This is a genomic window from Streptomyces sp. NPDC017095 (assembly GCF_044332325.1).
In the GTDB taxonomy this organism is placed as follows: Bacteria; Actinomycetota; Actinomycetes; order Streptomycetales; family Streptomycetaceae; genus Streptomyces.
In genome coordinates this window covers 699,157-756,113 of sequence record NZ_JBIROU010000001.1, presented here as the reverse complement: position 1 = coordinate 756,113, position 56,957 = coordinate 699,157, and the positions used below count along the sequence as shown (strand labels likewise).

General features: G+C 72.3%; 48 protein-coding genes, 1 tRNA gene and 1 pseudogene (1 of these 50 running past the window's edge). 31 read left to right on the top strand and 19 right to left on the bottom strand.

The window, feature by feature from the left end:
- Nucleotides 1-309: 309 nt before the first annotated feature.
- A complete protein-coding gene (locus ACH4OA_RS03020; protein ID WP_397967351.1) occupies nt 310-1,518 on the top strand; it encodes a serine hydrolase domain-containing protein in 1,209 nt (402 codons plus the stop codon).
- A 551-nt stretch (nt 1,519-2,069) separates the two neighbouring features.
- On the opposite strand, the gene ACH4OA_RS03015 is transcribed toward ACH4OA_RS03020, so the two are convergent.
- On the bottom strand, nt 2,070-3,776 hold the full coding sequence (locus tag ACH4OA_RS03015; RefSeq protein ID WP_397967349.1) for a DNRLRE domain-containing protein: 1,707 nt from the start codon (nt 3,774-3,776) through the stop codon (nt 2,070-2,072).
- 498 nt (nt 3,777-4,274) lie between these two features.
- Between ACH4OA_RS03015 and ACH4OA_RS03010 the strand changes: the two genes are divergently transcribed.
- The 4 genes from ACH4OA_RS03010 to ACH4OA_RS02995 all read left to right on the top strand — a co-directional run bounded on the left by ACH4OA_RS03010 (nt 4,275) and on the right by ACH4OA_RS02995 (nt 7,565).
- On the top strand, nt 4,275-5,345 hold the full coding sequence (locus ACH4OA_RS03010; protein ID WP_397967347.1) for a Rieske 2Fe-2S domain-containing protein: 1,071 nt from the start codon (nt 4,275-4,277) through the stop codon (nt 5,343-5,345).
- Nucleotides 5,342-5,512, top strand: coding sequence for a hypothetical protein (locus ACH4OA_RS03005; protein ID WP_397967380.1), 171 nt, complete (start codon nt 5,342-5,344; stop codon nt 5,510-5,512). The genes ACH4OA_RS03010 and ACH4OA_RS03005 overlap by 4 nt, the downstream gene beginning before the upstream one ends.
- Nucleotides 5,513-5,635: 123 nt before the next feature.
- Entirely contained in the window at nt 5,636-6,604 is a 969-nt protein-coding gene (locus ACH4OA_RS03000) for a PDR/VanB family oxidoreductase (RefSeq protein WP_397967344.1), read from the top strand.
- Between the two features lie 184 nt (nt 6,605-6,788).
- Nucleotides 6,789-7,565, top strand: coding sequence for an IclR family transcriptional regulator (locus tag ACH4OA_RS02995; protein ID WP_397935503.1), 777 nt, complete (start codon nt 6,789-6,791; stop codon nt 7,563-7,565).
- Between the two features lie 314 nt (nt 7,566-7,879).
- On the opposite strand, the gene ACH4OA_RS02990 is transcribed toward ACH4OA_RS02995, so the two are convergent.
- From ACH4OA_RS02990 to ACH4OA_RS02980, 3 genes are all read right to left on the bottom strand, one after another.
- A complete protein-coding gene (locus ACH4OA_RS02990; protein WP_397967342.1) occupies nt 7,880-8,401 on the bottom strand; it encodes a GNAT family N-acetyltransferase in 522 nt (173 codons plus the stop codon).
- Nucleotides 8,402-8,404: 3 nt separating this feature from the next.
- On the bottom strand, nt 8,405-9,706 hold the full coding sequence (locus ACH4OA_RS02985) for an acetyl-CoA carboxylase biotin carboxylase subunit family protein (RefSeq protein ID WP_397935502.1): 1,302 nt from the start codon (nt 9,704-9,706) through the stop codon (nt 8,405-8,407).
- Nucleotides 9,707-9,908: 202 nt separating this feature from the next.
- The gene (locus ACH4OA_RS02980) at nt 9,909-11,219 is read right to left on the bottom strand and encodes an MDR family MFS transporter (protein ID WP_397935500.1); all 1,311 of its coding nucleotides are present in this window, start codon (nt 11,217-11,219) and stop codon (nt 9,909-9,911) included.
- Between the two features lie 670 nt (nt 11,220-11,889).
- Here ACH4OA_RS02980 and ACH4OA_RS02975 point away from each other — a divergent pair.
- From ACH4OA_RS02975 to ectB, 13 genes are all read left to right on the top strand, one after another.
- Entirely contained in the window at nt 11,890-12,366 is a 477-nt protein-coding gene (locus ACH4OA_RS02975; RefSeq protein ID WP_397967341.1) for a hypothetical protein, read from the top strand.
- Nucleotides 12,363-12,836: a GNAT family N-acetyltransferase gene (locus tag ACH4OA_RS02970; RefSeq protein ID WP_397967338.1), complete on the top strand. Its 474-nt coding sequence runs from the start codon at nt 12,363-12,365 to the stop codon at nt 12,834-12,836. The genes ACH4OA_RS02975 and ACH4OA_RS02970 overlap by 4 nt, the downstream gene beginning before the upstream one ends.
- Nucleotides 12,833-14,485: an amino acid adenylation domain-containing protein gene (locus ACH4OA_RS02965; protein ID WP_397935495.1), complete on the top strand. Its 1,653-nt coding sequence runs from the start codon at nt 12,833-12,835 to the stop codon at nt 14,483-14,485. The genes ACH4OA_RS02970 and ACH4OA_RS02965 overlap by 4 nt, the downstream gene beginning before the upstream one ends.
- Nucleotides 14,478-15,389 carry an alpha/beta hydrolase fold domain-containing protein gene (locus tag ACH4OA_RS02960; RefSeq protein ID WP_397967337.1) on the top strand — a complete coding sequence of 304 codons (912 nt, stop codon included), beginning with the start codon at nt 14,478-14,480 and terminating at the stop codon, nt 15,387-15,389. Before ACH4OA_RS02965 ends, ACH4OA_RS02960 begins: the two co-directional genes overlap by 8 nt.
- Before the next feature lie 2 nt (nt 15,390-15,391).
- Nucleotides 15,392-17,035: an AMP-binding protein gene (locus ACH4OA_RS02955; RefSeq protein WP_397967335.1), complete on the top strand. Its 1,644-nt coding sequence runs from the start codon at nt 15,392-15,394 to the stop codon at nt 17,033-17,035.
- Complete coding sequence (locus ACH4OA_RS02950; protein WP_397967334.1) at nt 17,026-17,718, top strand: rhodanese-like domain-containing protein; 693 nt, start codon at nt 17,026-17,028, stop codon at nt 17,716-17,718. The genes ACH4OA_RS02955 and ACH4OA_RS02950 overlap by 10 nt, the downstream gene beginning before the upstream one ends.
- 76 nt (nt 17,719-17,794) lie before the next feature.
- Entirely contained in the window at nt 17,795-19,051 is a 1,257-nt protein-coding gene (locus ACH4OA_RS02945; protein WP_397967332.1) for an NAD(P)/FAD-dependent oxidoreductase, read from the top strand.
- A 69-nt stretch (nt 19,052-19,120) separates the two neighbouring features.
- Entirely contained in the window at nt 19,121-19,678 is a 558-nt protein-coding gene (locus tag ACH4OA_RS02940) for a DUF3291 domain-containing protein (RefSeq protein WP_397935489.1), read from the top strand.
- Nucleotides 19,679-19,724: 46 nt separating this feature from the next.
- Nucleotides 19,725-21,698 carry a class I tRNA ligase family protein gene (locus ACH4OA_RS02935; RefSeq protein ID WP_397967330.1) on the top strand — a complete coding sequence of 658 codons (1,974 nt, stop codon included), beginning with the start codon at nt 19,725-19,727 and terminating at the stop codon, nt 21,696-21,698.
- The gene (locus ACH4OA_RS02930) at nt 21,695-22,807 is read left to right on the top strand and encodes an NAD(P)/FAD-dependent oxidoreductase (RefSeq protein ID WP_397967327.1); all 1,113 of its coding nucleotides are present in this window, start codon (nt 21,695-21,697) and stop codon (nt 22,805-22,807) included. Before ACH4OA_RS02935 ends, ACH4OA_RS02930 begins: the two co-directional genes overlap by 4 nt.
- Before the next feature lie 59 nt (nt 22,808-22,866).
- Nucleotides 22,867-24,168, top strand: coding sequence for a lysine N(6)-hydroxylase/L-ornithine N(5)-oxygenase family protein (locus ACH4OA_RS02925; protein WP_397948120.1), 1,302 nt, complete (start codon nt 22,867-22,869; stop codon nt 24,166-24,168).
- A gap of 23 nt (nt 24,169-24,191) precedes the next feature.
- Nucleotides 24,192-25,382, top strand: coding sequence for an amino acid:polyamine antiporter (locus ACH4OA_RS02920; RefSeq protein ID WP_397967325.1), 1,191 nt, complete (start codon nt 24,192-24,194; stop codon nt 25,380-25,382).
- A gap of 85 nt (nt 25,383-25,467) precedes the next feature.
- The gene (gene ectB, locus ACH4OA_RS02915; protein WP_397967324.1) at nt 25,468-26,718 is read left to right on the top strand and encodes a diaminobutyrate--2-oxoglutarate transaminase; all 1,251 of its coding nucleotides are present in this window, start codon (nt 25,468-25,470) and stop codon (nt 26,716-26,718) included.
- A 62-nt stretch (nt 26,719-26,780) separates the two neighbouring features.
- Here ectB and ACH4OA_RS02910 read toward each other — a convergent pair.
- A pseudogene (locus tag ACH4OA_RS02910) lies at nt 26,781-27,077 on the bottom strand (histidine phosphatase family protein); the annotation flags it as partial.
- 224 nt (nt 27,078-27,301) lie between these two features.
- Nucleotides 27,302-28,141 (bottom strand): enoyl-CoA hydratase/isomerase family protein, encoded by an 840-nt coding sequence (locus ACH4OA_RS02905; protein WP_397948117.1) that lies wholly within the window; start codon nt 28,139-28,141, stop codon nt 27,302-27,304.
- Nucleotides 28,142-28,248: 107 nt separating this feature from the next.
- On the opposite strand from ACH4OA_RS02905, the gene ACH4OA_RS02900 reads away from it, so the two are divergent.
- The 5 genes from ACH4OA_RS02900 to ACH4OA_RS02880 all read left to right on the top strand — a co-directional run bounded on the left by ACH4OA_RS02900 (nt 28,249) and on the right by ACH4OA_RS02880 (nt 35,851).
- The gene (locus ACH4OA_RS02900; RefSeq protein ID WP_365871940.1) at nt 28,249-28,641 is read left to right on the top strand and encodes a helix-turn-helix domain-containing protein; all 393 of its coding nucleotides are present in this window, start codon (nt 28,249-28,251) and stop codon (nt 28,639-28,641) included.
- Nucleotides 28,642-28,862: 221 nt separating this feature from the next.
- Nucleotides 28,863-29,264: a CU044_2847 family protein gene (locus ACH4OA_RS02895; protein WP_397935480.1), complete on the top strand. Its 402-nt coding sequence runs from the start codon at nt 28,863-28,865 to the stop codon at nt 29,262-29,264.
- A 3-nt stretch (nt 29,265-29,267) separates the two neighbouring features.
- A complete protein-coding gene (locus tag ACH4OA_RS02890) occupies nt 29,268-31,532 on the top strand; it encodes a trypsin-like peptidase domain-containing protein (protein ID WP_397967323.1) in 2,265 nt (754 codons plus the stop codon).
- A complete protein-coding gene (locus tag ACH4OA_RS02885) occupies nt 31,529-32,524 on the top strand; it encodes an AAA family ATPase (RefSeq protein WP_397967320.1) in 996 nt (331 codons plus the stop codon). The genes ACH4OA_RS02890 and ACH4OA_RS02885 overlap by 4 nt, the downstream gene beginning before the upstream one ends.
- A 6-nt stretch (nt 32,525-32,530) precedes the next feature.
- The gene (locus ACH4OA_RS02880) at nt 32,531-35,851 is read left to right on the top strand and encodes an SAV_2336 N-terminal domain-related protein (RefSeq protein ID WP_397967319.1); all 3,321 of its coding nucleotides are present in this window, start codon (nt 32,531-32,533) and stop codon (nt 35,849-35,851) included.
- Between the two features lie 90 nt (nt 35,852-35,941).
- Here the strand turns inward: ACH4OA_RS02880 and ACH4OA_RS02875 are convergent, their stop codons facing one another.
- Complete coding sequence (locus tag ACH4OA_RS02875; protein ID WP_397967318.1) at nt 35,942-38,971, bottom strand: carbohydrate binding domain-containing protein; 3,030 nt, start codon at nt 38,969-38,971, stop codon at nt 35,942-35,944.
- Between the two features lie 368 nt (nt 38,972-39,339).
- Here ACH4OA_RS02875 and ACH4OA_RS02870 point away from each other — a divergent pair, with 368 nt between their 5' ends.
- Nucleotides 39,340-39,510: a hypothetical protein gene (locus tag ACH4OA_RS02870; protein ID WP_397935473.1), complete on the top strand. Its 171-nt coding sequence runs from the start codon at nt 39,340-39,342 to the stop codon at nt 39,508-39,510.
- 193 nt (nt 39,511-39,703) lie between these two features.
- Here ACH4OA_RS02870 and ACH4OA_RS02865 read toward each other — a convergent pair whose 3' ends face one another.
- Genes ACH4OA_RS02865 through ACH4OA_RS02850 form a run of 4 tightly spaced genes read right to left on the bottom strand, consistent with a single transcriptional unit; the run spans nt 39,704 to nt 43,682 of the window.
- Nucleotides 39,704-40,231 carry an NUDIX hydrolase family protein gene (locus tag ACH4OA_RS02865; RefSeq protein ID WP_365871986.1) on the bottom strand — a complete coding sequence of 176 codons (528 nt, stop codon included), beginning with the start codon at nt 40,229-40,231 and terminating at the stop codon, nt 39,704-39,706.
- A gap of 16 nt (nt 40,232-40,247) precedes the next feature.
- Nucleotides 40,248-41,423 (bottom strand): amidohydrolase family protein, encoded by a 1,176-nt coding sequence (locus ACH4OA_RS02860; RefSeq protein WP_397935471.1) that lies wholly within the window; start codon nt 41,421-41,423, stop codon nt 40,248-40,250.
- 2 nt (nt 41,424-41,425) lie between these two features.
- Complete coding sequence (locus ACH4OA_RS02855) at nt 41,426-42,829, bottom strand: glutamine synthetase (RefSeq protein WP_397935470.1); 1,404 nt, start codon at nt 42,827-42,829, stop codon at nt 41,426-41,428.
- Between the two features lie 46 nt (nt 42,830-42,875).
- Nucleotides 42,876-43,682: an SAM-dependent methyltransferase gene (locus tag ACH4OA_RS02850; RefSeq protein WP_397935469.1), complete on the bottom strand. Its 807-nt coding sequence runs from the start codon at nt 43,680-43,682 to the stop codon at nt 42,876-42,878.
- A 153-nt stretch (nt 43,683-43,835) separates the two neighbouring features.
- On the opposite strand from ACH4OA_RS02850, the gene ACH4OA_RS02845 reads away from it, so the two are divergent.
- Nucleotides 43,836-44,783 (top strand): Cof-type HAD-IIB family hydrolase, encoded by a 948-nt coding sequence (locus ACH4OA_RS02845; RefSeq protein WP_397967315.1) that lies wholly within the window; start codon nt 43,836-43,838, stop codon nt 44,781-44,783.
- Between the two features lie 23 nt (nt 44,784-44,806).
- Here the strand turns inward: ACH4OA_RS02845 and ACH4OA_RS02840 are convergent, their stop codons facing one another.
- From ACH4OA_RS02840 to ACH4OA_RS02820, 5 genes are all read right to left on the bottom strand, one after another.
- Entirely contained in the window at nt 44,807-45,616 is an 810-nt protein-coding gene (locus tag ACH4OA_RS02840) for an SAM-dependent methyltransferase (RefSeq protein WP_397967313.1), read from the bottom strand.
- Between the two features lie 66 nt (nt 45,617-45,682).
- Nucleotides 45,683-46,330 carry an endonuclease gene (locus ACH4OA_RS02835; protein WP_397967311.1) on the bottom strand — a complete coding sequence of 216 codons (648 nt, stop codon included), beginning with the start codon at nt 46,328-46,330 and terminating at the stop codon, nt 45,683-45,685.
- Nucleotides 46,331-46,334: 4 nt separating this feature from the next.
- Nucleotides 46,335-46,679 carry a DUF3140 domain-containing protein gene (locus ACH4OA_RS02830; protein WP_397967309.1) on the bottom strand — a complete coding sequence of 115 codons (345 nt, stop codon included), beginning with the start codon at nt 46,677-46,679 and terminating at the stop codon, nt 46,335-46,337.
- A 107-nt stretch (nt 46,680-46,786) separates the two neighbouring features.
- On the bottom strand, nt 46,787-47,278 hold the full coding sequence (locus ACH4OA_RS02825) for a DNA starvation/stationary phase protection protein (RefSeq protein ID WP_365871914.1): 492 nt from the start codon (nt 47,276-47,278) through the stop codon (nt 46,787-46,789).
- 121 nt (nt 47,279-47,399) lie between these two features.
- Nucleotides 47,400-48,209: a lysophospholipase gene (locus ACH4OA_RS02820; RefSeq protein WP_397967307.1), complete on the bottom strand. Its 810-nt coding sequence runs from the start codon at nt 48,207-48,209 to the stop codon at nt 47,400-47,402.
- 139 nt (nt 48,210-48,348) lie between these two features.
- On the opposite strand from ACH4OA_RS02820, the gene ACH4OA_RS02815 reads away from it, so the two are divergent.
- The 4 genes from ACH4OA_RS02815 to ACH4OA_RS02800 all read left to right on the top strand — a co-directional run bounded on the left by ACH4OA_RS02815 (nt 48,349) and on the right by ACH4OA_RS02800 (nt 52,959).
- On the top strand, nt 48,349-49,536 hold the full coding sequence (locus ACH4OA_RS02815; protein WP_397967306.1) for a thiolase family protein: 1,188 nt from the start codon (nt 48,349-48,351) through the stop codon (nt 49,534-49,536).
- Between the two features lie 74 nt (nt 49,537-49,610).
- Entirely contained in the window at nt 49,611-51,119 is a 1,509-nt protein-coding gene (locus ACH4OA_RS02810; protein WP_397935460.1) for a long-chain fatty acid--CoA ligase, read from the top strand.
- A 135-nt stretch (nt 51,120-51,254) separates the two neighbouring features.
- A complete protein-coding gene (locus tag ACH4OA_RS02805) occupies nt 51,255-52,028 on the top strand; it encodes a sulfite exporter TauE/SafE family protein (protein WP_397948102.1) in 774 nt (257 codons plus the stop codon).
- A gap of 154 nt (nt 52,029-52,182) precedes the next feature.
- Nucleotides 52,183-52,959, top strand: a complete 777-nt coding sequence (locus ACH4OA_RS02800) for a cobalt-precorrin-6A reductase (RefSeq protein WP_397967304.1) — start codon at nt 52,183-52,185, stop codon at nt 52,957-52,959.
- Between the two features lie 17 nt (nt 52,960-52,976).
- Here the strand turns inward: ACH4OA_RS02800 and cobF are convergent, their stop codons facing one another.
- Both cobF and ACH4OA_RS02790 read right to left on the bottom strand, forming a co-directional pair.
- Nucleotides 52,977-53,750 (bottom strand): precorrin-6A synthase (deacetylating), encoded by a 774-nt coding sequence (gene cobF / locus ACH4OA_RS02795; protein WP_365871902.1) that lies wholly within the window; start codon nt 53,748-53,750, stop codon nt 52,977-52,979.
- Nucleotides 53,751-53,930: 180 nt separating this feature from the next.
- On the bottom strand, nt 53,931-54,437 hold the full coding sequence (locus tag ACH4OA_RS02790; protein ID WP_397948100.1) for a DUF309 domain-containing protein: 507 nt from the start codon (nt 54,435-54,437) through the stop codon (nt 53,931-53,933).
- Between the two features lie 127 nt (nt 54,438-54,564).
- Here ACH4OA_RS02790 and ACH4OA_RS02785 point away from each other — a divergent pair.
- Both ACH4OA_RS02785 and ACH4OA_RS02780 read left to right on the top strand, forming a co-directional pair.
- A tRNA-Pro gene (locus ACH4OA_RS02785) sits at nt 54,565-54,638 on the top strand.
- A gap of 229 nt (nt 54,639-54,867) precedes the next feature.
- Nucleotides 54,868-56,085: a GNAT family N-acetyltransferase gene (locus ACH4OA_RS02780; RefSeq protein WP_397967302.1), complete on the top strand. Its 1,218-nt coding sequence runs from the start codon at nt 54,868-54,870 to the stop codon at nt 56,083-56,085.
- 64 nt (nt 56,086-56,149) lie between these two features.
- Here ACH4OA_RS02780 and ACH4OA_RS02775 read toward each other — a convergent pair whose 3' ends face one another.
- A protein-coding gene (locus tag ACH4OA_RS02775; protein ID WP_397935450.1) for a threonine/serine dehydratase crosses the window boundary here: on the bottom strand, nt 56,150-56,957 show its 3' portion. 200 nt of this gene lie beyond the right edge of the window; the window shows 808 of its 1,008 coding nt (coding positions 201-1,008); the start codon falls outside the window, past its right edge; its stop codon occupies nt 56,150-56,152.

Genomic DNA, 56,957 nt, shown 5'->3' with positions numbered 1-56,957 from the left:
CGGCGTGGTGCTCGTGGTCGAAGCGGTGCCAGCCGATGGTCTGGCCGAGGCCGGGGGCGAGTGCGTGCAGCCGGGTCTGCGGGGTGCTGCTGTAGGCGCCGTGTCCGAGGAGGTCGACGATGGTCGCGAGGGCCGCTCCCGGCAACTGACGCCGTGCCACCGTGGCCGGCAGCAGCACCCGTTCGTCTTCCGGCATCCGACCGCCGGGGCGACACGGGCCGGCCCTGCTCAGTCGTCAGGGACAGTTAGGGGGGAGGGTGGGGGTGTTCCCGGATGGCACGGCGAGGGCGTGACGAAATCATGATCTGCATGACTTCGACCTTCCTGTCCCGCCGGGCCGTCGTGGGCGCGGCTCTGACCGCCACCCTCCTCACGGCCGCCGCGACCCCTGCCGCGCTGGCTGCCACACCGTCGCCCGCGGCTTCGCCCGCGTCCACCACGCTCCCGCCGCTCGACACGGCGGCACTCCGCGCCGCGATCTCCGATCTGGACCACCCGCAGGCGGTGGCCGCTCAACTGCTGGTCAGCGGCACGGCGGGACACTGGTACGGCACGGAGGGCGTAGCGGACAGAAGGACGGGCGCACCGGTCCGCCAGGGCGACACGTTCCGGGCGGGCAGCATCACGAAGGTCTTCGTGGCGACGGCCGTGCTACAGCTCTCGGCGGAGGGTCGGTTGGACCTGGACAAGCCGGTTCAGGACTACCTGCCCGGCCTGCTCCCCGACGGCTACGCCCCGATCAAGGTCTCCCAACTCCTCGACCACACCAGCGGCTTGCCGGACGAGCGCATCCCGGACTCCCAGCGGACCGACACCCCGGAGCAGATCCTCCAGCACCGCTACGACCAGTGGACGCCGATGCGGCTGGTGGCGGCTCTCCCCGAGGACGCCCCGATGAAGTTCACGCCGGGCACGAAGCAGGAGTACCGGGGCATGAACTACGTCCTGGCGGCCCTGCTGCTCGAAAAGGTGACGGGCAAGCCGTACGGCAAGGTGATCGGCGACCGCATCCTGCGCCCACTGGGCCTGTGTCACACGTCCTTCCCGGGCAACGACCCGAAGATCCACGGCCCGCACGTCCACGGCTACCTGGCGATGTCGGACGGCACCCTGCAGGACGTGACGGAATACAACCAGTCCGAGGCGTGGGGCGAGGGCGAGATCGTCTCCACGACACGCGATCTGAACCGCTTCATCACAGCCCTGTTCACGCCGGGCAAGGTGCTGCCGAAGACGACGCTCGACAAGATGTTCGAGTTGCCGGCGCCGGAAGTGCGGATGGTGGACGGCTCCCCGGCCCGCTACAGCGCGGGCCTCCAAACGGTCACGGTCAACGGCGTGACCCTGTGGGGTAAGACAGGGGAGCAGTACGGCTACAACTCGGCCATGATGGCGACGCGGGACCTTCGGCGCACCGCGGTGTACTCGTGGACACCGACGCACCGCGACGCCAGCCAGGTGCAGATGGCGCTGCGGATAGCGGATGCGATCACGAAGCCGACGGCGGTTTCGCGGTAGAGCGGTCAGGCGCTGCCGGGCCGGCCGCCGCGAGCGCCTCCGCTGCCACACGTCGCAGCGAAGGGGCGGCGAGCCAGAGTTTGTCCCGCGGGCAGGTACCGCACCCTGGCCGCGGCGAGGGCGCCGGCCGCACGCGGCATGGCACGGCTTCCGCAGGTCACGCATCGTCGCGGTCCAGGGCCGGAGGAATCCGAAACCGGCCTTGCTCATTTCCGGGTCCGGGTGAGCAGTCGGTCTATCTCGGTGAGCACGTGGTCCGCCTGCGGGCGCACCTGCGCCCGCAGTGCGTCGCTCCAGCTCTCTTCCGAGTAGGGGCAGTGGAGGTAAAGCCGCCTGGCATGCTCCAGGGCGGCCCGGTGCCCGGGCGGGAGTGGAGGAAGACGCCGATGACATCCTGGACGAGCACACCGCCGACCAGTCCCAGGATCTGTTCGGTCTGTTCGATCTGCTCGGTCCGACGCGCCGCACCAGCGTCTCCTGTCTCCCGGGAGACGGCACCGCATCATGCGGGCGCGCTGAAGAAGACGATCGCGCGGGTGCGGTGCCGGTCTCTACTGGTAGGCGGGTACTGCCCAGGTCGCCTTGTAGCGTCGGTCGTACGGGTCCACCTGCTGGAGGGTCATCGGTCCGCTGGTCGGGATGAAGCGGATGAACGAGGTGTCCCAGCCGTTGGCATGCTCCTCCGGGAGGTCGTCGGTCTGCATCTCGGGGCATCCGGCCTGGGAGCAGGTGGAGATCACCCGGCCCGTGGCGGGGTCGTTCCCGACGCTTTTGATCATGTGCCGCTGGGTGACCTCGGTCCGGTTCGCATAGTTCGTGCACCAGTGCTTGTCTCCGCCGGGCAGTTCGGCCACCTTCGCCGGAACGGGCCAGGTGTCCGGGGTGTCGTCGTAGCAGTCGACGGCGCCGCTCTTGGAGAACTGGACGATTCCGCCGTTGGTGCCGACCCAGAAGCGGTCGGAGTTGCCGTAGACGGGGGTGAGTTCGTGACCGTACGCCGGAGCACCGCCGGCCTGCTTGGGCAGCGGCCAGGACGTTCCGGGGGTGAGCCGGCCGTCGGCGTAGTCGTAGCGCACCAGGCTGTCGGTGCCGATCGCCCAGAGCGAGTGCGTGCCGGGGTCGTACACCACTTCGTGCGCACCGTCCAGGGGGATGCCCTGGACGGGCGTCGCGTTCCAGTTCCCCGGGGTGCCCTGTGCCTTGGAGTAGACCGCGAGTCCGCCCGGGATGTCCTTGCCCGTGTTCTTGTCCTGGCCGAAGACGTGGTCGGCCGAGGCGGCGACGACGGTGCCGTCCGGCAGCATCTCGACGCCGTGGATGCCGGTGATGCCCGCGTTGATCGCCCAGTGATAGCCGGCCAGCGCCGGGTAGGGGATCACGCCGACGAAACCGCTGGCCCGGTCGGCTGTGACCAGGACCGTTCCGCCGTAGGTGCCGCCGGGACGCAGCTTGTGGGAGGTGCCGCCGCCCCAGCTGTCACCCTTGAGGCTCGTGTCGAGGACCGAGTGGTAGGCGTCGGGAAGCCACCGCTGGTAGGGACCCGAGGCCGGCCAGACGCTCGGGTTGGCGGAGTCCAGGAAGTCCACCGTCGCGTGGGGCGTCGGATAGTCCGTGTCCTTGCCCTTGCCGGGGTAGGCGTTGCCCGAGATGATCGGCGTCGATCCGGTGTTGAACTCGACTTCCAGCGTCGGCGTGTTGTACGCGGCGTTGCACGCGTAGTCGCTGGACAGCGGGTTCATGGAGCAGAAGTCCTTGTAGCCCGTGCTGACGTCCTCCTGCGCCGAGAACCGGATGCCGTAGTTCGGGAACGAGGAGTCGTTGGCCCACGCCTTCACCCAGTCGGTGACGTCGATGCGCTGGATGCCGTTGGACGCGGACGGGTTGTACTTGTCGGGGATGTCCGGGCAGTCCGGATGGCCGAGCCCGAACCATGTTCCCTTGCCGGCGCCGACGGTCGGCTGGTTGGCCCAGGTGATCGTGGACTGGTCCCAGGGCTGGGTCACCGGGTAGACACCCATCCACGCCTTCGCGTCGCAGTCGGAGACGAAGGAGTTGTACACGCGCAACGTGGCCTTCGCTATCGGTGCCCCGCGCAGCCTGGAGACGTCGAAGCGCATGAAACTGCGGTATTTCGTGGTGCCGTTGTCGGGTGTGCCGACGTGCAGGACGTGTCCCTGCGAGTGGTCGGCGGTGTCCGCGTTGGTGATGTAGGTGTCCTGCAGACGCTTGATGATGTTGCGCGGTCCGGTCTGCGCCATGGGCGACACCGTGGGGGTCGCCGCCGCGATTCCGGTTGTCTGCGGGGCCGGTTCGGCAGCGGCTGCCGGCTGCGACAGGGCTGCCGGCACGAGCAGTGACGCCAGAAGCGCCCCTGTGCTGCCGGCTGCCGGCAGCCATCTTTTCCGTGGACGCCGTGGAGCGTGACCGTGCAAGAGAAGATCCCTTCTCCGATGTGATCGAAATGGCATGTCAGTGTCACACAGGGGCGGACCTACCTGCCTTATGGGCCGCCCGTCCCTCCGAACGGCTCTGGTTCCGGCCTTCCGGTCAGCGGAAGGCGCCCTGTTCACAGGTCCGTGCCCACAGCACTCTGGAAACCCACGGCGTCCGCTCCGGCCTCTCGGAGGCAAGGGTGCCGGAAGCCCGCAAACCTCCTGTCCGCGAGCGCGATGCGCCATCCGGAACACCTCGAAATCCGGTCTCCAGTCCGCAATCCGTCGATGTGCCGGGTTCGCCCGCACCCAAGGGAGAAGACGATGACGACGACGTCATTCGCGCGCAACCAGTGGTACGTGGCCGCCTACGGCAGCGAGATCGGGCGGGAGCTGTTCACCCGGACCGTCTGCGGTGAGCCGATCCTTCTCTGGCGTACTGAAGCAGGCGAGGTCACCGCCATGGCCGACCGCTGCGTGCACCGCCGCTTCCCGCTCTCCGAGAAGCCGAGCCGGCTGGACGGCGACACGGTCGTCTGCGGCTACCACGGCTTCACCTACGGAGCCGACGGCGTGTGCGTGCGGGTGCCCGGCCAGCAGCGTGTGCCGCGCACCGCCCGGCTCGCCTCCTACCCCGTCAAGGAACAGGACTCCTTCGTGTGGGTGTGGATCGGCGACCAGGACAAGGCCGACGAGAGCCGCATCCCCCGTGCCCCCTGGCTGGACTCGCCCGAGTACACCACCATCAGCGGCATGGAACCGCTGGCGGCCCGTTACGGCCTCCTCGTGGACAACCTGCTCGACCTGTCCCACGAGACCTACCTGCACGGCGGCTACATCGGCACCCCCGAGGTCGCCGAGACCCCCATCACCACCGAGGTGGACGAGAAGGCGGGCGTCGTGTACGTCAGCCGCCACATGGACGACGCGGAATGCCCGCCGTTCTACGCCAGGTCCACCGGCATCAACGGCCGCATCACGCGCTGGCAGGACAGCGAGTACCACGCCCCCTGCCTGTACCTGCTGCACTCGCGCATCGCCCCCGCCGGCGCGCCCGGCCCGCGCCCGGACGGCAGCGACCCGGACGCCTTCCACGTCGAGATCGTCTACGCCATCACCCCCGAGACCGAGTCCAGCACCCACGACTTCTGGGCCGTGGCCCGCGACTTCGCGCTGGACGACCAGGCGGTCACCGACTTCCTGTACGAGAACAACCGCACCGTCGTCCTCCAGGACGTCGTCGCCCTGGACAAGCTGGAGCAGGTCGTCGCCGCCGAACCGGCCGGGACGCAGGAGCTCAGCATCAACATCGACACCGGTGGCCTGGCCGCCCGCCGCATCCTCCAGCGGCTCGTCAAGGCCGGCGCGACCGAGTCCGCGGCGGCCGTCCGTTGAGCCCGCGGCCCACGACGATGCTCGACGGGGACACGGTCTACCGGATCGTGTGGCTCCCCGGCTCGGACCGGCTGGGCGGCTGGTGCTGGTGCGGTGCGTCCCAGGAGTCCGAGGACCCGGTGGAGCTGTGGGAGTGGCTGCTCGCCCACCCCGAGGGGCATCCGTGACGGGGCCTGCCTGGCCTGGTCCGGCGTCCGCGCTCAGCCACCTTGCCGGCATCTGAACCCGCGCATGCCCGTACTCCCGCCCGTTTGCGTACTCGCGTACTACTCGCGTACTCAAGGACCCTGATGTCTGGAAACACCACCGCACCCGAGGCCGAACTCGACCTCGTCGTGGCCCGCCGTACAGACGAGGCCGCAGGTGTCGTCTCGCTCGACCTGCGCCGGCCCGACGGCGCTCCGCTGCCCGCCTGGACGCCCGGCGCGCACATCGATCTGCTGCTCGCCCCGGATCTCGTGCGGCAGTACTCGCTGTGCTCCTCGCCGCAGGACGCCCGCGTATGGCGTGTCGCCGTCCTGCGGGAGCAGGCAGGCCGCGGCGGCTCCCTCCACGTGCACGGCAAGCTGTCCGAGGGCGATCCGGTCAGGGTGCGCGGCCCGCGCAACCACTTCCCCCTGGAGGGCGCCGAGGAGTACGTCTTCATCGCCGGCGGTATCGGCATCACTCCGATCGTTCCGATGCTGGAGCAGGCCGAACAGCAGGGGGGTGCCTGGGAGTTGGCCTACGGAGGGCGGACGCTCGCGTCGATGGCCTTCCGTGACACCCTCGCCACCCGGTACGGGGAGCGGGTGCGTATCCGGCCCGAGGACGTGTGCGGGCTCCTCGACCTCGACGCGCTCCTGGGGGCACCGCGCCCCGGTGCGCTCGTCTACTGCTGCGGACCCGAACCGCTGGTCAAGGCCGTCGAGGAGCGGTGCGCCGGCTGGCCGGCCGGCACCCTCCACGTCGAGCGGTTCACGCCAAGGGAGGTCCAAGAGCCCGTACGGGACGGGGCGTTCGAGGTCGAGCTGGCGCAAACCGGCATCACCGTCACCGTCCCGCCGGAGAAGTCCGTGCTGGAGGCGGTCGAGGAGGCCGGGGTGCAGGTCCTCTCCTCCTGCCGGGAGGGCACGTGCGGCACCTGTGAGACGGCCGTGCTCGAAGGGACGGTCGATCACCGCGACTCCCTCCTCACCCCCGCCGAGCAGGAGGCGCACGACACGATGATGGTGTGTGTCTCCCGCGCGGCGTGCCCGAGGCTCGTCCTGGACCTCTGACGGCCGGCGGCGCCCGGGGTCCGTCAGCGGTGGGCGCCGCGCGGACACTCCCCTCCTGCCGGACCGCTCGCCGGCCGGCCAGCATCCGTCGCCTCGGATACTCGCCAGAGCATTGACGGCCGTCAGGGCTCTGCCTAGCTTTTCGGTGACGTGCCCGAGTCCGCTGGGGAACAAGGAGGTCCGCATGCAGCGCCGAGGTCCGACCGACGGCTGTTCGGTGACGGCCAGGGCGCTGCAGGTGCTGGAAGCCTTCGCCGCGGAACGGCCCGTCCTGCGGCTCGCCGAGATCTCCCGCCACACCGGCCTGCCCCTCACCACCACCCACCGGCTGGTGAAGGAACTGGTCGGCTGGGGCGCGCTGGAACGCGAGGCGGACGGCGGCTACCGCATCGGGCTGCGCTTGTGGGAGATCGCCTCGCTCGCCCCGCGGGGCCTCGGCCTGCGCGAGGCCGCCCTGCCGTACCTCTCCGACCTCGGGCACATCACCCGCGAGAACGTGCAACTCGCCGTCCGCGAGGAGCTGTCCGTCGTCTACGTGGAGCGCCTGGCCGGCCGTGACGCGGTCCGGGTCCGCACCCGCGTCGGCGGGCGGTTCGACCTCGCGCCGACCGGCGTCGGCCTCGTCCTGCTCGCCCACGCACCCCGCGAGGTCCAGGAACGGGTGCTCTCCCGGCCGTTCGTCCGGTACACGGAAAAGACCCTGTGCACCCCGGACCAGGTGCGCCGCGCTCTCGCCGAGGTGCGCCGCACCGGGGTCGCCATCAGCGACCGGCAGGTGACGATGGACGCCCTGTCGGTCGCCGCCCCCGTGTGCGGACCGGACAATACCGCCGTCGCGGCCGTCTCGGTCGTCGCCCACGCCGACGCCGTGAACCCGCAGGCCCTCGTCCCGCTGGTGCAGGTCGCGGCGCGCGGCATCTCACGGTCCCTCGGAGCACGGCCCAGGACCTCGGTCGGCTGACGGACACGGCGGGGCCGCCGGGCCGCCGGGCCGCCGGGCGGCCGGATATGCTGAGGGCGGCCTGGCGGATACGGTCGCTCACCTGACCGGCCCCCGCAGTGGCCCGGCGGATGCGGCGGCTCACCTGACCGGCCGGCGCGGTGGCCTGGCGGACACGTCCGGCCCCCTGACCGACGTGCCCGATGGCCGCTGCGGCGCTCAGTCACAGGACCCCACCGAGCGCGACATCCAGCATGGTCATGAGCCGCCTCGGCGAAGCCCTGGCAACGCCACCCCCCGGCCGGCCGCGAACCCACCCCGCGGCCGGCTCGGAATCAGAGGGTCCCGCCGAGGGGGCCGATCCGGTAGAGGACCTCGTCACGGTGGCCGCCCGGGAACCGGGACGCGGGGAACAGCGCCTCCCTATGGATGCCGGTGCGGTGCCGCTTCGCGAACTGCTCGCAGGCATCGACGGCGGCCCTGTTGCCGGGCGTGAGTCCGGCCTCGACGTACCGCGCGCCTTTCGCGATCTCCCGCTCCGCCGCCGCCCGCAGAAGATGGGCAGCGAGGGCCGGGATGCGATGGTGCGGGCTGACGGCGGTCTGCCGGACGAAGTAGGTGTCGGGTGAGTCCGGACGCCTGTACCCCATGAGGAACCCGATCACGTCCCGGCCCACGGCCGCGACGAGTGAGGTGCCGGCGAAGTCCCGGAACCACCGCGCGTAGAAGTGCGGGCTGTGGGAGTCCGGGTGGGGGGCCTTCTCGGCCAGCCGCCAGACCGGCAGCGCGTCGTGCGGCGTGGGGGTACGGAACACGAGGGCGCGCACGGTGGGCGGAGCGTCGGGGATCGGACCCATGGATCAGGAGGCCTCCGCCTCGATCGTCAACTCGACCTGGTCCACGAAGACACGTGTCTCGCTGACGGGGTCCGCTTCCCAGGGGAGGTCGACGACCACGGATGCCGAGCGTCCGCTTGAGTCGTGCAAGGTCCCGAGCGAGGCACCGCGCGAAAGCCCGACCATGATCGAGGCACACCGAGCCGGAGCGTCCGCCTCGGACGAGGTCACGGTGGGCCAGTAGCCGTCGTCCCCGATCCACGACACCGTCTGCGCGGCGGACCGGACGTCCATCAGCCGGCCCGGCCGGTGGTCCACGAATCGCTGGACGGCTCGCCGGGAGGGCTGCGGGTACCGCGGTGCGATGCCGAGGGCGAGGTCGACGATGGCCGGCTCGATGGGCTGGCCGGTGGCGAGGTGCCACAGCATGGTGATCGCGTCGCCGGGCAGCCGGGCAGCGATCTCCATCAACACCGGCTGTCCCTCGCGCAGGCGGAACTCCGCGTGGGTGATGCCGCTGCCGAACCGCAGGGCCTTCAGGATGGCGGTGTTCGCGGCGATGAGGGCGTCCGACTCGGACGAGGGCACCTTGGCGGGGCTGGTGTGGCCGATCTCCGTGAAGTACCGGCTGCTGTCCTCGTTGGTGATCTTGGCGGTGACGCCGCTCCAGACCACCTCGCCGTGATGGACCAGGGCCTCGACCGAGAACTCGGGCCCGGTGACGAGTTCCTCCACCAGAATCGTCTCGTCCGGCTCGTAGGCGGCCAGCGCGGCGCGCAGTTCCGCGTCGTCCGAGACCTTGACGACCCCCGAACTGAACATCCGCCCCGCCGGCTTGACGACGCACGGGTACCCATCGGACGTCGCGGTGTCCCGAGCGTGCGGGGCGAAGGCACGCCACGACGGGCCGTGGTCGCCCAGGACCACGCGCTGCATGACCTTGTCCCGGCACACCCGGGCCGCCCAGGCACCGGGGCCCGGCAGCCCCAAGGCCTCCGACAGCGCCCCGGCCGGGTCGACGAAGACCTCGCCACTGCAGATCACACCGCGGATGTCGAAGTCGGTGATCCAGTCCTGTACCGATGCCCACACGCCGTCGACCGCGGGGCTCGGAAGCCGGCGGACGGCCGCGATCCGGGACAACGGATGCGTGGGGTCCTCGATGTGAGCGGTCAGCCGTGCCAGGTCGGTCGTGGGCCCGACGATGACCAGCGGAGTCAGTCCGCGCCCGGCGATGTCGGTGATCAGGCGGTGCTGGCGGGCCAGGGCCGCCAGATCGCTCATGACGATCACGGCGGGCGGGCGGTGGGTCTGACGGTCCATCATGGCTCCTTCGAGGGGCGTCGTACGAGACGGCTGCGTGTCAGGGCAGCCGGTTGAGGTGTAGGTCCGTGACGCGTCGTCGTCCGGGGGCGCTGCTGTCACCGCTCCACCCGTCCGACGCGCTGTCCGTTCGCGGTCGTCGAGCTGAAGGCGGCGGCTCACTCAGCGAGTTCGTCGCGGCGGTTGTCGAGCCGAAGGGGGCGGCTCACTCGGCGGGTTCGTCGCGGCGGTCGGTCGGCGTGCCGGAATGTGCCGTCTCGGCAGCCGACTTGGGCGGTGGTGTCCCGTCCGCCGGCAGTGCGGCCGCCGCGCGGCGCGTCAGCCGAGAGCCGATGCCCAACTGCGCGGCTGCCGCGACCGCGGTGAGGACCAGCGAGGCGATCCACAGCGGGCTCGAACCCCAGGTGTCGATCACCCACCCGCCGAACAGCGGTGCCACCACCGCCGAGCCCGTCCAGGCGACCTGGAAGAGCCCCTGGTACCGACCGCGCATGTGGTCCGGCGACATGCGCGCCACGACGGCGAAACTGGTCGGGGTGTTGCCGATCTCGCCCAGCGTCCACACCACGATGGACGCTCCGTAGAACCAGGACGAATGGCCAAAGAGGAGCACCGAGTAGCCGACCCCGATCAGCGCGGACGAACCGGCGAGCGCCCATGACTCCGGGAACCGCTTGTAGAGCTGGGTGAGCGGGAGTTGTACCGCTGCGATCAGGATGCCGTTGAGCGCGGCGACCTGCCCGAACGCGCTCGGGGAGAACCCGTCCCGGCCCATGGCGATCGGCAGGCCGCTCTCGGACTGCATGAGGATCGTGAGCACCAGGAACTCGGCGGCGACGAACGCCACGAAGGACCGGTCGCGCAGGACGCTGCCGAAGCCTTCCCCGTCCGGGGCGACCGCCGGCGCGGGAGTCTCGGCTCGTCCGGGGACCCGGGCCGCGATCAGCAGGGCGCCGATCAGGAAGGTGGCGCCGTTGAGCCAGAACAGTGCGGTGTAACCGGTGACGGACACCAGGCCCACCGAGAGCATCGCCACCGAGTAACCGATGTTGATCGCCCAGAAGTTGAGCGAGTAGGCCCTGGCCTGGACCTCGGGCGGGGTGACCTCGGCGATGAGCGCGTTGTGCGCGGGCCGTGTCGCGTTGTTGACCACTCCGACAGCGAACGCCGCCAGCAGCAAGGCCCACGGCGAGCGTGCGTAGGCGAGGGCGACCATGCCCACCGCGGTGGCGCACTGCGCGCCGACCAGCGTCGGCTTGTGACCGAGGCGGTCCGCCAGGATGCCTCCGAACGGCCCGGCCACGAGCGATCCGAAGCCGATGACCGCGACGACGGTGCCGGCGAACGCGGCGGTGCGGTGCAATTCGTCGGTGATGTAGAACGCGAGCAGTGGCATGACGAAGCCGCAGGCGCGGTTGACCAGTTGAGCGGTCCACAGCCACCAGAAGCCGGTCGGCAGCCCGCCGAATGTCGAGACGACCGACGACCGTGCCCGTGCCAGCGGACTGAATCGCATACGTTCCCCTCCGTCGTAACGCTGTCGGTCCCGATCAGGGACATCGCGGATTCCCGGCGCGTACCGGGGAACGTCGCGGCGTTGTTGGTGTTCGGTGGCAGAAGACCCTCGGGCGCTCGCCGAACCGGCGCGAGGGAAGACGCGCGAGTGATCACTGTGCGTGATGTCCGGCGTCCAGCCCGCCTGGCCACGGAGATCATCAGTGGAATGGGCACGTCATGTCAAGGTTGGCTGACTGGTCACCTCTGTCGACTTCGATAGTCAAACCAGGCTGTCACAACGAAATCCGAAGATTTGCAGAGCGTGTGCGACTGATTCTTGACGCAGGGTCGAGGCCCTGACAAGATCAACATCGTCGGCGGCCGCGATCCGGTGAAGCCTACGTGCGCAGTACAAGTGACTGAGGGTCATCCAAGGGGCGCCGATACGGACCGCCCGGGGCGCCAGGGAGCACTGCGTTCTCCGCTCGGTTGCCGAGTGCCGACCACTTCGGCCCGGTCGACCGCAGACCGTGGCGCCATCGCCGTCGGCCGCCCCTCCCTCTCGTCGAGGACACCGGACACGTCGTGAAGCGGGCGGGTTTCCCCCCTGTCGGTGGTCTGGGGCATTTCGGAGGCGGAAAGCACATGACAGAGATGGTCTGCGTCCCGTGGGCGCGAGGTACTGCCAAATGAACTCACTTATCTACGCGCCGCGTTGGGTCAAAGCACTGCCCCCCGTACGCGTGTCCGGCCGCACCCTGAAGGCGTACGCCATGTTCGCGGAGCCGGACCGTAACCCGGATCTTCCGGAACCGGAGTGGCTGCAGCGGCACGCGGCCTCGGTGTTCTCCGGCCCCCCGCAGGAAGGGGACCACCCGGTCGGCTTCCTGATCCTGCATCACGGGCTCGAAGGCAGCTACCTGTTGGTGAGCCAGTGGTACGACGCCGACATGCTCAAGCACTGGGTGCGCGGCGCGGTGGTGGACGCCGACGGCGCCACGACGTTCGCCCCGCTGGCCCAGCGCGATCTGATCGCCTGCGTCTGGGAGCTCGAGGTCATCAGGTTCGAGCGGGACGCGTGGGTCAACACCGTGCTGGCGCGGGGACGGCTCGACAGTGCCGCCCTCGACGCGTATCTGGACACGACTTTCTCGGGATGGGTATGAGTCACGACATCGAGGTGCGGCCGGTCGAACCGGGCGACCTGGAGGCGCTGTTGGCGCTGTGCCGCGAACACGCGGCATATGAGAACGCGAGCTTCCGGGAGGACGGCCAGGTGGAGCGCTGGAGCACGGCGCTGTTCTCGGACCGGCCGGTCCTGCACGGGTGGATCGCGACCGCCGGCGGAGAGGCGTGCGGCTTCATGACCGTCACCACCGACTTCGCCACGTGGAGCGCCGAACGGTTCGCCTATATGGACTGTCTCTACCTGCGAGAGCCCTACCGCGGGATGGGCATCGGCCGCATTTTCCTCGAGCGGCTGCGGGAGTTCTCCGTCGCCCGAGGCTGTGGCTGGGCCGAGTGGCAGACACCTGTCGACAACGAACTCGGCATCGGCTTCTACCGGCGCATGGGTGCCGAGGCCAAGACCAAGATCCGCTTTCACTTCGATGTCGGGGTGCGTGGCGTCTCGTGACGAAGAATTCCGTACCGACGGCTGCCCGGGTCCCGCTGCCGCCGTGGTCGATCGACCCTGCCGACCAGACGGGACCGGCCCCGGCGCTCGGTGATCTCGTCCGCGCGGCGGCGGGCAACTGGCCCGACCGCCCGGCCCTGCACGACGGGCGCGTCGGTCTCACCTTCGCGGAGCTCGAACAGCAGGCCCGTGCGCTTGCCGCGTGGCTGGCCGGGCAGGGTGTGCGCGCGGGCGACCGGGTGGTGGTCCTGGCCGAGAAGTGCGCGCTCATGCCCGTCGTGGCCATCGGGATCTGGAAGTGCGGCGCCGTGTACGTGCCGCTCGACGCCACGCAGCCGGCAGCGCGGCTGCGCGGACTGCTCGACCGGCTGCGGCCCGGTGCCGTGATCGCACTGGACGAACGGGAGCCCGTGGTGGACACCGTCCGCTGGGCGGGCCGTACGCGACTGGAAGCGGTCCTGGCGCAGCCGGCCCCGGACCGGCCGACCGTGGTGCACCGGCCGGAGGACACGGCGTACATCATCTTCACCTCGGGTTCCACGGGGGAGCCCAAGGGTGTGCAGATCAGTGCCGCCAACCTGGTCGCGTACTTCGGGAACCACAACGAGGTGCTCCGGTTCACGCCGGATTCGCGGGTGTTCAGCCTGTCCCCGTTCCACTTCGACGTGTCGATCGAGGACACCCTGCTGCCGCTCTCCCTGGGCGCCTTCGTCTACCAGTTCCGCGGCGTCCATGCCGGCGCCGTCATGCGCGCGGTCATCACACGCGAGCGGATCACGCATCTGATCGCGGTGTCCACGCTGCTGACCATGATCACGGAGGGCGGGCGTCAGGTCACCAGGGAGAACTTCCCGTGCCTGGAGATGGTGATGACGGGCGCGGAGGTCTGCGACCCCGGAGTCATCAACGTCTGGAAGCACGGCCTTCCCGAGGTGCGCGTCATCAATGTGTACGGTCCGACCGAAGCGACGATCGTCTGCGTCGCCCACGAGATCGAGCGCGCCGATCCGGAGCGGGTGAGCGCGTACCCGATCGGCCGGCCCTTGCGCGGCGTGGCGGCACGCATCGTCGAGGACGGCGCCGAGATCCACGAGCCGGGCCGGATCGGCGAGTTGTGGATCGGCGGCGAGCAGGTGATGCCCGGCTACTTCGACCAGCCGGAGGAGACCGCGCGCCGCGTGGTCGAGGTGGACGGCGTCCGCTACTACCGCACGGGCGACCTCTGCAGCTACGACGAGAACGGCGACCTCGTCTTCCGCGGCCGCGACGACGACGAGGTGAAGCTGGCGGGCCGCCGGATCCACCTCGGCGAGATCCGGCAGACCGCGCTGAGCTGTCCGGGCGTCGGGCGGGCGGCCGTGGCCCTGGTCCCCCGCCACGGCCACGACGTGATCGCGCTCGTGGTGATGGCACCGGACCGGGCGGTGGTGGCCGACGTGGAGAAGCGGCTGGCGCACCTGCTCCCCGAGTACATGCGCCCGGCACTCCTCGCCTGGTCACCCGAGCTGACGGTGTCCTCGACCGGCAAGACGGACGAGAAGCTGCTGATGCGGCGGCTCGCCGGGGCAGCCGGGGAGGCGAACGCGACCCGTTTCGTGTTCACGCCTGCCGGGGACGTCGAGCCCATGGACCGGGACGGGCATGTCTGACCGCCTGACACCGGTCCTGAACGCCGAGTTCGGACGCCTGGCCGCGGCCCGCAGGATCGCCGCGGTGCCGGCGTCCACCGGCTCGCCGGCGCAGGACCGGATCAACGCCGAGCGGTGGATCGCCCGCTTCGGAACCGCCGCCGAGCCGGACGGCGGCGCGGCCGTCGAGACGGGTGACCACTCGGTGATCATCCGGCCGGAGCAGGAGGCCGCGGACAGCCCGTGGGTCGTGTACGTCCACGGCGGCGGGATGGTCTACTACTCGACGTCCGTCTTCACGCCCTTCCTGCGCACGCTGGCGGAGGACCTGCGGGCGCCCGTGGAGGCGTTCGACTACCTGAAGGCGCCGGAACACACCGTCGCGCAGTCGGTGCGGGAGCTGGCGGGACACATCGAGGCGCGCTGCCGGACGGTGACGGACCGGCCGCTCGTCCTCGCCGGCGACAGCGTCGGGGGGCTGCTCGCGCTCTACCTCGCGCTGCGGGTCCTGCCCGGGGTCTTCTCGCGCGTCGTCCTGATCTATCCGGTCCTCGACCTGCACACGGAGCGCGAGTCCTACCGGACGTTCGGCGCGGGTCACTTCCTGGACCGGGACAGCATGCGGCTCTTCAAGTCGGTGCTGCACCCCTTCTTCTCCGAGGCCGGCTTCGATCCGATGGCCTTGCCGGAGAGCGAGGTCGCCCGCCTGCCGGCCTGCTCGGTCGTGACGGCCGGCTGTGACGTGCTCCGGGACGAAGGACTGGCCTGGGCGGAGCACATGACCGGTCGCTCGGCCGACGTGCGCCACCGGCACTTCCCGGATCTCCCGCACGACTTCTGTCTGTACGCCGGAAAGCTGCCGTCGGCCAGGGACGCCGTGGCAGAGATCGCCCGGACCGCCTTTCCCCTGAACGAAGAGAGCTGAACGTGGTGGTCAAACGTGAGGCGGCAGCCCTGCCGCCCTGGTCGGCCGATCCGGCCGGCCGCAGTGACGCGCCCGCGCTCGGCGATCTGCTGGTGGCCGCGGCGCTCAGGTGGCCGGACCGCACGGCCATCGACGACGGCGCCGACAGCTACACGTTCGCCCAGCTTGAGCACGGCGCCCAGGCGATCGCCGCCCGGCTGACCGAACGGGGGGTGGGTGCGGGCGATCGCGTGGCCGTCCTGGCGCAGAAACGTTCCTTCATGCCCATGATCGCGGTCGCGATCTGGAAGTGCGGTGCCGTGTACGTCCCCCTCGACGCCACGGAACCGCGGGCGCGGCTGCGGAACCTGCTCGCCCGCCTGCGGCCGGCGGCCGTGATCACGCTGGATGACCGGGATCCCACGACGGCCGGCGAGTGCCGGCTGGGCGGGGAGGAACTGGCCGGGATCCTGTCGGGGCCGCCGACCGCTCATGCCACTGTGGGCCATCGTCCCGAGGACGCCGCGTACATCGTGTTCGCCTCCGGCGCGACGGGCGAACCGCAGGGCGCCGAGATCAGCGTCGCGGGCCTGACGGCCCACCTCCGCGGCCAGAACGAGGTGCTCCGGCTCACCGCGGAGTCCCGTGTGCTGGGCCTGACCCCGTTCCACTTCGACGTGTCGATCGAGGACACCCTGCTCCCCCTCTCGCTGGGAGCCTTCGTCTACCAGTTCCGCGGTCTTCCGGCCGGTGCGGTCATCCGCTCCGTGGTCGCCCGCCAGGGCATCACACACCTGATCGCGACGACGATGCTGCTGACCATGATCACCGGTGACGGCCGGCAGATCACCGAGGCCAGACTGCCCAGCCTCGAACTGGTCATGACGGGCGCTCAGATCTGCGACCCGGAGACGCTGCGCATCTGGACCCGGGCGCTGCCGAAGGCCCGTATCGTGCACGCTTTCGGCCCACCCGAGGCCACGATCTTCAGCTTCACGCACGAGGTCGGGCCCAGGGAAGCGGACCGCATGACCACGTGTCCCGTCGGCCGCCCGCTGCGCGGCACGCGGGCGAAGATCATGCGGGACGGGGTCGAACTCCACCGGCCGGGCGCGCAGGGCGAGCTCTGGGTCGGTGGCGCACAGGTGATGCGCGGCTACTTCGACCAGCCCGGCGAAACCGCCCGGCTGGTGGTCGACCTGGACGGTACGCGCTACTTCCGGACCGGGGACATCTGCAGCTACGACACGGACGGCAACGTCGTCCTGCACCGGCACGCCGACGAGCGGATCACCTGGCTGGCAGGCCGTCGCACCCACCTGGGCGAGGTCACCCGGGCCGCCCTGAACTGTCCCGGCGTCGACCGGGCCATCGCGGCCGTGGTGCTGCGCAACCAGCGCGCCGTGGTCGCCCTTGGCGTCGTGTCACGGGAGCGACGGGTCGTCGCCGAGGTGGCGGAGCGGCTGCGCGGCATCCTGCCCGAGTATCTGCGTCCCGCCCTGGTGGCCTGGTCGCCCGCGGTACCGGCGGCATCGGCCGCGGCCCCGGACGAACGGCTGCTGGTCCAGCGGCTGACGGCCGCGGCCCAGCAGACCGACTCCCACTATTTCGCACTGTCGGCCGAAGGCGCCGTCGAGACCATTGATGAGGTGGAGCTATGTCAGTAGCGGTGAAGGACAAGGTCGCCGAATACCTGGAGGCGGCGCTGGGCAAGCCGGTGGACCTGTCCCCGCTTCCCGACGACACCCCCCTGAACACTCTGGGTCTGGACTCCCTGCTGACCATCAGCGTCCTGGTCACGCTGCTGGAGGACTGCGGAGTCGACCTGGGCGAGCACGCGGATTCGCTCGTCACCCCCAGCACCCTCGGCGACCTGTACGCCGTCGCCGAGCGGTTCATGGCGACGGAGGAGGCACCTCCGGCCGCCGTGAGCGGCGAAACCCGGGAGCAGGACGACCAGTTGGCCTACTACCAGGCGAAGCTGGCCTACGAGATGGACTCCGCGGACCTCAAGGCGGCTCTGGAGGGCGGCCAGGACCTGGTGGTCGTCGACGGTCGCAGCAGCGAGTCCTACGAAGCGGAGCACATTCCCGGAGCGGTCAGCATTCCGCACCGCTCGATCTCCCGGGACTCGCTGGCGGCGCTCTCCAAGGCGCCGCTGTACGTGACCTACTGCGACGGCATCGGCTGCAACGCGTCCACCAAGACGGCCATCAAGCTGGCGACCGAGGGTTTCCGGGTCAAGGAGCTGATCGGCGGCCTGGACTGGTGGAAGCGGGACGGCCACCGCACCGAGGGCCGAGCGGCCCAGGGGCATGCCCACCAGGCCGGCTGCGGGTGCGCGGGCTGACCACCGCCGACCGGGGCCGTCCGCGCGCTCCGGAGCACGCAGAGAAGCCAGCCCCAGCAGAGAGAGTGGTCGACCCGTGAGCGCCCAGAAGTCCGAGTCCCTGTCGGTGGACGTCGCCGTGGTGGGCGGCAGCCTCGCCGGCTGCGCCAGCGCCATCCGCTTCAGCCAGATGGGATACCGAGTCGCGGTCTTCGAGAAGAAGGCCGTGACCGGGCACTCCTACAAACAGCTGTGCACCCATTTCCTCCAGCCGCACGCGGTGCCGCTCCTGGACGGGCTCGGCCTCGCACACCTCCGCGAGCCCGCCTGGTCGGTCGCGACGAAGGCCGTCTTCGTCACCCCTGGAGGTGTCGTCGAGACGCCGGGCGGCTACGACCCGGAGCAGCCGGGCTCCTACGCGCTGAACCTGGAACGCCGTGTGCTCGATCCCGCCCTGCGCGAGGCCGCGCGTCGGCAGGGCGTGCGGTATCTCCAGGGCACCAGCGTGGAGAGCGTGCAGGAGGACGAGTCCGGCTGGACTCTGGACACGCGAGACGGAACCGGTGCCCAGCAGCGGTACCGGGCCCGGCTGGTGGTGGCCGCGGACGGGCGCCGCTCCAGGCTGGCCGGGCTGCTCGGCAATCCCACCGAGAGCCGCCCGAACGAACGCGTGGCCCTCTTCGCCTACTTCACCGGCATCGAGCACCCGGAGGGCAACCGCTCGGTCTTCATCATGAACGACCGGGACCTGGCCTGCACCTATCCGCTGGTCGACGGCCGGACCGAGCTTGTTCTCTTCGCGGAGAAGTCGCGGGTCGAGAGCTGGCGTGGGACCGAGGGCCGGCTCGAACAATTCCTCAAGTATTTCGACGACCTGGACCAGGCGCCGTCGATGGCCGACGCGGTCCCCGAGTCGCCCCTGCTGGGCTACACCGACTATCCCAGCCAGATCCGCCGGCCGGTCCAGGGCTCCGTCCCGTTCGTCGGCGACGCCGCCCTCTCGCTGGATGCCATGAGCGGCGTCGGCTGCGGATTCGCCTTGCAGTCGGCCGACTTGCTGGCCCGCTCCTTCGCCGGCCGGTCACTGGACGGAGCCGATCGGCGGGCGGGGCTCGCCGACTACCGGGAGAGGTTCGAGAGCACCATCCTTCCGCACGCCGACGGAATCTGCGGGGACTCCCTCGTCGGCAAGGACGAAGCGACACGGCAGCGCATGTTCACGACGATCTGCCGGAGCCCGGAACTGAGCCACAAGTATCTGGCCCTGACCGGCCGCATGGTGCAGCCGGCCGAATTCCAGCAGGCCTTCCTGCGCGGGCTGATGACGCAACGTGTGGGCGCCGCGCGGACATAGCCGCGCCCGGCCCCGGATGCGCGGGGCCGCCCTCACCACACGCAACGAACCAGGGGAGTACGAAGACCGATGCCACGCGTCGCGTTCACGACGTTCGCCATCCTGAAGCAGCCGTACGGACATCCCGAGGTCCAGGAGTTCGACGACCGGACACCGCCCACCTTCGAGCAGGCGGAAGCCAGCCCGGGATTCATCGCCCGGGCGAAGGAAGACCCCGGCCAGAGCCACCTCACCAACTTCGAGCGGGACTGGGGGGAGTGGGGGAAGTTCGACGTCCCGCGCTTCTACACGGGCGGCCGGACCGACGACACCGACAGCCGGGCCTCCACCCTGTCGCTGTGGGCCGATCTGGACTCCGTCTTCTCCTTCGTCTACACCGGCCTGCACCGTTCCACCCTGAGCAAGCGGCACGAGTGGTTCCTGAAGCCGCAGTGGCCGAGCTACGCGGCGTGGTGGGTGTCCGACGACACCATCCCCACCTGGTCGGACGCCTCCCGCCGGCTGGAGCACCTGCACGACCACGGCCCGTCACCCGTCGCCTTCTCCTTCCGCCACCCCTTCGCCGCCGACGGCGCGCCCACGCGGCTGGGCAGCACGGCCGGGCGGCGGGCGGCGGCCGACGCCTGACGCCGGACCACCTCATCCGTTCCACACACCACCAAGGGGCCCCCTTTTGATCACGCGTGCCTTCGACCGGTCGGCGATGAGCTGGTCCTACGAGATGCACCTGCAACCCATGCTGTCCGCGAGCGACATCGAGGGGCTGCCGTTCGGCTCCGTCTTCGGCAGCGTCCCCGCGCACACCGTCTCGAAGCGACATGCCCACCAGGACGGCGAGATGTTCATCGTCCTCGCCGGAAAGGCCGTCGTCGTGCTCGGCGACGAGGAGCGCGAGTTCGGTCCGGGCCAGGTCGTCCACCTGTCGCCCTTCGGCTTCCACGAGATCCGCAACACGTCCGACGAGCCGTTCGACATCGTCTCGATCTACTGGGAACACATACCGAGCGCCGTCGCCGCCCTCGAACAACTGCCCCCGCGCAGCCAACTGGCCGAGCGGTCGCTGGTGTTCTGCCCTCCGCCCACCCCCAACGGCGGCCTGCACCTGGGCCACCTCGCGGGCCCGTACGTCCGGGCCGACATGCTGGTCCGCGCGCTGCGCAGCATGGGCCGCGATGCCCGGTACGTCACCGGCACCGACGACCACCAGTCGTATGTGGCCGCCGCCGCCCGGCTGCGCGGCACGGACCCGGCCGAGGTGGCCACGGCCGAGGGCGACGCCATCGTGGCGACCCTGCGCGCGGCCGGTGTCGGCTGCGACCGGCTCACGCGTCCCGCCGCCGATCCGGAACACGCCGGCCGGATAAGGGAGTTGTTCTCCCGGGTGACCGCCTCACCCGCGGTCACCGAGGAGAAGCGGGATACGGCCTACTGCCCGACGTGCGACCTCTCGCTGCACCAGGCGTTCGCGCGTGGGCACTGCGCACACTGCAGCGCGCCCTGCGACGGCGAGATCTGCGAGGCCTGCGGCCGGCCCAACGATGCCCGGGACCTCACCGGCCTGCGGTGCCGCATCTGCGGTACGCCGGCCGCCACCCGCCCGGAGCCGGGACTGTGGCTGGACCTCGACGCCTACGCGGACCAGGTGCGGGACTACCTGCGCGAGTCCGCCACCGCGCCCGACCTCCAGGCCTTGGCCGAGCGCCTGCTGGACGAGGGCCTGCCCCCGTACCGGCTCGACCGCAGCAGCACCTGGGGTGTCGCCCTGGAGGACGGCCAGACCCTCGACGCCTGGGCGGACCTCGCGCTCACCTTCCTGGATGCCGCCCGCACCGAGTCCGAGCAGAACGGCCCGGCGAAGATCACCCTCTTCCTCGGCTACGACAACAGCTTCTACTACGCCGTCCTGCTGCCGGTGCTGGCCTTCGCCACCGGACTGGCCGAGTTCCTGCCCGCCGCCTTCGTGACCAACCAGTTCCTGCACCTGGGAGACGAGAAGTTCTCCACCAGCCGGGGCCACGCGGTCTGGGCCGACGACGCGCTGGCCGCAGCGGGCCCGGACGCCGTACGGCTGGCCCTGCTGCGTCAGGCTCCGGAAGGGCGCGTCACCCGGATCACCCCGGAGCGCGCCGGCCGGCTCACGCAGGACCCGCTGTACCGCGGCGTCCAGGACTGGCTGACCGGCTTCGCACCCCTCACCGAGGGTAGCGGTGGGCGGGTGCCGGGCACGGGTGCCTGGACGGATGCGCACCGCGAGTTCTACCGGTACCTCAACCTGGCCACCCGCCAGCTCGACGGCCTGCTGCTGCCGGAGTCGTTCAGCGCGCGCGGCTACGTCAGCCAGCTGGAGTCCTTCGTGGCCCGCTGCGCCGAGTTCCAGGCGACGGAGGAGGCGCTGCGGAAGGTCGCGTCGCTGGCCGAGGAGGCCCGCACCAGCCTGGCGCTCGCCTACCTGTCGGCCAAGGTGTTCGCCGCGCTGGCCTGGCCCGTCATGCCCGAACTGGCCCAGCGGACCTGGGACTGGCTGGGCCTGCCCGGACAGCCGGTCCGCGAGGCCGACTGGTCCTTCCTGCCCTCCGGCACCTCCGTCACGTCGGACGCGCCCGGCCTCACGGCAGCCGCGGCCGCCCGTGCGGGCGGGCGGTCGTGAACCAGGCGGGGACGCCGGCCTTCGGGTGCGGCGGCGACCTGCCCACGCGGGCGGACGTCGTGGTGGTGGGCGCCGGGATCACCGGCGCCGCCGTCGCGCACCACCTGGCGCGCCGGGGCGTCCGGGTCGTCGTGCTCGAACAGGCGGCACAGCCCGGCGCCGGTGCCACCGGCCACTCCGGCGGGATGGTGCGCGGCTACGACGACGACCCGGCGATCGCCGCGCTGGCGCTGCCCAGTCTGGCCGCCTACCGCGACCCCGGACGCTGGATGTCGGGACGCGCTCCCCTGCACAGGGCCGGCTCGGTGACGGTAGCCGACCCGGCCCGGGAGCCCGCACTCCAGGAGGCCGCCGGTCGGATCAACGACGCGCTGCACACGTCGGCGCACGTGGTGCGCGGAGCCGCCGAGACCGAGGGAGTACGCCTGGCCGGCGGCATCGCCCTGGTCGAGCCGGAGGCCGGCTGGGTGGCGCCGGCGGAGGTCACCGCGGACTGGCTGCGGCAGGCGGTCGCCGACGGTGCCGCCGTCCACTGCGGCGTACGGGTGCGCGCGGTGGAGGAGGATGGCGGCCACCCCGTGGTCCTGACCGACGCGGGTGTCATCCGGGCCGGAGCCGTCGTCCTGGCGGTCGGGCCCTGGGCGGCCGATCCGCTGCCGAACCTGCGGCCGGTCACCCCCGTGCGCACCCGGTCGGTCCAGGTGAGCATCGTCGAACGCCACCCGGCCACGCCGCCCCACGCGACCTTCATCGACCTGCGCACCGGCCTGTACGCGAAGCCGGTCGGGGCGGACCGGACGCTCATCGGCATGCCGCATCTCGTCTGGGACTGCCCGGTCGACTCGCCGCCCGACCCCGCGCTCGCGCGGGCCACCGTCTCCGCGCTCACCACCCACTTCCCGTGGCTCGCGACGGCGCGGTGCCTCACCACGATCCGCGCCGCGGACGCCTACGCCTCCCCGGAGACCGGTGGTCTGCTGGAGGACACGGGCCTGCCGCACGTGTGGGCGGTGCGGGCCTGGAACGGCGGCGGCGTCAAGACGGCTCCGGAGGCCGGCCGCCGCATCGCCGACACGGTGGCGGCCGATGCCGCTTCACCTGCCGTCTGACAGCCCCCTGTCCGGCCGTACCCACCGCTCGTACTCGCATCCCAGCAAGGGGAAACACAGTGACCCACTGCCATGACGTCATAGGCATCGGCTTCGGTCCGGCCAACCTGGCCCTGGCCATCGCCATCGAGGAAGAGGGCTACGACCTCGACGCACGCTTCCTGGAAGCCCGGCCGGGCCCGTCCTGGCAGAGCGCCATGATGCTCGACGGCTCGGACATCCAGAACCACCCGGTGCGCGACCTGGTCTCGCTGCGCAACCCGCGCAGCCGCTACTCCTTCCTCAACTACCTGTTCGAGAACGGCCGGTTGCTCGACCACCTCAACGTCCCGATGGAGTTCCCGCTGCGCAAGGAGTACGCGCAGTACGTCACCTGGGCCGCCGGCCACTTCAGCCGGCTGGTGGACTACGGCGTGCGTGTCACCGGCGTCGCCCTCGGCCGCGATGCCGCGGGTGAGCCGCACTACACCGTCACCACCTCCCGGGGCGAGACCCTGCACGCGCGGGCCCTCGTGATCGGGACCGGACGCGCACCCTTCATCCCGGCACCGTTCGACGCGGTGGCCTCACCCCGCGTCTTCCACCTGACGCGCTACCTGCCGGCCCTGCGACACCTGGAGGAGCTGGGCGTGGCCGGACCGGGCGACCGCGCGCCGCGCGCGGTGACGGTCGTCGGCGGCAGCCAGAGCGCCGTCGAGCTCACCCTCGACCTCGCGCGACGCTTCCCGCGCGCCCAAGTCACCACGCTGGTGCGGTCGCTGACGCTCCGTGAGAAGGACACCAGCCCGTTCAGCGAGGAGGGGTATTTCCCCGGCTTCACCGACTACTACTACCGTGCTCCCCGCGCACGCAAAGACGCCCTCGACGCGTACATGCGCCTGACCAACTACTCGTCGGCCGACGGTGACGTACTGCGCGAGCTGTACCGGCTGATCTACGAGCAGCGCCTGGACGGCGACCAGCGGGTGTTCGTCAGCGGCAGCCGCCAGGTGCGCGGCCTCGACGTCCGCGAGGACGGTGTCCGGCTCGACGTGGAGGAACTGAACACCGGGGAGTCCGAGGAGCACGAGGCGGACTTCGTCGTCCTGGCCACCGGCTTCCGCGATCTCGGCCCGGCCGGTCACCAGGAGCGCGTGCCCGCACTCATGCGCGAGATCGCCGACGACTTCGCCTTCGACGAGCACGGGTACCTGGCCGTCGGTCCGGACTACGAAGTACAGCCGACGGCTCCGGAAACTCCCGCCCTCTTCCTCAACGGCCTGTGCGAGTCCAGCCACGGCATCGGTGACGCGGGCTCCTTCAGCCTGCTGTCGCTCAGAGCCCAGACCATCGCGGACAGCCTCAGGAAGCGTCTCACGTAATGGAGTCGGCAGGCTTCGGTGCCGTGACCGCGTCGCACCGGCAGGCCGTGGCAGGCGGCGCGGGAACGGCACGCAGTCCGCAGCTCGGGATCGCCGGGCAGGTCTGCCGCGGTGTCCTCGGCGCCGGGATGCTGGTCATGCCCCCCGTCGTCGCGGCCCTGGCCGACGGGCACAGCCTCCTCGTCTGGACCGCCCACCTCCTGCTCGGCGGCTCGGTCAGCCTCCTGCTGGCCGAGCTGGTCCGCACCCGGGTCCGCCCGATGTCGCTGGCGGCTGCCGTCGGCGCCCTGCTGGGCACCTGGGCGGAGCGGACGGTGGACGGCGCGTTCGCCGTCGCCTTCACCGCCGGGCAGGCGGCGATCGCCTGGTTCACCGCGACCTGCCTGCTGGCAGCCGCCGACGGCACGCCGCCGCGCCCCGGAGCAGGCGGCCTGCTGCTCGCGCTCGGCATCCTCGTGGTGGCCGTGTCGGCGGCACTCAGCCCGCTCACCTTCCCGGCCGCCGTGCTCCGGGTGCGTCCCTGGGCTGCCGGGGCCGTGGCACTGGCCAGCGCCCTGTGGGGCCGGCCGGGCGTCGCCGTAGACGGTGCGCACTCGGCGCTGGCTCCGCCGGGGCTCTCCCCGCACGGGGCCCAGTGGCTGGCTCTCGCGGCGTTGTTCTTCGCCGGCGTCGGCTGGGAGGTGGTCACCGGCGTGGTCCCGGCCACCGCTGCCGGGGCGCGGCGCACCGCCATGGGAGTGGGTCTGGGGGCGGCCGGCGTGGCCGCCGTCTCTCTGGGGCTGGCCGCGGCCCAGCGGCTGGCCCCCGGGGCGCCCACGGCTGCGGACCTGCCTCCGGCACCGCTGCGCTGGGTGCTCGCCGGGGCGACGGCCGTCGTGCTGACGTCCTACTGCGTCACCAATGTGCGCACGGCCGCCCGGATCACCTCGCGGCTTCACCCCGGCGGGCGGCGCGTCGCCGAGCGAGGCCCCGCCCGACCCCTCGTCGCGGCCGTCGGCGCCGCCTGCTGTGCCTTCGCCTGGGCGGGCGCCCGGGACGGCGCCGTCCCGCTCCTGCTGCTGGGGCCGGCAGGGGCCGCGGTCATCGGTTACGCCCTGGGCGCCGCCGCCGCGGTGCGCCGCGGCGGGTGGCTCCTGCGGTGCGCCGGAGCCGTGGTCCTGCTGGTGCTCGCCGGGGTGACGACGTGCACCGCATGGTCCCTTGCCGGCGCCTGAGCAGGGGCCCCGGACCGCACCCCTGCCCGCGTCGCCCCGCCCCGACGGCCTTCTTGTCCCCGTACCGTTCCCGAGGAGACCTCTCATGACCGCCACCACCATCGAATCCGAAGTCCGCAGCTACTGCCGGAACTGGCCCGTGGTCTTCGACCAGGGGCGCGGCAGCCGGATGTTCGACCGCGACGGCCGTGCGTACCTGGACTTCTTCGCGGGTGCCAGCGCCCTGAACTACGGGCACAACCACCCCGTACTCAAGCGCGCGCTGCTGGACTATCTCGAACAGGACCGTGTCACGCACAGCCTGGACATGCTGACCACCGCCAAGGAGGACTTCCTCACGGAGTTCGCGGCCCGGGTGCTGGAGCCCCGCGGCCTGGACTACCGGGTGCAGTTCCCCGGCCCGACGGGTACCAACAGCGTGGAGGCCGCGCTCAAACTGGCCCGCAAGGTGACCGGGCGTCAGACCGTCGTCGCCTTCACCGGCGGCTTCCACGGCATGTCGCTGGGGTCTCTGGCCGTCACCGGGAACGCCGCCAAGCGCGCGGGTGCCGGCGTTCCGCTCGGCCACACCTGGCGCATCCCTTACGACGGGTTCGCCGGAGGAGAGGTGTCCGGGCTGAAGCTGCTGGACAGCATGCTCTCCGACAGCAGCAGTGGCATGGATCTCCCCGCGGCCGTCATCGTGGAGACCGTGCAGGGCGAGGGCGGTGTGCATCCGGCCGGTCCCGTCTGGCTCGCCGATCTCGCGGAGCTGTGCTCCCGGCGCGGCATCCTGCTGATCATCGACGACATCCAGATGGGCTGCGGCCGCACCGGGCCCTTCTTCAGCTTCGAAGCCGCCGGGATCGCCCCGGACATCGTGTGCCTGTCCAAGTCCATCAGCGGCTACGGCCTGCCGATGGCGCTCACCCTCTTCCGTACCGAGCTGGACGTCTGGCAGCCGGGCGAGCACAACGGAACGTTCCGCGGCAACAACCCGGCTTTCGTGACGGCGGCGGCCGCCCTGCGGGAGTTCTGGGCGGACAGCACCCTGGAGAAGCAGACCACGACGCGTGACCGCCTGTTCGAGGAGTTCCTGGGCGGACTCGCCGGGCGGCACGCGGCGCACGTGGCGGCCGCACGCGGTCGTGGCCTGGTGTGGGGCCTGCCCTTCCGGGACCCGAGCCTGGCCAGGCGGGTCGCCGCGGAGGCCTTCGCCCGCGGACTCCTGGTGGAGACGGCGGGCTCCAGCGACGAGGTGGTGAAGCTCATGCCGCCCTTGACGGCCACGGACGAGGAACTGGCCGAGGGACTCGCCGTCCTGGAGGAGTCCGTGCACTCGGCTGTGAGCGGCTGACGGTGCCGACTCGTGAGCGTCGTGGGTGATGCCGACCGGGCGCCGGGTGCGTGGTCAGCGGGCGCGGTCCGGCCGGGCGCGTAGCGGATGACGGTGAGCGCCGCGTTGCAGTGATTGAGGCCGAGCCAACGCCACTCGGGCGCGTGCATGGCGTCCCGGACGAGCCAGGCGACCAGGAAGTTGTGGGTGAGGACAAGTTCGTGGGCGAGACCGTGGTGAACGGCCGCGAAGGGGATGTCCCGGAGGCGCCGGCCGAGCAACGTGGCCTGCCGTCGGCCGGTCTCCGTCAGCCCACTCCCGTCCGCTCGTGCCTCACCGTGCCGGACGAGGTGGAGGGAGCGGGTGCCCAGGCCGGTCATGTCGAGCTCCTCTGCGCCCACTGGTGATCCCGCCACCCGTAGACGCCGCCCTCCGAGCGCCGGTTCCCTCCGCCCGCTGATCAACCCGGCGTCCCGGCTCGGGAGAGTCGCGGAACCGGCCGGGAGCCAACGAGAGCCCGGCGGCCAGTCGTTCGCGGTCTGCCGCCCGGGCGGGCCCGGCTGCCTTCCGCGGCCGGTCGTGCCGGGCGGGGACCGGGAGACCGTCAGGGCCGGCGCAGGGCGCTGCGCATCAGTTCCTCGAGGCGGCGTTCACCTGCGCGTGTCTGCGCCCCGTCGCGCAGCCCTCGGTCCATCAAGTGCCGGACGGCGGGCAACGCGATCTGTGTGGCCCACGCGTCGTTCTCGCGGCGGAGTCCGTCCGTGAGGGGTTCGGCGGGCAACGCGCGCTTGGCCGCTTCGACGACACCGGCGGGCAGGCCGGCGATGTTGCGGGCGATACGGTCGACGTACTCGTCGAGCCGGCCGGCCGGCAGAGCCCGGTTGATCCAGCCGTAGGACGCCGCGGTCTCGGCGTCGAACAGGTCCGCGGTGAGCACCACCTCCAGCGCGCGGTTGCGGCCCACGCGGTCACGGAGGTACTGCGTTCCGCCCCCGCCGGGGACGATGCCCATGAGTGCCTCGATCTGGCCCATTTGGGCGGTCTCGGCCGCGGCGAACGCCATGTCCGCCGCGGCTACGAATTCCGCTCCGCCACCGCGGGCCTTCCCGGCGAGCTTCACGATGGTCACCTGGGGCTGGTGACGGAGGAGTTCCCCCACGGACTGGAACACGTTGACGTCCGCCGGCGCCGACGCGGCGAGCTGTTCCAGATCGTCCATCCGTTCCCCGATCCGCATGTCCACATGGGCGAGGAAGAACTCCCGGTCGGCGCTGGAGAAGACGATCACCCGGACCGACGCGTCACCCCGCAAGCCGTCCAGCACCGTGCGCAGTTCACGCATCATCGCCGCGTCGAGCACGTTGACCGGCGGGTTGTCGAAGACGATCCGGGCGACGCCGTCTCCGGTGCTCAGGCGCAGGGTCGAGTAGACATGGGTGGTCAAGAGGCTCTCCATCGGTTACCGGCAGGTGTGTAGGTTCGCCATGCACAGCCACCGTCGGCGACAGCTCTTCCGACCGTCAAGAACGCACTCTGGGAGAACCAAGGATCATGAGGGATACCGGCCCGCACGGTGCCGACGCGGGAACACCCATCGTTTTCCGGGCGGATTGCCCCAGCCGGCCGGTCCTCGACCAGATCGCGGACAAGTGGTCGATGATGGTGATGGCGCTCCTGGACCGGCCGCGGCGGTTCAACGAACTCAAGCGCCACTTGGAGGGTGTGACACAGCGGGTCCTCACCCGGACACTGCGCCGTCTGGAGCGGAACGGCATGATCCAGCGCACCGTGCTGCCGACCTCGCCGGTGGGTGTCGAGTACGCGCTCACGGCGCTGGGCGAGTCCCTGCGCGAGCCTTTCGGGCATCTCTACCGCTGGACTGTCGAGCACGGCGAGGAGATCGAGAACTGCCGTCGGGCGTACGACGGCAGGACCGACGCGTAGCCGGCTCCGTGGAGGGCGCGAGGCCGGCGGGACCGCGCCGGAGGTGTCACGCCGGGCACCAGGCGGCCGGACGGCCGGGCGGTGCGAGGACGTCGAAGCGGGCGATGTGCCGGCCCGGCGGCACCGGGTCCGTACGACGTGCGTCGTGCCGGGGCGCGCCCGGACAGGAATGTTCTCGCGCCGCCTCGCCATGCGACCGGGTCGTCGGACAAGATGTGCGCATGCCTGAGTCTCTTGAAGTGGAGCTCGCTGGAGCGGTGTTACGGCTGGAACTGTCCGACGCCGGGGAGCCCGCGCCGGCTGCCGGTGCGGAGGGCGGGGACGGGGACCGGCCGGATCTCCCGGAGGGCTTCGGCACGGTGACGCCCGTGTCCGCCGCCCGGCGCGGTCGCGCCGCCGTGGTCGCCACGGAGGGCTTGCGGGCCATGCTCAGCCCGCTGGGGCCGCTGCTGGAGGAGGTGCACCGTTCGGTCACCGGCGTCTCCCAGCCGCCCCAGCAGCTCTCGGTCACGTTCGGGATCCAGGTGGGGCAGGACCTCAAGCTGGGCATCGTGGGAGTCAACGGCCAGGCCACGATGACCGTCTCGGCCACCTGGGACGCCGACGCGGCCCGAAGGGACTGACGGATGGGGTGGTTCCGTCAACCCGGCGACGCCGCACCGACGTTGGTATCGGTGTCGGTGTCGGTGTCGGTGTCGGATCCGGCGCCGGGAGACCCGTGTCCCGCCGGTGCAGGGGCGCTGCTGTCCCCGCAGTACGTCCTGACCTGTGCCCACGTCGTCAACGCGGCCCTCGGCCGAACGCAGTTGAGTGCGGAACGGCCCGCGTCCTCCGAACACCTCCGCGTCGTGCTCCGGCACGATGCGGAGGTCCAGCGGATCAGCGCACGGCTGGCGGTGTGGGTGCCTCCGCGCCGGCGACCGGGAAGCCACTCGTGGGAGGGGGACCTGGCGGTGCTCGAACTCGCCGAGCCCGCCGCACCCTCGGCGCGCGCCGTGGCGTGGCAGCCCATGACGGAGAGACTCAGAGTCCGGGCGTGGCACGGCGGTGGCGACCCCAGCACCTTCGCCGACACCACGATCAAGTTCACCGACGGCTGGTACTACTACGCCGACGCCGACCTCAGCGGTGCCTCCGTCCAACACGGTTACAGCGGCGCACCGTTGTTCAAGGCGGACGACCTCACCACCGCCGTCGGGATCGTGACCAGCCATTTGATGACCGACGGACCGCTGTCGGACCGGCAGGTCGTGCGACGCAGCCTCGCGCTGCCCTGGCAGCGCGTGCGCGAGGAACTCGTCCGCGCCGAGGCGCACGACGTGGTCGCGGCCTGCCTGCCCGCTCCCTTCACCGACACGGGGAACGTCCCGGACGGCGCCCTCGACCTGGTGCGGAAACTGTTCGACCACACGGACCAGATGAAGTACCAGGCACACCGGCTGGCGACGGCACTCGGCTACCGCATGGCCGCCGAGGAGCCGGAAACGGCCGGTCCCACCCTGGAAGAAGAACTGACCGTCCTCCTGTTCACCGAGGGACGCGCGCTCGCCACCCTGGCCGAGCTGCTGACCGACACTGTGGACGAGGCACGCCGGGAGACACTCGACCGACTGCTGGGCCTGGGCCTTCCGGAGCAGGGCGTCCGGCTCCTGTCCGTCGGCGAGCACCGCAGACTCCTCAAGCTGCTCAGACGCGTGAACTCCGCTCATCCCACGCTCCTGTGCCAGGCGGCCCGCCACGTCCTGCAACTGGCCCACCACCCGCCCGCGTGGGCGGACCGCGCCGCCGTACCCGAGGCGATGCTGGCGGCGGCCGTCGACGACCTGGACGCGTACCGCTTCCCGCAGGAACAGGACAGCGTCCCGCTGATGCCCCAGTTGCTGCGGCTGGCCGTCTTCCTGTCCGCCGCCGTCGCCGACAGGAGAACGAGCAAGGAACTGGACACCTGGTGCGACGACGTCCGCCGGCGTCTGGGCCGCGACCGGTCCCTGCTGACCGAATGGCGGGCACAGGCTTCCTCGTGGGCCCGGTTCCGGCGGCGGCCGGTGACACGGATCGTGGTCGACCTGTCCCGCGATCCCGCGGGCGCCGAGCGCTACTTCTGTCACATCTGGCGGGTGAGCGAGGGCCGGGCGCCGGAGGGGGCGGGCCTCTCGACCGGGCCGTACACCGCGGAGGAGATCGGCCGGCTGGTCCACACACTGGTCAAGGACCAGGACCATGCCGGAGACGCGCCCGCCCCCTGGATCGACGTGGTGGTGGGACGGGACGATCTCCACCTGCCCGTCGACGGCTGGACGGCCTACAGCACCCGGGACCGCTTCGCCGACCTCGGCCTCCCTCCCCGGCCCGGGCAGCGGCAGCAGAGCCGGGTACTGGGGGCCACCTATCGGACGGCCCTGCGGCTGCGCCGGTTCAGCGCCGACCCCGACCGGGAACGGGCACGGCGCCACGGCCTGCGACGGCGCTGGGCGGCCGGGCGCACGGCCCCGGTCGTCCTCGATGCCGACATGAGCGACGCGGATCTGCTGTCCGCGCTGGACGGCGGACACCGGGACACGGCATGGGCCGTGCTGCACGGTGAGCCGGCGGGCCGCGACTTCCTCCTGCACGTCAGCCTGGCCATGGGAGTCCCCGTGGTGCTCTGGGACCGCGAGGCCGCCGGCCCCGAACACGCGCGGCGGCTCGAGGACATCATCGGCACCACGGCGCTGCCCGACCTTCCGGAGCTGCTCCAGGACTTCCGGAAGGGCGTGTACCACGACGCGGAGCCGTCCCCCGCCCGCCCGGCGATGGTGTGGGACGACCCCGACATGCACCTGCCCGTGCCACCCGACTACGACGATCCCTCTGACGCCCCGAAGAACTGGGAAAGGCTGACTGCCAGGTGACAGCGAAGGATTCCGGGAACGGCTGGCGGCTGTTCCGGGGCGACGGCCGGGTACGCGAGGTGGATTTCCCCGAAGCACCTCCGTGGCGCAGGTTCGGCGGTACCCCGGCCGGAGCCGGCCGGCGGCGCGAACGTCCGTACGTCATCGGGCCCGACGAGGCGGACGTGGTCAGCGCCGCCCTGCTGCTGCGGCGCCCCCTCCTGGTCACCGGGCAGCCCGGCACGGGCAAGTCGTCGATGGCGCACGCCATCGCCCACGAACTGGCCCTGGGCCGGGTGCTGCACTGGCCGGTCAACAGCCGGACCACGCTCCAGGACGGTCTCTACCACTACGACGCGATCGGCAGGCTGCGCGAGGCGGGCCTGCGGCACGACCGGGACGGCGCGCGGGGCACGGCGCCGAAGGAGCCGGACATCGGCTCCTACATCCGCCTGGGGCCGCTGGGGACGGCGCTGCTCCCGGCGGCCCGGCCGCGGGTCCTGCTGATCGACGAACTCGACAAGGGGGACATCGATCTGCCCAACGACCTGCTGACCATCTTCGAGGACGGCGCATTCGAGATCCCCGAACTGGCCCGGCTGACCGGGGAGCAGGACCGGGCCCGGGTGGTGACCGCGGACCCGGGCGGCCGGGCGGACGTCGACCACGGCTGGGTGCGCTGCGCCGAGTTCCCGGTCGTCGTCATCACCAGCAACGGCGAGCGCGACTTCCCCCCGGCCTTCCTGCGCCGCTGCGTCCGGCTCGATCTGCCCGAACCCGACGAGGAACGCCTGCGGGCGATCGTACGGGAGCACCTGGGCGACGGCGTGGGGCCCGGCGAGGAGATCGAAGGGGTCGACGAACTCGTGCGCGCGTTCCTGGCCCGGCGGGCTCGTGGGGAGCTGGCCACCGACCAGTTGCTCAACGCCGTCTTCCTGCGCCGCGGCGGGGTGGAACTGGACGCCGACGGTCTCCTGGAGGCCGTACTGCACCGCCTCGGCGGGACGGTGTAGCCGGAGATGCTCCAGCGGCTGCTGAACGTCCTGGCGGACAGCGGAGCCGGGCTGTCGGGTGAGGAACTCCTCGACGCCCTGTGGCTGGCCGCCCGGCTGCCGCCGGCGCCCGCCACCGCGCTGGCGCGGGCGGCCCGGACATCCGGCGACCCGCCGGACGACGGCCCGCACGCGGGTGACCGGGCCGACGGGCCGCAGGACGCCGGCGACCGGAGCGTGTACGCCCGGCCGAGAGGCGCGTCTCCCCGCGCGCGCCGCGCCCGGGGCGCCCTGCACGGCGGCGCGGTTCCCGCCGCGGACCCCGGCCGGACGTCCGCCGTCCCTCCGGCGGCCCCGGCCGTATCGGTCCGGTCCCCCGGCGAGAAGGCCCTCGGCACGGCGGAACTCGCCCTCGGCCGTGCGCTGCGTCCGCTGCGGACGCACCGGCCCGATCCGCGCCGGCCCGAGCTGGACCTCCCCGCAACGGTGCGGGCCGTCGCCGAGACCGGACTGCCCGACATCGTGCTGCGCTCCTCCGACGCGCAGGGACTGGATCTGGTGATCCTGGTCGACGACGGGGTGTCCATGCTTCCCTGGCAGCGCCTCGCCACCGAGATACGGCTGCTCATGGAACGCAGCGGCGCGTTCCGCCTCGTCCACACCTTCAGCCTGGACACCCGGGCCCCGGAGGGACCGCTGCTGGGCTACCGTCCCTTCGGCACGACTCCCGCCACCCTCCCGCCCTCCGCGGTCGCCGACCCCTCGGGCCGCACCATGCTGGTGGTGCTCAGCGACGGCGTGGGCCGGGCCTGGCGTGACGGCCGTATGCACCGGCTGCTCGGCCGGCTGGCCGCGGTGGGCCCGGTCGCCGTGCTGCACACGCTGCCCCGGCGGATGTGGGACGGCACCGGCATCCGGGCGGAGCACTGGCGGGTGACCACGCACCGCCAGACGGCGGCCAACGCCACCTGGCGCGTCACGGACCCGGTGCTGCCGCCCGCCCTGCGGCCGTTCGACGGCGTACCCGTCCCCGTCCTCGCCCCCGAGCCCGGCGCGGTGACCGCCTGGACCCGGCTCGTCGGCTCCACCGGCACGAGCGCGCTGCTGCCGCTGCTGGCACCCGCGCCCCGGCGCCCCCGGCCCGACGCGCCGGGCGCCGCGCGGACCCGCGCCCCGCGGGAACCGTACGCCGAGGTGCTGCGCTTCCGTTCCTTCGCGTCGGCGGAGGCGTACCGGCTCGCGGCACACCTGGCGGCGGTCGCGCCGCTGCCCGTGCCCGCCATGCAGCTCGTACGGCAGGCACTGGGCGCCACGGTGGACGCGGGCCACCTGGCGGAGGTGTTCCTCAGCGGCCTGCTCCACCGCGTCGGTGACACCGACCGCCCGCCGCAGCAGTGGCAGTTCGACTTCGCCGAGGGAACGCGCCGGATGCTCCTGAGCGCGATACCGCCGCCCGAACTGGTGCGCACCACCCGGGCGGTCACCAGCCGGCTGGCCGAACTGGGCGGCGGCGCACCCACCTTCCTGGCCTGGCTGCCCCACCCGGACGGCCAGGACCACATCACGGCCGGCCAACGGGCCCTGAGCTGGGTGGACCAGCGGGTGATGCGCCGGCTGGGGGTCCCGGTGCCGGACGCCCCGGCGCCCACGGCCGCGCCGCCGCGCTACGACCTCGCGATCCGTACGACGCACTCGCCGCCGACGCCGCCCGGCATGGCGGCGAAGGAAGTGGTGCTCCCCTGGGCGGCCGGCGAGGAGGCCGACCCGGCCGCCATGACGACGGACGCGCTGCGGGCCGGCGCCCTGACACCGGGCGACACGGCCGCGAAGATCGTGTTCGTGGCTCCGCCGGGACCGGCGGCCCTGCCGGTGTACACCGCGGTGGCCGGCTTCACCCACCGGTGGGTGGACGCCTACGCCGACGGCGACGTGCTCGACATGGCCGGTCTCCAGCTCTTCACGGCAGCCCTCGGCGACGTGGCGCGGCCCGCCGGGTTCCTGATGTGGGCGCAGGCCGGCGGACCGCCCGTGGACTGCATGCCCACCGTGCCCTTCTCCGGCGACCCGGACCGGTCGCCGGACGAGGTCACCGTGCGGACCGTGCGGTACGCGGCACGGCTGAGGATGGTTCCGCCGGACAGCGCGTCGGCCGCCCTGCGCATGCTGGCCAGGGTCGCGGCCCTGCGGGCCCGGGGAGACACGGCCTGGCGCCTGCCGGTGCTGTCCACCGGCACCGAGCCGCCGCCGGCGGGCAAGTCGACTGAAGGACAGGGCGTCGACCTGGAACTGATCAGGCAGGCCGCGGACCGGTACCGCAAGGAAGCGGTGAAGGGCGGCGAGACGGTGGAAGTGATACCCGCGCCACGGTTGTCCCCGCTCAACCGGCGCATCGCGGAGGCGAACGCGACGGACCCCGCCGCGCTGCTGCCCCGGCTCGGCGCCGTCACCGAGGACGGGGTGCGCTGGAGCTGTCCCCGCGACCGGGGCGACCACGCGGAGGCCGTCCTCAAGGTGGTCGCCTCTCGTGGGGCCGTCTCCTGCGCACACTGCTACCCGCGCGGGGTGGCGTTCGTCCGGCTGGTCGTGGACACCCTGGGCCTGACGCCCGACGAGGCCGCCGCGTTCATCCTGCACGACTCGGACGGCCCGGCGCCCGGCTCGGCGGTGACCGCCCGTGTCACCGCCCGGAGCCCGGAGGGGTACCGCTGCGCCGTCCGCCATCCCGTGACCGGGCGGGTGGCCGAGGCGGTGCTGCCGGCGCGTGAGTCCGGCGAACTCAAGGACCGCCCGTCGCCGCGCCTGGCGACGGGAAACCGCGTCGTCGCGCTGGTGGTGGAGGCGCGGGACGACACCCTGGTCCTGTCCCTCACCGCCGCCGGCCTGGTGGAGCGCGTCCTCGCCGGCTTCGTGCCCGAGCTGACCACCGGCGAGGTGGCGATCACCGGTATCGCCCGGGTCGCCGGAGCACTCACGAAGATTGCCGCCGCACCCACCCGGCCGGCGAACAGCGTCAGGGGAGCGTTCGTGGGACGGGGAGCCGAGCGGATCAAGGGCGCCCAGCGTCTGCTCTCCGGAGGGCTGACCCGGGAGAAACTGGAGGTCATCGCCTACTCCAGCGATCAGCGTGTCCTGCTGGTCAACGCGCTCGTCTACGCGCAGCCGACCGGCCTCCTCGTCGACCGCCAGCGCGCGGTCGTCGCCGTACCGCCGCACCAGGTCCGCAGCGCCATCGGACGAGGCGGTCTGAACGCCCAGCTCGCCGGCCAGCTCACCGGCCTGTACGTGAAGATCGTGCCGGCGGGAAGCGACCTCCGCAGGGAGATGGACTCCGCGTTCGACGGCGAATAGGGCGCAGTGCACGGCCACTTGGGCTGGACCGCGCGCTCTGGGCGGCCGGCTCCCCGCGTGGTCGTGTCGGGGAACCGGCCGTTCAGGGTGCTACTTGAGGTACGGGCCGTCCGTGCCTATCTTGCCCGGAGCCGCGTTTCTGCCGCCGAGGTCGAGGACGTAGACGCGCAGGTCGCCCTTGCCGGGGGCGGTGACGGTCAGGGTGCCGTTCGTGACCTGCCTGACGTCGCCCGTGACGGCGTCCTTGTAGGTGCCGTTGGGGATGCCGGTGTAGGTGGCGCCGTCGGTGACGGCGACCAGCGCGAAGCTGTCCACGCCGGTGGCGGCGTCGGTGTAGCGGCGTTTGAAGTTCATGCCGCCGCCCGTGATGCCCTCGGTGGAGTACTGGCCCATCTGCAGGGCCGGGATGGCGCGGCGGATCTCGTTGAGCCGCTGGACGTGCTTGACCAGGGGTTGGGCCAGGGTGGTGGCGACCTCGCCGGTGGCGCTCGCGGCCTTGGAGAAGTCGGCGGCGGTGACCGTGCCTTGGAGGTGGTCGCCGTAGTAGGCGCGGCCCGTAGTGGCCAGCGGGCAGCGGGGGCCGCAGTCGATGGTCTTGCCGGCCTGGAACTGGATCTCCGAGCCGTAGTAGAGGGTGGGGATGCCGCGGAAGGTCCACATCAGGGCCATGTTCTCGGCCCAGGCGTCCTGGCCGCCGGTGTAGCGCTCGCTGGACTTGTTGGGTCCGTAGTCGTGGCTGTCGACGTAGACGACGTTGTAGGTGGCGTCGTTGGTGGAGTCGTCGGAGTCCTTGCCGTTGTAGTACGCGTTGTGCGCGTCGCCGAAGTTCATGTGCATGCGCATGTCGATGATGTTCATGCCGGAGAACTTCGAGTGGTCGGGGGTGTGGTAGCTGTTGCCGTCGAGGAAGGCGTTGGCGGACGTGGGCTGCTGGCCGGTGCCCAGTTGCTCTTCGTAGGTGTACTGGTCGAGCGCGGCCTGCACGTCGTCGTCGGTGTACTGCTTGCGTTCCTTCCAGGTGTAGAACTGCGCGGAGTGGTTGACGGAGCCGCGGTTCCACTTGTCGTTGACGAAGGCGGCGACCTCGGCGAAGACGAAGAAGTCCTTGGCCTTGTCCGGCCCCCAGTCCTGGGCGACGCGCTGCTGGATGGCGGGCAGGAAGCGGCGGTTCCAGGTGATCCGGGGGACGTGGACCGCGGTGTCGATGCGGAACCCGTCGACGCCCATGTCGATGTACTTGTCGTAGGCGCCGATGAGGTAGTCCTGCACCTGGGGGCTCTCGGTGTTGAAGTCGGCGAGGTCGTCGGCGAGCCAGCAGGAACGGGAGTCCTCGCCCTCCCAGTTGCCGATCCAGCACTGGTGGTAGTACCGGGACGGGAACATGCCGCTGGTGGGGCTGGGCCACTGGCAGTTGTAGAGGGTGTAGCCCTCGGGGGACTTGGCGCCGGTGGGCTTGCCCCAGTTGAGGCAGGTGTTGCCGGACGGTTCCGCGGTCGACCACAGGTCGCCGTTGTAGTACGACTTGCCGGACTTCGGCTCGACGGTCAGGCCGTCGTACTCGAACCCGGGCTGCTTCTCGTCGTAGAACCAGGACCACTGGGAGTCGCGCACGCCGTACACGGTCGGCACGAACAGGCCCTTGGCGCCCCACCGGGAGCTGTGGTTGTAGACGACGTCCTGGTAGATCTTCATGCCCTTGGCGTGGGCGGCGTTGATCAGGTCCTGGTAGGAGGCGCCCGCCGACTCCAGCCGGGGGTCGACCTTGTAGAAGTCCCAGCCGTGGTAGCCGTGGTAGTCGTAGTCGGAGCGGTTGAGGACCACGGGGGTGATCCAGACGGCGGAGAAGCCGAGGGTCTTGATGTAGTCCAGCTTCTCGACCAGGCCCTTGAAGTCACCGCGGAACATGGGGTCGTTGCCGGCCGCGTTGCCGGAGGAGACGTGCTGGCTGCCGCCGCGGTCGTTGCCGCTGTCGCCGTCGTAGAAGCGGGCGGTCAGCACGAAGTAGATGGGGTCCTTGCGCGGGTCGCCGCCGAGCATCGTGCCCTGTTCGGCCGGCGGTGGAGCCTGGCCGGTCGTCGCGACGGCGGGGGCGGAGGCGGCGGAGAGGTTGCCGGCCGCGTCGAGCGCCCTGACGGTGTAGGTGTAGGAGGTGTTCGCCTCCAGGCCGGATTCGCTGAGCACGGTGGAGCCGACGCTGGTGACCTGGGTGCCCTTGGTGCCGCCCGTGCGGGTCACCTGGTAGCCGGTGACGGCGGTGTCGTCGGTGGCGGGGTCCCAGGTCAGGACGACGGACGTGGCCGTGGCCGCGGCCTTGACGGCGGTGGGGACCGTGGGCGCCGTGGTGTCCGGCGTCTGGGACGCGCAGGGGTCGGTGGCGTTCTTGGTGACCGTCTTGTCCTTCACCGTGCTGACCCCGGTGGACAGCGCGTAGTTGGCGCCGTTGTTGTTGTCCCAGGTGCCGTTGCCGTTGTTGAAGGTGGCCGCCAGCCCGGCCGCGCCGCCGAGGTCCACGCTCTTCTTGAACCATCCCGGGCATGCCTGCTCCATGCCGACGCCCGGTACCGCCGTCCACGCGCCGCCCGTGGGGGCGTAGTGCAGGTTGACGGTGCTCCAGCCCACGGACCGCGCGTAGTAGAAGACGGTCGCGCCGGACGCGGAGGTGGGGGAGGGCGACGGGCCGGGACCGCCGCCGTCGCCGCACGGGTCGCTGTGGGCGATGACGCCGTCCTTGACGGTGAGGGTGCCGGTGCCCAGGGCGTAGTTCTTGCCGCCGTTGTTGTCCCAGGTGCCGCTGCCGTCGGTGAACGTGGCCTGCCAGGTGGAGGCCGTGCCGAGGTCGACGGTCTTCTTCACCCAGTCCGTGCAGCCGGCCTCCATCGCGGTGCCGGGCACCTGGGTCCAGGCAGCCCCGTCGGGAGCGTAATGCAGGTAGAAGTGCGGCCAGTTGTGGCTCTTGGTGGAGTAGTACACCGTCGCCGTGTGGCCGGCCTCGGCGGCGGCGGGCACCGCGTCCACCGTACGGCCGGGCCGGGGCGCGGCGGACAGCAGACCGATCAGTACCGCGACGGCGGCCAGTGCCGCCCAGGGGCGTCTGAGTCGCCAGGGTGTGGTGCGTCTCATCGAGAACTCTCCCAGGGGTATGCCGCGGCCGTGCGGCCGCGGTCTCCGACAAGGGGGACCCGGTGGCGGGCGTCCCCGTGTGGATCTCCGCCGTGAAGCCCTGACGCGCCGCAGGACCGTGGCGATGCAGCGGACGCCGGTGCTGAAAGTGGCGCCGGAAACTTGCTGCAACTGTTTGCGCACCCGGAAGGTACTCGCTCGTTAAAGGGACGTAAAGAGTTCCGGCACGCCTCGCTGCGGCCGGGGCGGTGCGGGGGAGCGGGCGGCGCCGCGGCCGGCACCGGCGGACGGCATCCGCAGACCCACCCGCACCAGCTTGACCACCCGTTTCCGGGGAACCCGGCGAAGGGACGGAGGAGGTGGCGGAAATGGCCGACGACGAGTTCTATCAGCGCGACCGGCCGGAGGGCGCGAAACTCCCGGAGGACCGTCCCCGGGAAGGCGGGCTGCCGAGCCCCCACCGGGGTGGCAAAGGGATCTGGATCACCCTGGGCGTGGTGGCGGTCCTCATCGTCATCTTCGCCCTGATCATGGTCTGACCAGACCTGATCACCGCCCGATCCGGTCCGCCGCGGCCCGGGCGAGGCCGGCCCGGGCCCCCACCGACTGGGGGCCCGGGCAGTTCCGTAGGCCCGCCGTCGCCGAAACCGCGTGCCTCGCCCCGGCGGGCCGCCGGCCGGTCCCTACAGTTCTTTCGTCACGCCTGTCCGGCCGCCGGTCCAGGCGCCCCGCTCAGAAGGTCAGGCCCACGTGTGCCAGGGCCTGCTTCAGCAGCGCCCCCTGCCCGCCCGGCATCTCGTTCTGCACCGCCGGGGACGCGGCCTCCTGCGGGCTGAACCAGACGAGGTCCAGCGCGTCCTGGCGGGGCCGGCAGTCGCCGGCCACCGGCACGATGTAAGCCAGGGACACCGCGTGCTGGCGCGGGTCGTGGTACGGCGTGACGCCCACCGTCGGGAAGTACTCCGCGACCGTGAACGGCTGGAGGGAGGCGGGGATGCGGGGCAGGGCGACCGGGCCGAGGTCCTTCTCCAGGTGGCGCAGCAGCGCGTCGCGGACCCGCTCGTGGTGCAGGACCCGCCCGGAGACCAGGGCCCGGCTGACCGTGCCGTCCGGGCCGATGCGCAGCAGCAGTCCGATACTGGTGACTTCACCGCTGTCGTCCACCCGCACGGGCACGGCCTCGACGTACAGGATCGGCATCCGGGCCCTGGCCATTTCCAGTTCGTCCGTGGTCAGCCAGCCGGGCGTGGTCTCGGTCATGTCAGACATTGCTTGATCATACGTTCCGGGTGGCAGGTCCGCCGGGATAGCGGTCCGGATCGGATACGGACGGCCCGTACAGCCGGCGGGCGTTGTCGCGGCCCGTCCAGGCCGCGATCCGCAGGGCGTCGGACAGGCTCAACTCGTCGGCGTCCACCCGGTCTTGCAGCAGAGCGGCGAGGCCCTGGCGGAAGCACAGGGCGCCCAGGTGGTGGAATTCGGCCACCCCGAAGGCGTCGGAGCTGTACAGCAGCTTGCGGAACGGCGTCACCTCCAGCGCCTCCTCCAGCACCGCCCGGCAGCGGGCCGGACCGGTGTAGTGCAGGGCGAGACCGACGTCCAGGTAGACGTGCTCGAAGACCGCGGCCAGCCAGGCGGCCTGGCGGTGGTACGGCCAGCAGTGCAGCAGCAGGACCGGGACCGTGCCGGCGGTCCGGCGCAGCCAGTCGGTGAGCAGCGCGGGATCGGCGCGGTGCAGCGTCACGTCCGCGTCGCCGAAGCCGGTGTGCAGCTGCAGCGGACGGCCCAGGCCGACGGCCGTCCACAGCAGGTGCCGTACCAGCACCGGGTCGGCGAGCCGGCCGCCGCGCGCCAGCCAGCGCCGGGCCGCCTCCGTCACTGCCGCGTCCGTGGGGCGCTCCGGGTCCAGGGCGAAGCCCGTGCGGTAGGCCGCGACCGACTTCACCGCCACCACGCCCGGCCGGCGCACGGCCTCCTCGGCGGCGGCGCGCAGCACGGCCGGGTACTCGCCCGCCTCCACACCCCGCGCCGCCACCGTCTCGGCGAGCCGCTCCAGCCGTACGACCTCGCAGGCGGCGGCGCCGGCCGCGGCGGCCAGTTCCGCGGGGGTGGTGAGCGGGTACGGGGCGAAACCGGTGTCCACGCAGAACACCCCGGTCCCGGACGCGGTCAGGAACCTGCGGTTGACCTCCCGCCAGCCCAGCTCCGCGCGCCGGGCCAGATAGGCGGCGGGCGGGGCGTGCCGCGGCAGGTCCAGCAGCGGCGCGCAGTGGCGGCGCACGGCCACGCCGACGGGGCTGTCGAACGGGGAGACGCCGGGCCAGGCCGCGCCCTCGGTGATCAGGGACTCGAAGGCGCCGGCGTCCAGATCGTCGGTCACCGCGCCGTGGCAGTGGTGGTCCACCAGCGGCAGCGCGGCGAGCGCCTCGTGGACCGGTCCCGGTGCGCCCATGGTCAGTACGTCCACCGGTAGGCCGCCGCGAGCCGGGCGGGGGCGAGCCCCTCGACGGCCGCCGCCTCGCCGAGCCGTACGGCGCTCACCGCGTCCGCGAGGACGGGGCCCAGCGCGGCCCGCAGCACCGGGTCCGCGCGGAACTCCCCGACGGCCTCCGGCAGCGACCGCGGCAGCCGCCGCACACCCAGGGCCGCCGCCTCCTCGGGGCCGTACCGGGCCGGATCGCCGGTGATCTCCCCGGGCAGGGCGCGGGCCGCCGTGATGCCGTCCAGTCCGGCGGCGATCACGCAGCCGAGGGCCAGATACGGGTTGGCGGCCAGGTCGACGGGCTTGACCTCCATGTTGGCCTCCTGGTCCCGGCGGCCCGCCGTGCCGGTGACGATCCGTACGGCGGCCTCGCGGGTCTCCCGGCCCCAGGCGGTGAAGACGCCGGCCCACTGGGAGGGCTGGAGCCGCAGATAGCTGGCCGGGCTCGGCGCGGTCACCGCGGTCAGCCCGGGCAGATGGGCGAGGACACCGGCCACGAACGACTCCGCGGCGGCCGTCATGCCGTACCGGCCCGCGCCGCCGGCGTGCAGGTTCACCCCGTCGCGCCAGCAGGACAGGTGCAGATGGCCGCCGTTGCCGACGCCCTCGGGAAGGTAGGCGGGCGCGAAGGAGACCCGCAGCCCGTGCCGCTGGGCCACCGCCCGGATCGTCTGGCGCACCAGCACGCTGCGGTCGGCCGCCGCCACCGGGTCCAGCGCGCCCACGGAGACCTCGAACTGCCCGGGCGCGTACTCGGGGTGGAGCTGGTCCACGTCCACGTCCTGGGCGGCGAGCGCGGCCAGCAGATCGGCGGTGTAGTCGCTCAGCTCCACCTGGCGGACCGCGCCGTACGCCGGCCCGGACACCGCCGGCACGAACTCGCCGGCGGGCGCCGAGCCCAGCCCGACGGCCCACTCGATCTCGACCGCCGCCCTGAAGGCGAGACCGTGCCGGCCGGCGGCGTCCGCGACGGTCCGGCGCAGGAAGGTCCGGGCACAGCCCGGGTGCCGCTCGCCCTCCTGCGTGATCCGGTCCACGGGCGCCCACGCCCAGCCGGGCTGCCCCGCCAGCGGCACGAGACGGTCGAGGTCGGGGTAGAGCCTGAGGTCGCCGTCGGGGGAGCCGAGCACGTCGGTGGTGACGACGGAGTCGTCCGCGAGGAACGTGTCGAACACCGGCGACATGCCGACACCCCAGGCCACGGCCGCCGCCAGCCGGGCCGTCGGGACCGTCTTGACCCGGCAGACGCCCGCCGTGTCCACATAGGCCAGGACGACACCGCGCACGCCCCGCGCGGCCAGGTCCGCGGTGAGGGCCGAGGCCCGCGCCAGGTCGCCGGGCCGGCCGCCGGGCACGGGATCGGCAAGGGTGGTCATGCGTCCTCCTCGACGGGCCCGGCCGGCGGGGCGGCCCCGGCCGGGGTCAGGGTTTCACGGCGACCGCTCCGTACTGCGGCACCACGGCGGCCTCCGGCCCGGCGCGCCACTGCGAGCACGGCACCAGACCGGGCTCGACGAGGTCCAGACCGTCGAAGAACGCGGCGATCCCGGCGCGGTCGCGGCCGGTGATCGGCGGGGTGGCGTTGGCGTTCCAGAACTCCATCGCGGCGACGTTGCCCTGGCCGCCGGCCTCGGCGTCGTAGGTCGGGTGGGTCAGCACCAGATGGCTGCCGGACGGGACCGCCGCCATGATCCGCCGCACGATGTCCCGGGCCTCCTCCGTGTCCAGCACGAAGTTGAGGATGCCCAGCATCATCACCGCGACCGGCCGGTCCAGGTCGAGGGTCTCGGCGGCGCCGCGCACGATGGTGTCCGGTTCGCGCACGTCGGCGTCGATGTAGTCGGTGACGCCCTCGGGCGAGCTGGTGAGCAGCGAGCGGGCGTGCACCAGCACGATCGGGTCGTTGTCGACGTAGACGATCCGTGACTCGGGCGCGACCCGCTGGGCTATCTCGTGGGTGTTGTCGACGGTCGGCAGCCCGGTGCCGATGTCGAGGAACTGCCGTATCCCGCGCTCGGCGGTCAGGAACCGCACCGCCCGGCCCAGGAAGTCCCGGTCCGCCCGGGCCACCGCCCGGATCACCGGGAACAGCCCGGCGACATGCTCGCCGACCCGCTGGTCGACCTCGTAGTGATCCTTGCCGCCGATCCAGTAGTTCCAGACCCGCGCGTTGTGCGCCACGCTGGTGTTCAGCCGCGCCGACTCGGCCGCGGTGTGACCCTCGCTCACCCTGTTCGCCCTTCTCACATGCGGTTCTCCGCCGTCATTGTGCCCCCCGGTGATCACGTTGTCCCGGAAAACGGGGCACCCGGGCGGTTCCGGGTCCGCCGGACGCGTGCGGAACACTGGACCGGTACCCGAACACCCGACCGGAAGCAGGACATGACCGCCACGCCCATGCCCACGCCCCTGCCCGACGCCCCCGCGCCGGACGCCGGCCCCGCCGACATCCGGCTGATCGTCACCGACCTCGACGGCACCCTGCTGGACGACGCCAAACGCATCCCCGGGGAACTGTGGCCGATGCTCGCCGAACTGCGGCGCCGCGGTGTGCTGTTCAGCCCGGCGAGCGGACGGCAGTACGCGACCCTGCTCCGGCAGTTCGAGCACGTCGCCGAGGGCATGGTGTTCATCGCGGAGAACGGCACGTACGTGGTCCGCGACGGCGTGGAGCTGAGTTCCGACCCGATGGAGAAGTCCGTCGCGGCCCGGGTGGCCGAGACGGTACGGCGGCTGGCCGCGGGCGGCACGGACGTCGGCGCCGTCGTCTGCGGCAAGCACGCGGCGTACGTCGAGCGGACCGACGAGGCCTTCCTCGCCCAGGTCCGCACCTACTACGCCGAGCACCGGATCGTCGAGGACGTCACCGCCGTCGAGGACGAGGTGATCAAGGTGGCGCTGTTCGACTTCGGGTCCGTCGAGCACACCACCGCCCCGGCCCTCGCGGAGTTCGCCGCCACCCACCAGGTCGTCGTCACCGGCGAGCACTGGGTGGACGTGATGAACCGCACCGCCAACAAGGGCACCGCGCTGCGCGCCCTGCAACGGGCGCTCGGCATCACACCGGCGCAGACCATGGTGTTCGGCGACTACCTGAACGACCTGGAGATGCTGGACGCGGCCGAGTGGTCCTTCGCCATGGCCGGTGCCCACCCGGAGACGATCCGCCGGGCCCGCCACCTGGCCCCGTCCAACAACGAGGCGGGCGTGGTGCGGACCATCGCGCGGGTGCTCGGACTGCAGGGCGGGGGCGGGCCGACGGACGGCGGCGTGGTGGCCACGGCTGGGGCGGCGCCGGGCCGTGAGTGCCGGGGCCCGCTGGGCAGGTGAGTGCCGGGGCGCCGCCGGGCCGGTCAGTGCTTGAGTGCCGCCGCGCCGTACAGGGAGACCGGGGCGCCGTCGGCCGGCGGCTCGTCGGGGCGCCAGTCCGCCACCGGCACGATGCCCGGCTCCAGCAGCTCCAGGCCCTGGAAGAACGCGCCCACCTCGGCCCGCGAGCGGGCCACCAGGGTCACCCCGCCCGCCGCGTAGGCGGCGATGCCCTGGCGTACGTTCTCCGGCTCGAAGTCGGCGGTCATGGCCGACAGCACCAGCGCGCTGCCCGGCGCCAGCGCGTCGACCAGCGTGGCCACCAGGTCGTGGGCGCCGTCGTCGTCGGCGACGAAGTGCAGCAGCGCGATCAGCGAGAGCGCCACCGGGCGGCCGAAGTCCAGTACGCCGGCGGCCCGTTCGAGGATGGTGCGCGGATCGCGGGCGTCGGCCTGCACATACTCCGTCACCCCCTGGGCGGTGCCGCGCAGCAGCGCGTTCGCGTGGGCCAGCACGATGGGGTCGTTGTCGACGTAGACCACACGGGCGTCCGGGGCCACGGACTGGGCGATCTGGTGCAGGTTGGGCTCGGTCGGTATGCCGGTGCCGATGTCCAGGAACTGCCGGATGCCGGTGTGGGCCAGCGCCCGCGTGGTGCGGCGCATGAACGCCCGGTTGGCGCGGGCGGTCCGCGGCGCGGCGCCTCCGTCGATGGAGGCGATCCGCCGGCCCAGCTCCTCGTCGACCGGATAGTTGTCCTTGCCGCCCAGGTACCAGTCGTAGACCCGCGCCGGATGCGGGCGGGTGGTGTCGATTTCCCGGTTGTCCTGGATGTCCGGCCCGGTCCCCGTCACGCGCTGCTCCTCCGCCCGTCCGGTCCCGGCGGTCCGGCCGGGACGTGCGGCAGCAGTGTGACACGCTCACGCGGCGCGGCGCAGGCAGTCCTCGGCCAGCCGGGCGTCCAGCGCCGCCCGGACCAACGCGGCGGCCAGCACGGCCGGTTGGGTGTCCCCGGCCAGACGGATCAGCTGCTCGGGATCCGTCGGCAGACCGAGCCGGCCGGCGCCGGACAGTGCCTTGCCGTCCAGGTACGGCGTGACGTCCGGCCACACCCGCTGCGCCTCGCGCAGGAAGATGCCGGCGCCGGCCGGCCCGATGCCCGGCGCCTCCTGGAGCAGCCGCTTCAAGGCGCCGGGGTCGCCGTCGGCCGCCCGGTGCAGCCGGCGCAGATCGCCGCCCCAGCGCTCGGTGAGCAGGACGGCGCCGTCGCCGAGCTGGGCGGACGTACGCTCGTCATAGCGGCGGTAGCCGGCCCGGCCGAGGGCTTCCACCCGTCGCCGCCGGCCGGCCTGCGCCATCCTGTGCGGGCTGTCGAGACGGTCCTCGTGCAGCGCGCGGGCGGCGGCCACCGCGACCGAGGCCCGGATCCGGGCGCTCAGCAGCAGGGCCAGCACCAGCAGCCGGTACAGCGGCTGCGGGGTGTCCGTCAGGCGGATGCCCGCCTCCTCGGCGTACGTCCGCCCGTGCGCGGACACCAGCGCGCGCAGCACCCGCGCGTCGCGGTCCATCGGCCTACGGCTTGAGCGGGTCGTGGCCCAGCGTCATCAGCCGGTGCCGGCGGCGGGTGTCCCCCGGCGTGCTCACCGGCGCCGGCTCGTCCTCCAGGTCCACCAGCTCACCGACCGTGTCGACGACCTGGTACATCACCCGGACGTCGGCGTCGGTGAGGTCGGTGCGGCGCTTCTGCAGGATCGCCAGGACGTGCTGTCCGGTGGACGTGCCCGCCTCTTCCGGCAGCGGTTCGCTCTCCTCGCCGGCGTCCCGGACCTTCAGCCAGGCCGCGAGTTCCGCCGACGTCATGTTCACCACGCGGTGGAAGTCCTCCCACAGCGCGTCGAGTTCGAGGGAGTCGGCCATGTGTCCCCTTCCGTGTGCGGGTGTGGACGTACGAATGCCGCGGACGTCCCGTCCCCGGTCTCCGGGTGCGGTCGGACGCCCCGTTCCCGGTGTGCGGCGCCGGTGTCCTAGCTCTCGGTGTCCTCGCGCGGGTGGTTCTCGGCCTCGAACATCCAGCGCTGCTTCTCCAGGTCGGCGGTGATGGCGATCAGCAGGTCCTGGGAGACCGGGTCGGCCTTCTCGGTCGCCTCGATCCGCTTGCGCAGCCGGGCGATGGCGGTCTCCAGGGACTCGACGATCAGCTCCACCACCTCGGTGTCGCGCAGCCAGCCGTCCTTGGTGCCGGACAGCGCATAGGTCGCGGCGATGGTCTCCGGCCGGCCGTCCGGCGACACGCCCAGCGCGGCGGAGCGCTCGGCGACCGTGTCGGAGTGGGCGCGGGCCGTGGCGACCAACTCGTCCAGCTGGAGGTGGATCGACCGGAACCGCGGGCCGACGATGTTCCAGTGCGCCTGCTTGCCGACCAGCGACAGGCCGAGCAGGTCGACCAGGGTCTCCTGCAAGGCGGTGCCGGTGACGCCGAGCGCTTCCTCGGGCAGTGTGCTCTTGACCACGGTCATGGTGTGCGGGTCCCCTTCCGTCATTTTCCGTCGATTTCCGTCAGTTTTCTGCGGTCATGTCCGGAAGGGCGGGTGCCCTGCGTGCCCGGGGGCAAACCGTGCAGGGAGGCGAACCCGCTGATCAGCGGGGCAGCACCCGGTCCAGGAAGGCCAGCACTTCGGCGTGGACCTGCTGCTTGCACGTCTCGTTGAACACCTCGTGCCGCGCGCCCGGGAAGATCCGCTCGGTCAGCAGGCCGCCGCTCAGCCGCTGCACCCCGGGCCGGCTCCCGGACAGCGGCACCACCCGGTCGTCGTCGCCGTGCAGCCACAGCAGCGGCAGGCCGTCCACCGGACCGCCCCGGGCCACGGTGTCCAGCGTCCGGACGAACGCCTGGAGCGTCGGCCGCTTCATGGGCCCGTGCCACACCAGCGGATCGGCGGCGTACGCGGCGCCCACGGCCGGGTCCCGGGAGAGCGCGGACGGGCTGAGCGGGGTGTCCGGGACGGCGTCCAGGGCCAGCAGCCGCCCCGGCAGTTCCCAGGCGCCGATCACCGGTCCGGACAGGATCAGCGCGCTCGGCTCGTCGCCGTACCGCTGGGCGTAGCGGGCCGCGATCAGCCCGCCCATCGAGTGGCCGACCAGGACCAGCGGCAGGCCGGGGTGCGCGGTCCGGGCCAGGTCCGCCGCCGCGTGCACGTCCGTGACCACGTCCTCGAAGTCCTCGATCAGCACCCGTTCCCCGGCCGAGCGGCCGTGTCCCATGTGGTCCGGCGCGTAGACGGCGGCCCCGTGCCCGGTGAGCAGGGCGGCCGGCTCGTCGTACCGGCCGGCGTGCTCGCCGTACCCGTGCACCAGGAGGGCCGCGTAGCGCGGCCGCGGGTGCGGCCACTCGCGTACGGCGACGGCTCCGCGGGTGCCGTCGAGGGTGTGCTCGCGGACGTGGGGCATGTCTCCTCCGGGGGGCTCGGGAAGGTCCTGGGGGATCTTCCCAGCGGGGCGGTCGGAGGTCTATAGTCGAAAACTAGCAGTGCTAATTAATACTGCACCGGTCCGTGATCCACAGCGTCGTAGGTCAGGAGTCCCAGCCGTGCGTCCCGTCCATTTCGCGACCGCCCGCCGCACCCCCATCGGCAAGCTGCGCGGAGCCCTCGCCCCGGTCCGCCCCGACGACCTGGCCGCGACCGTGATCCGCCGCCTGGTGGCCGACGTGCCCGCGCTCGACCCGGCCCGCATCGACGACGTCTACTGGGGCGCCGCCAACCAGGCCGGCGAGGACAACCGGAACGTCGCCCGCATGGCCGCCCTGCTCGCCGGACTGCCCGACTCCGTGCCCGGCGCCACCGTCAACCGGCTGTGCGCCTCCGGGCTCGAAGCGGTCACCGCCGCCGCCCGCGCCATCGCCGCGGGCGAGGCCGACATCGTGATCGCCGGCGGCTCCGAGTCGATGAGCCGCGCCCCCTTCGTCCTGCCCCGGCCCGACGAGGCCCTGCCGCAGCGCCTGGAGACCTACGACACCCGGCTCGGCTGGCGGCTGGTCAACCCCGCCATGAAGGAGCTGCACGGCCTGCTCGCCATGGGCGAGACCGCCGAGGAGGTCGCCGCGCGCCTCGGCATCTCCCGCTCCCGGCAGGACGAGTTCGCGCTGCGCAGCCACCAACTCGCCGCCGAGGCCCGGAAGAACGGGTACTTCGACGACGAACTCCTGCCCGTCGAGCGCCCCGACGGCAGCACTTTCGAGCAGGACGAATGCGTCCGCGAGGACACCTCGCTGGAGAAACTGGCCCGCCTGAAGCCGGTGTTCCGCGAGGGCGGCACCGTCACGGCCGGGAACGCCTCGCCGATGAACGACGGCGCCGCCGGGCTGCTGCTGGTCAGCGAGGAAGCCCTGACCGAACTCGGTCTCACCTCCCTCGGCCGGTATGCCGCGGGCGCCTCCGCCGGCGTCCACCCCGACGTGATGGGCCTCGGCCCGGTCCCCGCCACCCGCAAGGTGCTGGCCCGGACCGGCTGGGACACCGGCGACCTCCAGGAGGCCGAACTGAACGAGGCGTTCGCCGCCCAGGCCCTCGCCTGCGTCGACGAACTGGGCCTCGACCCGGACCTGGTCAACCCGACCGGCGGCGCCATCGCCCTCGGCCACCCGCTCGGCTGCTCCGGCGCCCGCATCCTCACCACCCTGCTGCACCGCATGCGCCGCACGGGCGCGCGCCGCGGCCTGGCGACCATGTGCGTGGGCGTGGGACAGGGCACCGCGGTGCTGGTCGAAAGGGACTGACGCGTCCTCAACGGGGGCTCCCCGCACGGGGATCCGGTAGCACGAGCCGCAGCAAGGAAACGGAGCAGCACTCCATGGCAACCCTGTCCGTCGCCGCCATACTCGCCGAGAACGCCCGGCGCCGCCCCGCCAAGACCGCCCTGGTCGAGGGCGGACTGCGGCTCAGCTTCGCCGAGGTGTGGCAGCGAGCGCTGGCCCGGGCCGGTGCGCTCACCGGTCTCGGCGTACGGCCCGGCGACCGGGTCGCCCTGATGGCGCCGAACACCGCCGACTTCCCGGTCGCCTACTACGCGATCGCCGCGGCGGGCGGCGTCGTCGTCCCCGTGCACCTGCTGCTCTCCGCCGGCGAGGTCGAGCACGTGCTCAAGGACAGCGGGGCCGGGCTGCTGCTCGTCCACCCGGCCCAGGCCGAGACCGGCCGCGCCGCCGCGGAGGCGGCCGGCGTCCGGGTGATCACCCTGGGCGAGGAGCTGGACGAACGGGCGGCCGGCGCCGAGCCGCTGCCCACGTACGTCACCCGGGCCGCCGACGACCCGGCGGTGATCTTCTACACCAGCGGTACGACCGGAGTCCCCAAGGGCGCGGTCCTCAGCCACTTCAACCTGGTGATGAACGCGACCGTCAACGCCTTCGACGCCAACGACATCCGCCCCGACGACATCGCCCTCGGCGCGCTGCCGCTCTTCCACGCCTACGGCCAGACGGTCTCGCTCAACTCCACCTGGCGGGCCGGCGCCACGCTCGTGCTGCTGCCCCGCTTCGACGCGGCCCGGGCCATCGACCTGATGGTGCGGGAGGGCGTGAACACCTTCCACGGCGTGCCCACCATGTTCGTCGCCCTCGCCGCGGCGGCCGCCGACGCCGGACGCCTTCCCGAGCTGCGCGTGTGCGTCTCCGGCGGCGCCTCGCTCCCGGTCGCCGTGCTGGAGCGGTTCGAGGCCGCGTTCGGAGCGAAGATCTACGAGGGGTACGGGCTGTCGGAGACCTCGCCGTCCGCCACCGTCAACCAGCCGATCTTCGGCACCAGGGCCGGCACCATCGGCCACCCGCTGTGGGGCATCGACGCGGAGATCGCCCGCTCCGAGACGGAGGGCCGGATCGAACTGCTGCCGCCCGGCGAACTGGGCGAGGTCGTCATCCGCGGCCACAACGTCTTCTCCGGCTACCTCGGCCGGCCCGAGGCCACCGCCGAGGCCCTGGTCGACGGCTGGTTCCGCACCGGCGACCTCGGCGTCAAGGACGACGACGGCTTCCTGCGCATCGTCGACCGCAAGAAGGACATCATCATCCGCGGCGGCTACAACGTCTACCCGCGCGAGGTCGAGGAGGTCCTGATGCGGCACCCGGCGATCGCCCAGGTCGCCGTCATCGGCCTGCCGGACGAACTGCACGGCGAGGAGGTGTGCGCCGTCGTCGTCCCGGCCCCGGGCACCGTCCCCGACCCCGCCGCGCTCACCGAGTGGTCCAAGGAGCACCTGGGCCGGCACAAGTACCCGCGGCGCGTGGAATTCACGGACGCGCTGCCGCTCGGCCCGAGCATGAAGGTGCTCAAGCGGGAACTGCGGGCGCGGTACGCGGGCTGAGGAGGCGCGCCGGTTTGCGCGGATGGTGTGGCCTCTGTGCCGGTTGGGGTGTGCGTCGGCTTGTGCGGCCGACGTGACCGGCCGGCGAGACGGTGCTTACGGTCACCGATGCATGTGCATAGCATCGGTCTCCGCATGAACACGATGACGCTCTGGCACATATCCGGCTGGCAGTTCGCCGCACTCGCCCTCGCGGCCCTGCTCGTCGGCTTCTCCAAGACCGCGGTCAGCGGGGCCAACACGGTCAGCCTCGCCGTCTTCGCGGCGGTCCTGCCAGCCCGCGCCTCCACCGGTGTGCTGCTGCCGCTCCTGATCGTCGGCGACGTCCTCGCCGTGCTCACCTACCGGCGGCACGCGCACTGGCCCACGCTGTGGCGGCTGTTCCCGGCCGTGGCGGCGGGCGTGGTGGCCGGCACCCTGTTCCTGGTGTGGGCCGGCGACGGCATCGTCCGCACCTCGATCGGCGCGATCCTGCTGCTGATGGCCGCGGTGACGGTGTGGCGCCGGCGGACGGCCGAGACCCCGCGGGCGCCGGAGGCGGTGACGACCGGCGCGGGCCGGATGAGGGCCCGCTCCTACGGCGTGCTCGGCGGCTTCACGACGATGGTCGCCAACGCGGGCGGGCCGGTGATGTCGCTGTACCTGCTGTCCGCCGGCTTCCGGAAGCTGGGCTTCCTGGGCACCTCGGCCTTCTTCTTCCTGATCGTGAACGTCTCCAAGGTGCCGTTCAGCGCGGGCCTGGGCCTGATCGACGGACACTCCCTGATCCTTGACGCCGCACTCGCGGTGTTCGTCGTGCCCGGTGCGTTGATCGGCAAATGGGCTGTGAACCGGATCGACCAGCGGCTCTTCGAACAACTCGTGATCGCGGCGACCATCGTGGGCGGCCTGCAACTGCTGCTCCACTAGAGCGCTCGGTGGCCCACGGAACTCCCGGGCGCGGCCGCACCCGACCCGGACGGGCGACGGCCGCCCGCGAAGCTCCGTGGCTTACGGAACCCCTGGCCCAGCCGTACCGACCCGGAGGAGCGACGGCCGTCCGCGACCTCGTACGCTCACCTCCATGTCCCCGCATGTGCTGATCCTCGGCGGCACCACCGAGGCCCGCCGTCTCGCCGCCGGACTCGCCGCCCGGCCCGGGGTCCGGGTCACCACCTCGCTCGCCGGCCGGGTGACCCGCCCCGGCGCGCTGCCCGGCGAGGTGCGGACCGGCGGCTTCGGTGGACCGGACGGCCTGGCGGACTGGCTGCGGGAGAACCGGGTCGACGCCCTGGTGGACGCCACCCACCCGTTCGCCGAGACGATGACCGGCCACGCGGCCCGCGCGGCCCGGAGCACCGGTGTCCCGGCGGTGGTCCTGCGCCGCCCCGGCTGGCGGCCGGGCCCCGGCGACCGCTGGTACGACGTCCCGTCCCTGGCCGGGGCCGCCGAGGCGCTGCCCGGTCTCGGCCGCCGGGTGTTCCTGACCACCGGGCGCCTGGGCCTCGCCGCCTTCGCGGGGCTGACCGGCCTGCGCTTCCTCGTCCGGTCGGTGGAGCCGCCCGAGCCGCCGCTGCCGCCGGACACCCGGGTGATCCTGGCCCGCGGCCCGTTCACGGTCCCGGGCGAGACGGAACTCCTGCGCGCGCACCGGATCGACGTCCTGGTCACCAAGGACAGCGGCGGCGAGGCCACCGCCGCGAAACTCACGGCCGCGCGCGACCTCGGCCTGCCCGTCCTGGTCGTCCGCCGGCCCGCGCTCCCGGACGGGGTACGGGCGGTACCCGGCGTAACGGAGGCGCTGGCGGCGCTGGAGCGGCTGGGCGTACTGGAGCAGCCGGACGGACCGCCCCTGCATTGATCCCCGCCCCTCGGCGGTCAGTCCTCCGCGCGATGCCTGCGCAGCAGATACGTGTCCATGATCCAGCCCTTGCGCTCCCTTGCCTCGGCCCGCAGCCGTTCGATGCGCGGGGCGGCCTCGGCGACCGGACCGGACACGAGGATCTCGTCCGGCGTGCCTATGTAGGCGCCCCAGTAGATGTCCATGTCCTCAGCCGCGAACCGCCGGAACGCCTGGTGCGCGTCCAGCATCACGACCACGTCGTCCACCCCCTCCGGGAAGCCCTCGGCCAGCCGCCGGCCCGTGGTGATCTGCACCGGCCGGGCGACCCGGTTCAGCCCCGTGCGGTGCCGGGCTACCAGGGCGGAGACGCTGCTGATGCCGGGCACCACGTCGTACGTGAACTCCACCGCGCCCCGCTCCAGCACCTCCTCCAGGATGCCCAGCGTGCTGTCGTACAGCGCCGGGTCCCCCCACACCAGGAAGGCGCCCGTGCCGTCCTCGTCCAGCTCGCCGGCGATCAGCCCCTCGTAGATCCCGGCGCGGGCGCTGCGCCAGTCCCCGACGGCCGGGGAGTACGCCGCCCCGCCCGCCGCGCGGTCCCGCTCCGGGTCCCGGGCCTCCACGACCCGGTACGACCCGGCCGGCAGATGCGCGTCCAGCATGTCCCGGCGGAGCCGGGTCAGGTCGCTCTTCACCTCGCCCTTGTCGAGCAGGAAGAACACGTCCGTGCTCCGCAGCGCCTTGACCGCCTGCAAGGTGAGCTGGTCGGGGTCGCCCGCGCCGATACCGATGACATGAATCTTTCGCACGCCCCGAGTCTGCCGCATGCCACTGACAGCGCGTCCACCGCCTCCGCACACCGAGCGACGAGCACCGCTCGCGCGGCCCGCCAGGACGCCCCGGGAAACCCCTGATCGTGCGCCTACGCCCGGCACCCGGGCCAACGCCTTCCGTGCCCCGTTCCCGCGGCTCCCGATCCCCGCCCTCGCTCAGGGACCCAGTCGGGGCGCCGCGGTCCTGGCGTCGACCGGGTCCGGGTCCCGCTCCACCCGGCCGGCCAGCTCCCGGGCCCACCGGGTGAGTCCGGGCAGGTCGAGACCGTACGGCCGGTCCTCGCCCCGCGTGGCCGCCCACTCCTCCACCGCGCCGGCGCCCCGCCGCAGCAGCCGCGCGCCGCCGACGGCGTTCCCCCGGGCCGCGTGGGTGAGCCCCACCGCCAGCTGGGCCAGCCCGCGCCACAGCGGGCGCTCCTCCTGCGGGCCCGACTTCCAGGCGTCCTCGAAGACCTCGTGCGCGTGGAAGGGCCGCCCGGCAGCCAGCAGCGTCTGCGCCTCGCCGACCGTCTCCAGCGGCGCCCGCAGGACGCCCTCCGGCTGCCGGGGGACGCCCTGCGCGCCGTACGGCAGCGGGCGCCCCAGCCCGTCCCGCGGCCGAGCGCTCCGGGCCCGCCCGGCCATGTCCCGGTCTCTGGCATCCGATGTGCCCGCGTTCGTCATACCGCCGATTGTCCCCGCTCACCCGGCATCCCGCCGCACCCTCCGCCCGGGCCCCCTTCGGTGCACGCCCCGGCGTGGGGTAAAGTGCTGTTCGCACGATCTCGCGGGGCACCGCGGGTGAGCGCATCGGGACGTGGCGCAGCTTGGTAGCGCACTTGACTGGGGGTCAAGGGGTCGCAGGTTCAAATCCTGTCGTCCCGACTCGTGAGAGTCGCAGGTCAGGGCCGGTTTCGGAGCAATCCGAAACCGGCCCTTGACCATTTCTGGGAACCGGTCGGGGACCGGTGCTCCGACAGTGACGTGCCTCTGGTGGAGCGGGCTCCGGGTCCCGCATCATGTCCTGACGACCGATGTGTCCGGGACGGGCCAGGCCGGCCTGGGCCGGGCCGATGCGGGCCGGCCGCAGAGCGGAACCCCTGAACGGAGTGCCATGGCGGTTGTCTCCACCAGGCCGGCGTCCTCGGCCGATCTGCCCCGGCTGTGCGCTCTGCTGGCCGACGGCCGGCGGACGGCCGCTGTGCCGACGGGGCCGCTGGCTCAGGCCGTGGCACACGGGCTGGTGCAGGTGGCCGAGACCGAAGCAACCCTGGTGGGCTGCGCGGCTGCCGAGACACCCTCGCCCGGGCACGTGCGGTTGTTCGCGGTGGTGGTGCGTGCCGGGATGCGGCGCCGGGGCATCGGGTCCCTGCTGCTGGAAGAGATGCTGGAGAGGATTCCGCATCGCCAGCCCGCAGAACGACCGGTGATCTCGGCGGTCGTGGAAGTCACGGAGCTGGAGGCGGCCCGTTTCCTGCTGTCCACGGGGTTCATCGGTACCCGGATGCTCAGAAACGGAGCGGATAGCGAGCCGCGGATCCAGTACCAGCACAAGATACGGGTCGAGTACGTCGACCCCGATGCCCGGCATCTGGTTCCGCTCGCGGAGCTGGAACAGCTGGCGGAATCCCTCGCGGCCCCCGACCAGGCCGTGACCGCGCTGGTCACGCTCGCCGGCGAGCCCGCCGTCGAGATCGCCCGGTTCGAACGGGACGACCCCGCCTCCCTTCAGTCCGGCGAGGCCGCCGCGGGCATCGCCTTCTCGGGATCGCTGCTGGCGGCCATCACCTTCATCCTCGGCTTCGCGCTCACCTCGAGCCGCTTCCCCGACGATGTCCGCCTGCTGCTCATCGGTGCGACGTTCAGCACCATGCTCTCCCTGATCGTCTACGCGAGTGCCTCCGGGGAACTGGCCCGCATCCGCGCGAACTCCTTCGGAAGGACGATGAAGTGGGGCAACGTGCTGTCCGAATACGGGGGCGTGCTGCCGCTTGTGATCGCCCTTCCCGTCACCTATGCCCAGGTCAGCGGCAATCCCTGGACGACCATGGTGCTGGCCGCCGCGCTCGGCGTGGCGATCGTCGGCTATGAACGGTCGGAGTTCTCCATCGCCCGCCGTTTCGAACACACCAGGCTCGACCTGGGGTTGATGACGCTGACCGCGGTGGCCCCGAGCGCCGGAGCCGCGCTCGTGACCGCAGGAGCGGTCACCTGGCCCTGGACAGCCGTCCTGGCTCTGACCTTGGCAGCCCGCGTCTGGCTGTGCCTCCTGCGCCAGGGACCCGAGGGCGGCATCGCGGAGCACCGCCGCCAGTGGCAGATCAGGGCGTGAGCCCCAGGGCCCGCCGGGTACGTGCCGCGCTCAGACGCACCGGAAGGGGCGTCCAGGGCTGCTGTCACGCAGGGCCCGGACCCGTCGACGGCGGCCGGGGCGCCTCCCGCACGCCGACGGCCGCCTCCGGTGGCGGGGCCAGCACAGCGGCCAGGGTCGGCAAGCCGATGTTGCGGCCGGAGACCACCGCCACCATGCGTCCGTGCGCCGGCACCTTGCCCGCCAGCAGTGCGGCGACGGGGACGGCACCGGAGCCCTCAGCGACGTAACCTCGGTGGGCGGCGAGGTAGCGGAGCGCGGTGCGGATCTCCGCCTCGGTGACGGTGACCATGGCATCGATGTGCCGGGTGATCAGATCGATGGTGAGCGAGCCGTGCTCGATATTGCCCGCCAGACCGTCAGCGAGCGTGGTGCCCACCTCGACCGGTATCCGCCGGCCCGCGGTGACCGCTGTCGACACGGCCGTGGACACGGCGACCTCCACCCCGGCGACCCGCACGTGGGGCCGGGTCGCCGCCCACAGTCCGAGGCCCGCGGCCAGGCCGCCGCCGCCCACTCCACACACCACGGTCATCGGCCCGCCGACCTGTACGTCGAGTTCGCCACCGATGGTGGCCTGGCCGGCGATCACCTGCGGATCGTTGTAGCCGGAGAGGTAGGAGGCGCCCTCCCGCGCCAGTTCACGCGCGTAGGCCTCGGCCTCGTCGTAGGATCTGCCGGCCTGGACGAGGTCGACGCCCGAACGACGCAGCGCTTCCACCTTGGCCGGGGAAGCGTTCGCGGCGACCACGACGGTGGCCCTGCGTCCGAGGACCCGGGCGGCGTAGGCGACGCCGAGAGCGTGGTTGCCCGAGGAGGCGGTGACCACCCGT

Bases quoted from the DNA above. Each gene is read 5' to 3' on its own strand.
- ACH4OA_RS03020 (WP_397967351.1), top strand. From the start codon at position 310: ATGACTTCGACCTTCCTGTCCCGCCGGGCCGTCGTGGGCGCGGCTCTG.
- ACH4OA_RS03015 (WP_397967349.1), bottom strand. From the start codon at position 3,776: ATGGCGCAGACCGGACCGCGCAACATCATCAAGCGTCTGCAGGACACC.
- ACH4OA_RS03010 (WP_397967347.1), top strand. From the start codon at position 4,275: ATGACGACGACGTCATTCGCGCGCAACCAGTGGTACGTGGCCGCCTAC.
- ACH4OA_RS03000 (WP_397967344.1), top strand. From the start codon at position 5,636: ATGTCTGGAAACACCACCGCACCCGAGGCCGAACTCGACCTCGTCGTG.
- ACH4OA_RS02995 (WP_397935503.1), top strand. From the start codon at position 6,789: ATGCAGCGCCGAGGTCCGACCGACGGCTGTTCGGTGACGGCCAGGGCG.
- ACH4OA_RS02990 (WP_397967342.1), bottom strand. From the start codon at position 8,401: ATGGGTCCGATCCCCGACGCTCCGCCCACCGTGCGCGCCCTCGTGTTC.
- ACH4OA_RS02985 (WP_397935502.1), bottom strand. From the start codon at position 9,706: ATGATGGACCGTCAGACCCACCGCCCGCCCGCCGTGATCGTCATGAGC.
- ACH4OA_RS02980 (WP_397935500.1), bottom strand. From the start codon at position 11,219: ATGCGATTCAGTCCGCTGGCACGGGCACGGTCGTCGGTCGTCTCGACA.
- ACH4OA_RS02975 (WP_397967341.1), top strand. From the start codon at position 11,890: ATGAACTCACTTATCTACGCGCCGCGTTGGGTCAAAGCACTGCCCCCC.
- ACH4OA_RS02970 (WP_397967338.1), top strand. From the start codon at position 12,363: ATGAGTCACGACATCGAGGTGCGGCCGGTCGAACCGGGCGACCTGGAG.
- ACH4OA_RS02960 (WP_397967337.1), top strand. From the start codon at position 14,478: ATGTCTGACCGCCTGACACCGGTCCTGAACGCCGAGTTCGGACGCCTG.
- ACH4OA_RS02950 (WP_397967334.1), top strand. From the start codon at position 17,026: ATGTCAGTAGCGGTGAAGGACAAGGTCGCCGAATACCTGGAGGCGGCG.
- ACH4OA_RS02940 (WP_397935489.1), top strand. From the start codon at position 19,121: ATGCCACGCGTCGCGTTCACGACGTTCGCCATCCTGAAGCAGCCGTAC.
- ectB (WP_397967324.1), top strand. From the start codon at position 25,468: ATGACCGCCACCACCATCGAATCCGAAGTCCGCAGCTACTGCCGGAAC.
- ACH4OA_RS02900 (WP_365871940.1), top strand. From the start codon at position 28,249: ATGAGGGATACCGGCCCGCACGGTGCCGACGCGGGAACACCCATCGTT.
- ACH4OA_RS02895 (WP_397935480.1), top strand. From the start codon at position 28,863: ATGCCTGAGTCTCTTGAAGTGGAGCTCGCTGGAGCGGTGTTACGGCTG.
- ACH4OA_RS02890 (WP_397967323.1), top strand. From the start codon at position 29,268: ATGGGGTGGTTCCGTCAACCCGGCGACGCCGCACCGACGTTGGTATCG.
- ACH4OA_RS02880 (WP_397967319.1), top strand. From the start codon at position 32,531: ATGCTCCAGCGGCTGCTGAACGTCCTGGCGGACAGCGGAGCCGGGCTG.
- ACH4OA_RS02875 (WP_397967318.1), bottom strand. From the start codon at position 38,971: ATGAGACGCACCACACCCTGGCGACTCAGACGCCCCTGGGCGGCACTG.
- ACH4OA_RS02870 (WP_397935473.1), top strand. From the start codon at position 39,340: ATGGCCGACGACGAGTTCTATCAGCGCGACCGGCCGGAGGGCGCGAAA.
- ACH4OA_RS02865 (WP_365871986.1), bottom strand. From the start codon at position 40,231: ATGACCGAGACCACGCCCGGCTGGCTGACCACGGACGAACTGGAAATG.
- ACH4OA_RS02860 (WP_397935471.1), bottom strand. From the start codon at position 41,423: ATGGGCGCACCGGGACCGGTCCACGAGGCGCTCGCCGCGCTGCCGCTG.
- ACH4OA_RS02855 (WP_397935470.1), bottom strand. From the start codon at position 42,829: ATGACCACCCTTGCCGATCCCGTGCCCGGCGGCCGGCCCGGCGACCTG.
- ACH4OA_RS02845 (WP_397967315.1), top strand. From the start codon at position 43,836: ATGACCGCCACGCCCATGCCCACGCCCCTGCCCGACGCCCCCGCGCCG.
- ACH4OA_RS02835 (WP_397967311.1), bottom strand. From the start codon at position 46,330: ATGGACCGCGACGCGCGGGTGCTGCGCGCGCTGGTGTCCGCGCACGGG.
- ACH4OA_RS02830 (WP_397967309.1), bottom strand. From the start codon at position 46,679: ATGGCCGACTCCCTCGAACTCGACGCGCTGTGGGAGGACTTCCACCGC.
- ACH4OA_RS02825 (WP_365871914.1), bottom strand. From the start codon at position 47,278: ATGACCGTGGTCAAGAGCACACTGCCCGAGGAAGCGCTCGGCGTCACC.
- ACH4OA_RS02820 (WP_397967307.1), bottom strand. From the start codon at position 48,209: ATGCCCCACGTCCGCGAGCACACCCTCGACGGCACCCGCGGAGCCGTC.
- ACH4OA_RS02810 (WP_397935460.1), top strand. From the start codon at position 49,611: ATGGCAACCCTGTCCGTCGCCGCCATACTCGCCGAGAACGCCCGGCGC.
- ACH4OA_RS02805 (WP_397948102.1), top strand. From the start codon at position 51,255: ATGAACACGATGACGCTCTGGCACATATCCGGCTGGCAGTTCGCCGCA.
- ACH4OA_RS02800 (WP_397967304.1), top strand. From the start codon at position 52,183: ATGTCCCCGCATGTGCTGATCCTCGGCGGCACCACCGAGGCCCGCCGT.
- ACH4OA_RS02790 (WP_397948100.1), bottom strand. From the start codon at position 54,437: ATGACGAACGCGGGCACATCGGATGCCAGAGACCGGGACATGGCCGGG.
- ACH4OA_RS02780 (WP_397967302.1), top strand. From the start codon at position 54,868: ATGGCGGTTGTCTCCACCAGGCCGGCGTCCTCGGCCGATCTGCCCCGG.